The following is a 57671-nucleotide window of genomic DNA, read 5'->3' as shown; positions in this document are numbered from 1 at the left end:
CTTCCCGATCCCGGCGCGACCGTCGCCGAGGTCGACTACCGCGACGGGCTCGGCATCACCCCGGTCAGAATGCGACGATATGCCGCACATGACTGGCGCTCGGACCCGACGAACCTGCTCATCATCTTGCCCACCGGAGGCGGGAAAACCTACCTCGCCTGCACACTGGCCATCGGCGCCTGCCAGAGTGAACACTCGGTTCCCTACTTCCGGATGGACGACCTCGCGCGAAGGCTAATCATCGCCCACGGCGACGGCATCGCCCACCAGAAACTATTGAACGAGCTTTCCAATATCGACCTGCTCATCATCGATGACTTCCTCACCGTCGTCATCGATAGCGACGCTGCCAGCGATCTGTTCGCGATCCTTGCGAACCGCGAGCACCGGCTGCCAACGATGATTGCCTCGCAGACCGGGCCGGCGCACTGGGTTGCCGAACTGCCCGACCGCGTTGCGGCGGACTCGATCGTGAACCGCCTCGCCAACAACGCCAGGATCATCAACCTCGGCCAGATCGACATGCGCCGACACCGCAACGACCAAGCCCGAGCCCACGAGGCCTACTGGGAATAACTCCGGAGTGGCCCGGGCACCCCGCCCCGGCCGCTACCACCTCGTCAGAACCGCGCTACCATCAACCCCTACTTGCCACCGCATCCGGCAAGCTCGAGGCTCATCTGGCGTTGGGGACAGGATGGCAATAACGATCGATGAGATGTCTCGAATGCATTGGTCGTTTGTTGAGGGTTGTCTCGTAAATGAGCATGGGATTAGCGTTGATAGTGATGTCAATATGTTCTGACAAGAGGGAGAAATTTGCAGTAGTATTTGGTGATGATGAGTTCGACCGAGGCCCCGTAACCGAGGGAAGGGGTTGCCGAGTTTTTGAAAAAGGACCCGGCGATGCATAGTTCGGTCGGTTCCGAGTCTGCTGCCAAGGAGTTAGGAAATCTTATTTCTGGAGCATGCAATGACTGGTGCCTCAGACGAGGCTTCGGTTTGTCAACTACATCCTGCGGAGGACTGCATCACGATGCCGTCCTGGTCCGCGGGCGAAAATGTACAGAAGGGGAGTTCAATCATGTCCACTCATGACAATCTGACCGAATCAGCTGGTCGATTGACTATGGCAGATTTCGCGCGAGTTCGGCAGGTCCGCGCGAAGGATCCGTCGTCGATCGCCCGCTACTTGGAGTCGCGTAGTCGTCGGCAGCTACTTTTGGGTGACGATCGGCTGCTCATTATCGCAGCCGACCATCCTGCACGTGGCGCGCTCGCAGTGGGGAGTGATCCCATGGCGATGGCGAGCAGGTACGATCTTCTTCGACGCATTGTGTTGGCACTTTCCCGGCCTGGCGTTGATGGTGTGCTCGGCACGCCGGATATTCTTGAAGACTTGGCGATCCTCGGCGTACTTGACGGCAAGCTCGCTGTGGGTTCGATGAACCGTGGCGGATTACGCGGTGCCGTGTTCGAAATGGACGATCGCTACACTGCGTACGACGTTGACTCCATGGTGCGTTCGAAACTCGACATGGCGAAGCTACTTGTTCGCATCAGTCTCGATGACCCTGCAACGCCTGGTGCGCTTGAGTCTGCGGCGAACGCGGTGACGAGATCTGCGGAGATGGCGTTGCCATTAATGATTGAACCGTTCATGAGCCACAGAGTAAACGAACGTATCGTCAACGACTTTAGCGCGGAAGCCGTGATCACGTCGATTGCAATCGCATCTGCGCTCGGGGCCAGTTCGGCCTATTCATGGCTGAAGCTGCCGGTCGTCCCCGACATGGAACGCGCTCTTGAAGCGACGACTCTACCTACGCTTTTGCTTGGGGGCGATCTCAACGGAGATGCGGTCGGGACATATAAGTTGTGGGGCCGCGCGTTGGCGCTGGACGGTGTGCATGGATTAACGGTCGGTCGCACACTGCTCTATCCGGAGGATGGTGATGTTGCAGGCGCCGTCGACGCTGCCGCCGCGCTAGTACACGGCTGAAGCGAATCGATATTTACGTCTAACTTTAGGATTATCATGAACGATACCACTGGGTTGCCCGTCATCACCCATTCGATTGGCGGCGCTCCCACTTTTCTTCGAGTGGACGCACAACGCCAGTCTATGATCCCGCGCTCGGAGCGCAGACGAAAGTACTGGCTCCAGCTGACGAGCGGGATGTCGAGTTCGCTGTTCGAGCCGCGTCAGCAGCGTTCTCTACTTGGACTGCGCTGCCTATGGACAAACGATAGACGATCATCTTCCGGTTCTGTGAGCTGCTCGTGAAGCGAAAGGACGAACTCGCGGTGTCCATCACCAGCGAGCACGGAAAGATGCTTTCTGACGCTATCGGGGAGATACAACGCAGTCTCAAGGTCGTCGAGCTAGCGTGTGGGTTCCCTCATCTGATTCAGGGTGATTTTTCCGAGGATGTCTCGACTGGGGTGGATCTCTATTCCACCAAACGACCATTAGGTGTTGTGGGTATCGTCAGCCCGTTCAATTTCCCAGCCGTGGTCCCACTCTGGTTCTTTCCAATTACAATCGCCGTCGGCAACACAGTCGTGCTGAAGCCTAGTGAGAAAGTGCCTTCTGCAGCCGTCTGGATGGCTGAGCTGTGGAAAGAGGCAGGATTGCCTGATGGGGTCTTTAGTGTGCTCCACGGCGACAAGCTCGCAGTCGATGGGCTTCTGAATCAGCCTAAAATTAAGTCGATCTCTTTCGTGGGGTCGACGCCCAACGTCAAATATATCTATGAGGGTGCTGCGAAGGCAGGCAAACGCATAGAAGCTCTCGGCGGCTGCCGTGATGGCGATCTCCATGTCATTCCTCGGTGGCCGGCCGGCGATGGTCACCGCGGCAGCTGGATCGGTGGCCCTGGTAATTGGGCCGATGGTCGCTGTGTACGGCGTCGAGAACGTGCTGCCGACGGTGCTGCTTGCCGGAATAATTCAGGTCGCATTCGGGCTCAGCGGCATGGCCCGAGTGGTCAGATTCATCCCGCGATCGGTGATGCTCCGTTTCGTCAACGCCCTCGGCGTGCTGATCTTCATGGCCCAAGTCGGCAACTTGCTAAACGTCGACTGGCCGGTGTATGTCATCGGCATGATTACCCTGATCATCGTGGTGCTGCTTCCCCGGTTTACCGAGGCGGTGCCAGCACCGCTAGTTGCGATCGTGCTGATCACCGCCGCGACGATGATCTTCGGCATCAATGTGCCGACCGTCGGTAACGAGGGAAACATTTCCGGCGTACTCCCGGGCCTGACGCCATTGCTGGTTCCGCTCAACATCAACACCCTCGGTATCGTCGGGCCGACGGCGCTCGGGGTGGCTTTCGTTGGAGTACTGGAATCGTTGCTCACTGCGAAGATGGTGGACGACATCACCGACTCCCAATCCTCTAAGGGCCGCGAGTCCTGGGCTCTCGGCGTGGCCAACATCCTGGCCGGCTTGTACGGCGGCGTAGCTGGCTGTGCGATGGTCGGACAGACCGTGATGAACGTGAAGTTGGGCCGGGCACGGACGAGATTGTCGACGCTGGTAGCGGGAGTCTTCTTGCTGGTGTTGGCCGTGGTGATCTCACCGCTTATGGAAGCCCCCCCGATGTCAGCGCTGGCCGTGGTGATGATGATCGTGGCGGTTTGTACGGTCAACTGGCACAGTGTCCATCCGGCGACGCTTCGCCGGATGCCGGTGCCCGAGACACTGGTGATGGTGTCCACCATCATTGTCACGGTCGCCACGGAAAATCTAGCCATCGGCATCGGTGTCGGGGTGCTATTAGCGATGATGCTGTTTGCCCGCCGGGTCGCGGCGGTCACCGAGGTCGATCGGCTGCTGGATGCCAGCGGCCAGGTCGTTCGGTACCATGTCAGGGGCCCGCTGTTCTTTGCCACCAGCAACGTTCTCGTTGAGCAGTTCCATCATGCCGAGGACCCGAACCGGATCATCATTGACATGCCCGAGTCTCACGTCTGGGATGCCTCCAGCGTCGCCGCCCGAGATGCCATCGCGACTAAATATGCCGCCCGCTCAGCGTCGGTAGATATCCAGGGCTTGAACGACCATAGTCACGGGTTCCATGGCCGGCTGACCGGCAGACTGAACGATGACTAGTGACGTATCACGTGAACAACTATATAGGCGGTATCAGCTGCCCGAAGAAGACCCTCGAGTACGCCGCGCAGTACCGGGGCAAGTCGGAGATGCACGGACTCACCGACATCTCGCCGGTGGGGATGGCGGCCGCAATGCACCTCGGTCTCGCCATCCACAACTTCGGCATTCCGGAATACATTACGCACGGCGCAAAGGCGGATGCGACCTTCAAGCAGTCGTTCACCTTCGTCGACGGCATGCTTCATCCTGGCGACAAGCCAGGGCTCGGTGTCGAGCTCAACTTCGACGAAGCGGGCAAATACCCGGACGAACGGGCTTACCTTCCCTGCAACCGCCTCGCTGACGGAACGGTGCAGGACTGGTGACATCGGTCGTCGTCATGGGTGTTTCAGGCAGTGGCAAATCGACTATCGGTGCTCTGCTAGCCGAGAGGTTTGGCGTGCCCTTCGTCGACGCGGACTCATTGCATCCACCGGCGAACATAGCCAAGATGGCTGGCGGTATACCGCTTAGTGACGACGATCGCTGGCCATGGCTCGCGCGCGTCGCCAACGAGCTCGCAAGCAGCCCATCGGGGTTGGTGGTCGCGTGCTCGGCGCTCAGGAGGTCATACCGGGATGCGATCCGCCGGGACAGCAAAGATATATTCTTCCTGCACCTCGCGTTGCCAGCAGAGACACTCTCCGTTCGGATGGAATCGCGCCCTGAACACTTCATGCCGAGCTCGTTACTGCGGAGCCAGCTCGCCACACTTGAAGTACTGGGTCCAGGAGAGCGGGGTGTGCGGGTCGATGGATCACTTTCGCCGACCGCCGTCGTCGTCGCGTGCGAAAAGGCGATCTTGGCGTCGTCATCGTTATTGGCATCGAAGTCAACCGATCGTACTCAGGAGGATGGCAGGCACGGCCCGTCGGCAGCGCACTACCCAACCTCGAGAACCTCGATTTGAAGCCGCCAATCACCCGAGTGCACCGACCCTGCCGGACGGTGTTCGACTGACCCGCATCCGAGACAACGGGAACTTCTTCGTTCGTGGGATCCTCTTCCACGTCAGCCGCACCCTGTTCGGCACCCTCGCCAACCTCGTAGAAGCAGAATCATCCATGATGGTCTTCGACGACCAGGGCACGCTACTCATCGAGCACCAGTGGCCGGCGCCCGGAACCAAGTACGCCGACAGCGCCCTACCTCGTGGGCCTCGCGGACCACGCCGACCCCGCTAAGTGTCAGAAATGTCCTGATGCAGTTTTGGTGTGCTGCGGATATTTCGGACAGTGGGCCCTCTTAAAATGGGGGTTCACTGAAAGTAGAGATCAGCATGACCACAGCACGCCGGAAATTTACCCAAGAGTTCAGAGATGAGTTGTGTCGGGAGGTGATCAGCACCTCGAAGCCGATCAGGGACGTGGCCGAGTCCTACGGGGTCGGCCACGAAACATTGCGCAACTGGCTGATCAAGTATCGCGACGCGAACGGTGGCACCGAGACGGAGCTGACCGTCCCCGAGCGAGCCCGTCTCAAGGCGCTCGAGCGGGAAAATCAGGAGCTCAAGGCTGAGACCCAATTTTTGAAAAAAGCGGCCGCTTACTTCGCGCGGGAGCAGCGGTAGTGAGCAAGTACGAATTCCTCGACTCCCAAAAGGCTGAGTCCAACAACCGGAATCCTGTCGTGAATATGTGCCGCTGGTTGGAGGTGTCAACCTCTGGTTTCTACCACTGGCGGACGCGACCCCAATCGGCGACATCGGTCCGCCGGGAAACCCTCCTGGCGCGGATCCGACACTATTTTGAGGAGTCTGACGGCACTTACGGGTATCGGCGAATCCACGCGGACCTGACCGCCGAGCAGACGCAGTGTTCCCCCGAACTCGTCCGGTAGCTGATGCGCCAGGAAGGCCTCGTGGCCTGCCAACCACGGCCAATCCGGGTCACGACGGAAGCCGACGCGTTGGCCGCAGCGAACATGCCCGACCTTGTCAAACGCGACTTCACCGCCGAGCGTCCGGGCGTGAAGTTCATCGGAGACATCACGTAATCGGTGCAGTTCACGGTTATGTGCAGTTGGTGGGCGCGCGCGGTTGGGCGCGTTGAGATAGTTGGTCTTCGGGGTAGCTGGGTCTTGTCGTAACGGCACATAATCGTGACTCTTCTTGTATCCGATTGGTTCGGAAGACAAGGAGAAGATGATGTCAGATTTTGAGAAGTGGAGCGTGGAGGCGGTGCTCGTCGCGTTCGATGAGCATCTGCGCCGAGCGCGCGGTGTCTGCGTGGGGACGCGGCGTAACTATGTCCGATTCGTGGGCGCGTTCTTGGAGACGGTGTTCTGTGATGGTCTGGTGGAGGTCGGGGTGATTTGCGTGCGCGACGTCGTCGACTTTGTCAGTGCGATGACGCGTCGTTATCAGTCGGTGACGGTGGAATTGGTGGCGACTTCGCTGCGGTCGTTTTTTCGGTTCCTGCGCGCTGCGGGTCTGCGCGCTGACCGGTTGGAGGACGCAGTCCCGATGGTTCTGCATCGTCGAACGGGTCTCGTTCGGTATCTGGATTCGGCGCGTTTCGATCAGTTGATTGCATCACTGGATTCGTCCTCACCGCGTGGGTTGCGTGATCGGGCGATTATCTTTTGCGTGGCTCGGTTGGGACTACGATCCAGTGAGGTTGCTCGGTTGCAGTTCGAGGATATCGACTGGCTTCAGGGTGTGGTTCGGGTTCGCAGCCGCAAGACTGGTCATGGTGCGTTGCTGCCATTGACCGGTGAAGTCGGGACAGCGTTGGCGGACTATCTGCAACACGGCCGCCCAGCCAGCGATACCCGGCAGGTGTTCGTGCTGCATCGTCTACGGGTCGGCGCACCCATCAGCGACAGCATTATTGGTCGTGCCGTGGACAATGCGTTACGCCAAGCGGGCATCGCCGCGCCGGTGCGCGGAGCGAACCTGCTGCGTCATTCGCTGGCCACCGACTTGCTCGCCCATGGCGCCGGTTTGAGTGAGATCGCCGACGTGCTCGGACATTCCTCTCTGTCCACAACTCGTATTTACGCGGCGGTTGATGTCGAGGCGTTGCGTCACGTCGGCCTGCCGTGGCCGCAGGTGATGTCATGACGGGCATTGCCGCGGCATTGGCGGAGGATTATGTCGCGTTACGCCACGGTTTGGGCTATCACTCACCGACGCAAGATCGTTCGCTGCGCGCCTTCGCTCGATTCTTGGATAGGGATAGTCACGAGGGTCCGATCCCGTTGGAGTTGAGCCTGGAGTGGGCGACCTCGACCGACTCGGCAGATCCGTGCAATCCGGCACGAAGGTTGACGACAGTGCGCGGCTTCCTGCGTCAGATGTCCGCCCTGGACGGCGCCACCGAGGTCCCCGCATCGGGACTGCTCGGTCCGACAGGCGGCCGTAAACCGCCGCACGTGTATTCCGACCGCGAGATCAGCGACCTGCTGCACGCTGCCGCCAGCCTGTCCCCGGCCCGCGGATTGCGGCCGCACTGCTACGTTACGTTGTTCGGTCTGATCGCCTGCACCGGGCTGCGGATCTCTGAAGCGCTGGCCCTGTCGTCTGCTGACGTCGACATGGTCGGCGGCATGCTCACCATCCGGGCGGGCAAGCGCGGTCTGCAACGGCTGGTGCCACTGCACCCCAGCGCACTGATACCGCTACAGGACTACGCCACCGAACGCTCACACCGCTATGGCACGCCCAGTGACGCTGAGGCGTTCTTCCGCACCGATCGCAGCGATCAGGTCTGTTATAGCGCCGCCAATCACACTTTCATCGTGCTACGCCGGCAGCTTGGCTGGAGCGCGGCAGGGCGCACCCGAATACCACGGGTGCATGACCTGCGGCACAGGATGGTGGGGCGGCGGATCCAGGCATGGCATGCCGAAGGCGTGGACGTCGACGCCAAGATTGCGGTGTTGGCAACATATCTCGGTCACGTCGAGGTGCGGGATGTCTACTGGTATCTTTCTGCTGTTCCGGAACTGATGGGCATCGTCGCGGACCGCTTCGAAGCCTTCGCGGAAAGCCCTCTGGAGGGTCTGTCATGAGGACACCGCAGATCGGGTTCCCGCAACTCGTGCAGGACTTCTTCCTACGGCGTCTGGTCCAGCAACGCGGAGTCAGTGCTCGTACCGTGGAAAGCTACCGTGACGCGTTCGAGTTGCTGTTCGGTTTCGTCGAGGAAAGCACCGGCAAGCCACCCACCGCGCTCGTGCTGGCTGACCTCGATGCACCGCTGGTGCTGGACTTCCTCGACCACCTCGAGACAGTGCGCGGCAACAGTGCACGCACCCGCCACGCGCGGCTGGCCGCGATTCACTCCTTCATGCGCTACGCGGCCATACGAGATCCCGCGTCGCTGCCGACCACCACCCGAGTGCTAGCGATCCCAGCGAAACGGTTCGACCGGCCCGTGCTGGGCTATCTCACCCGTGAACAGGTCACCGCGATCCTGGCAGCGCCTGACCGCGCCACCTGGAGTGGTCAGCGTGACGCAGTCCTGCTCGCTACCGCCTACAACACGGGAGCCCGGGTATCCGAACTCACCGGGTTGCGCGTCGGTGACGTGCTGGTAGACCGGCAGAACGCCGTGCACCTGCACGGCAAGGGCCGCAAGGAACGGGCCATACCGTTATGGGCCAACACCGCGGCCGAGCTTCGCATCTGGATGGCCAAGATCAGTCCCGCACCCACCGCGCCGGTGTTCCCCAACCGGGCCGGTGCAGCGCTGACCCGCTCCGGAGTGCGTGATCGGCTTGCACGGGCCGTCGCGACAGCCGAACGGGAATGTCCGTCCCTGCACGGATTGGACATCTCGCCGCACACGCTACGCCACACGACGGCAATGCACCTGCTGGAATCGGGTACCGATATCGCCGTGATCGCGTTGTGGCTAGGCCACGCCAGTCCCGCCACGACTCACCAGTATCTCGAAGCCAGCCTTGCCGCCAAGGAAGCCGTCTTACAACGGTTGACCGATCCAAGCCCAGCACCAACGCGGTTCCAGCCTCGCGACGGTCTCCTCACGTTCCTGCAGAACTTGTGATTATGTGCAGCCCTAGGACACGAAACACCTGCGCCCAACCGCGCGCGCCCACCAACTGCACATAACCGTGAACTGCACCGAATAGGTGTTATGTCGAGCTCGACATAACACCTATATCCACACCTGGCAGGGGTTCGTCTACCTGGCCACGGTCATCGACTGCTACTCGAAGAAAGTCGTCGGCTGGTCCATTGCCGATCACATGCGCACCGAACTCGTCGAAGACGCCCTGAAAAATGCAGCTGCAACGACCCTGATCGCGCCTGACGCAATTTGGCACTCCGATCGCGGAAGTGTCTACACCTCAGCCGTCTACCGGACCCTGGTGACAAGTCTGGGCATGCGCTCATCTATGGGCCGCACCGGCGTCTGCCTGTTAACCGGCTAATCCCTGGAGGATGACGCAGTTTACCGCGACACGCCGGGCCGGATGTGCTTGATTCAGCCGGGCAGTGGAGGTACTCCTGTCTCATGAGAACCGACACGGATCTTTGGCTTGAGCGCGACGGCGAGTATTGGACGCTGGGCGGCCCGGGCGCACCGAGTTTTTCTGTTGTCAACGAGTATCTGAGTTATCTGGCCGACCGGAACTACTCACCACGGACGGTTCGTGCCTATGGGTTCGATCTTCTGAATTTTGTGCGGTGGCTTCTCGCTTCCAACTTGACCGTGGCTATGATCACCACCGATGCGTTGCTGCAGTATTTGGCGGTGTGCCGTCAGGCTCAGATACCCGGCCGTCCGGGTCCGAACGTGGTTTCTCTGCAGGGGCAGCGGTTGGATCGCTATGCGGCGACGACGATCAACCGTCGAATGGCCGCGATCAGCAGCCTGTTCATTTTCCTCGCAATGCGGGATCCCGACTTGAAGAACCCGGTCCCGAAGGGTCGGGAGGCGCGTCGAATCACGGCGGCTGAACGAACTGGACTGTTGGGCCATCTCACCCGCCCGAAGCCGCGCTCGGCGTTGCGTCTTCGTGAGCCCCGCCGACTCCCGCGATCGCTGAGCCGCGAGGAGACCACCGACCTGCTGAACAGTTTGCGCACCTGGCGGGATCGGGCTATTGCCGGACTGATGCTGTTTTGCGGGCTGCGATCGTGCGAGGTCCTCGCCCTGCAGATCAAGGACGTCGACATCGGTGCCAGGTGGCTGCTCGTCTCGGGCAAAGGCTCCAAGGAACGCCGTGTTCCGCTTGACCGTGACGTCGCCGGCGTCATTCAAACATATTTGCTTGCCGAGCGACCTGAGACCAGCAGCCATACGTTGTTCGTCGTGGCGAAGGGCCCCACTCGTGGGGCACCGCTGACCGCGGCGGGTCTTCGCACCATCTTTCGTTACCACCGCGTCCAGTCGGGAGTCGTCGCGGGTAACGCCCATGCGCTGCGCCACACGTTCGGCACCGCGTTGGCGGAAGCTGGCGTTGATCTGGCCGTGATGCAGGCCCTGCTGGGTCATACCCACGTTGATACCACCACCCGTTACATTCATCTGGCACCCGCCCATGTGAAAGCTGAATATGATGCTGCCCGCACCCGTCAACGCACCACATGCTGAGTCCACCGCCAGCATTGCTGGCGCCTGCGCCGCCCATCTAGCACGCACCCACCGCGGCAATACCGCCTACACCCAGGCCGCAAAGACGTTCCTCGCCCGCTTTCCTGGGATCCAAGACTGGGCAGACCGCCCGCTGGACGAGCGTCTTTCTGTGAACCAATCGCTGCGGCCGTTCCTGACGTTTCCGATTCTGACGCGGCGGTTGCAGCCCGGCTACGACTATCTTCTCGCCCGTAAATTCAGCAGCATCTGGCGTGATCTCGGCGGAACGCCTCTGGAAGATGACTTGACCCGATTCGTGGCTGCGGCCCGTGAGCAGGGATACAGCGAACGAGTGACCTCGGCCATGGCCTCGCAGATCGTTCTGCGTCTCCTCGTCGGTTCGGGCCGGCCCTTGAACGAACTCACACCTCGGGACTTCGATGATCTGGCGTTGGCCGGCGTCGCCCGTGAGCAACGCACCGGAGCGAGGTGGCGTCATTACCGGGACACGATGCCCGCTACTCGGCAGGTGCTGTTTCACCTCGGCATCGTGCACGACTCGGCCTCGTCCACACATCGACTGCCGACCACGGAACGGCTCGTCACCGTCCCGGAGCCGCTGCGCGACGCTCTGGTGCGCTATCTCAACCGCAAGAGTGTGACGTGTGTCCCGGGCACGATTACCGGTTTGACGATACGGTTGGCGCACTTCGGCCGGATCGTGACTGCCGTGGATCCGACGCTGACGTCTTTGGCCGAGCTGGATCGGTGCCGCCATATCGAGCCCTATCTCATCACCGTGTCTCGGGAGGTGAGCAGTAAGACGGGCCTGCGCTTCTCCAAAGCCGATCAGGCGCGCCGCATTCACGCGATCTCCAATTTTCTCAGCGAGATCACCGAGTGGGGGTGGCCTGACGCCCCGCCGCGGCGGCTACTGTTCCGGTCCGATATTCCCCGACTGCCGCGCCCCCTGCCCCGATACCTTCCACCCGACGCCAACCGGGCCCTGGCCGAGCAACTCACCCGATCCAACAACCGTCTGGCCGCTGATGCTCTACTCCTGCAGCGCGCGTGCGGGCTGCGCATCGGTGAGCTACTCGATTTGGAATTGGACTGTGTTCACGAGGTCCCGGGCAATGGGTCCTGGCTCAAAGTTCCGCTGGGCAAATTCGACACAGAACGCATGGTGCCCCTCGATGATGACACCCTCGATCTGCTCGACCGCATCAGCACCACACGGTCTGCCGGCCGGCCCCTACTCAACCCTCGGACGGGTCGCCCGGCCGATTTCCTCTTCACCCATCACGGCCGCCACCTCAGCCAGAATGCGGTCCGGGACGAGCTCGCCCGCGCCGGAGAAGCCGCCGGCCTGGGCAAGCTGACCCCACACCAGCTCCGCCACACCTACGCCACCGCTCTGGTCAACGCCGGAGTCTCCCTGCAAGCGCTCATAGCGCTCCTCGGCCACGTCTCAGCGCAAATGAGTCTGCGCTACGGTCAACTGTTCGACAGCACCATCCGCACCGAATACGAACGCGCCCTCGACCTGGCCAAAGCCCACATTGGACCGATGAATACCAGCCCCACAGCCGGCCGGACCACCCTGGCCTTGGTCAACATTAGCCACGGAGACTGGCGAGAAACACCCACCATCAAAGCGCGCATGGCCGGCGGCTACTGCCTCCGCGCGCCCGCACAGAAAGCCTGCCCCTACGCCAACATCTGCGAGCACTGCCCCAGCTATCGAACCGACGACACCCACACGCCTGTCCTCACCGCGCAGCGCGCCGATGCTCAACTCCTCGCCCGAGACGCCGAAGCCCGAGGCTGGACCAGCGAAGCCGAACGCCACCGCAAACTCATCGACCGCCTCGACACCCTCATCAGCCAGGCGCACACCGGTTGACGACCACCAACCGTCACCAGCAGATTGAACAGGCCCTGACCGACCTGCACCACGCTGGTGTCCGAGTGAGCATCGCAGCCATTGCAACCCACACCGGAATCGCGCGCGCCACTCTCTATCGCCACCCCGAACTCATCGCCCTCATCAACGAGCACCGCGCGCATATCGGCACCGACCTCACCCTCACCGGACTCCACACAGACATCGTGCACCTCCGCATCGGCATCGACGCCCTCGCCGAACGCGTCCGCCACCACGAGGAACGCCTCCGACACCTCGAACGAGGCCGCGCGACGGGGAGCAAAACCTAAATAATCGAAAGACAATCCATACCGAATAATCGACCCCGATTAGCCGGTTAATCCAACGATAATCCGTTCTCGGAGTCGGAGTTCCGCACGATGAAATATCGACCGAACTACCCCGGCACCTTCCCCGACATCGAGCAGGCTCGCGCGTTCATGGGCTGGTATGTGTCCTGGTACAACGCTAACCATAAGCACTCCGGCATCGCCCTGTTCTCACCCAACGAGGTCCACGACGGCACCTGGCACGAACTCTGGGTGCGACGTGAGCAGACCCAGCAGACCTACTACGACAAGCATCCCGAACGGTTCCGCAACCGCCCATCCACCCCGGCACCAGCAGGCATCGTCGGCATCAACCTTCCCAAGCCGGATACCGAAACTGACACCGAACGACTCCAGGCAGCTCGACAACGCCCGCCTTCCCAGTAAATAAAGGGAAGTTAGGGGGTTTTCTCACTCCCGGCATCGGTGTTTGCCCATGCCTGAAACAGACTGCTGGTAATGTGCTGTCGACGCTTCAGAAAGAGCAGTTTCGAATCGAAAGAGAGAGTGGTGCCGTGAATTCGATCGATGACCTTATGGACGAACTAGCGATTCGAGATTTGTCGCACCGGTACGCGATGGCGCTCGACAAGAACGATGTCGAGGTGTGGCGGGCATTGTTCTCCCAGGAGATCGTCTTCGAGAGCGGAACTTCGGCGCCGCGAGAGCTGGAAGATGTTGTGCGGATTCCGGAAGACCAGCTGAAGCGCTACAAAAAAACCTTGCACTCCGTCACAACTCAGCAGGTCTTCCTCGATGGCGACAAGGCCACGGGCGAGGTGTATTGCGTCGCCCACCACATCTACGAAGACTTTCATCAGAACGACAGGCTCCCGTTCGACCTGAGCCACAACTTCCTCATTCGCTACGACGACGACTACGTGCGCGAGGACGGCCGCTGGGTCTTCGCGAGACGGCGCATCATCACGGAGGCGCGCTTCGTGCACCAGATCATCCCCGCAGCGACCTGAGCGCTACCTGATGAGCTGCCTGACGCGGATGCGAGACCGGGCCGATCGCGGGTTACCCAAAGGCTCGCGCCAATTGAGGTAGCGAGGATAACGAAGATGACGCCGAGCGATACCGTGGTGGGAATGTAGAACACCTCAAGGAGCAGCATCTTGACTCCGACCCACACGAGCAAGATGGCGAGCCCAACCTTCAGGTAGATGAAGCGGTGCATGAGGTCTGCCAGAAGAAAGTACATTGCTCGCAGGCCGAGGATGGCAAACGCGTTTGCGGTGAACACCAGGAAAGGTTCGCTGGTGACGGCAAAGATTGCCGGTATCGAGTCGACCGCAAAGACGATGTCGGTCACTTCGACCAGCACCAGAACTGTCAAGAGTGGGGTAGCAAGCAAGACGCCCGCTTTGCGGATCACAAGTTTCTGTCCATAGAACGCATCAGTCATGGGCACGCGACTCCTGAACAGTTTCAGAACCCGCGACTTTTCTGGGTTGTAATGTTCGTTGCGCTTACGAAGCATCTGGATTCCCGTGAACACCAGGAATGCACCAAACACGTACAGCACCCAACCGAAACTGCTGATCAGGGCTGCGCCGGCCGCGATAAAGATTCCGCGGAACACGAGCGCACCCAGAACGCCGAGAAATAGCACTCGGTGCTGGAATTGTGGCGGTACCGCAAACGCGCTGAAAATGATCGCCCAGACGAACACGTTATCGACCGCGAGTGACTTCTCGATAACAAAGCCGGCGAAGTACTGCTGACCGAACTCCGCCCCGAACAGCCACCAGACTATTCCACCAAAGGTCACGCCGGAGGCAACCCAGAAGACGGACCACGATGCGGCTTCGCGCACCCCAATCACGTGTGCGGTGCGGTGCGCAATCAAATCAATCGCGAGCATCACCAGAATCACACCGATAACGGTGAGCCAGGCCCAGAGCGGAACGTTCATTTTTAGTGCCTCCAGAATAGTGTTCATTCTGGAGGTCTTGTCGAGCTCAAATCGAGCCCTGGCTGCACCGAGCCGTGATTGCACGACCGTAATGACGATGAGCCTCGCGGGGACTACTCCCCTCCGAGAATTACTGAAACACATTTCCGGTGTTTGCGCAATGGCTTGCGCTGCAGTGGGGGTTTACTCGCAGTTAACACGGTTCGACTGCCCACCAAGACGCCACTGCGATTGGCGCCATCTTTCATTAACTGCCTTACGGTGGAGACTATGGTTCACAATCGGAGCACGCTGGGTGATTCAACCTCTGTGGCAGTGATCACCGTCTCGGATCGGAGTTCACGCGGAGAGCGCGCCGACCTGTCGGGGCCGCGCGCCGTGGAGTTGCTCAACGAGCAGGGCTATAGCGCGACGCTGACGGTGATTCCGGATGGCATCGACTCTGTCACCGGTGCCATTCGTGCCGCCATCGACTCCGGAGCGCGTGTGGTGATCACCAGTGGCGGCACAGGGATTGCGCCGCGAGATCTCACCCCCGAGGGAACCCGCCCGCTGCTCACCCGCGAACTTCCTGGAATCGCCGAAGCGCTTCGCCGTGAAGGAGCCCGCAAGACGAGAACGGCGGTTCTGAGCCGAGGCCTCGCGGGCATCAGCGACAGCACTCTTGTTGTCAATCTCCCCGGTTCAGTGAAAGCGGTGGAGGAAGGCTTAGCGGTGCTGTTGCCCCTGATCCCGCATATTGTCGACCAACTCGATGGCGGCGACCACTAGAAGGACCGCGGTGACCACTAGACGTCGTCACGCCAGCGACGCCACTGACGGTGCGAGCGTTATTCGGGGCGATGCCAGTCGCCCGAACGTCCGCCCGACTTCGCGAGCAGGCGCACATTCTCTATCTGCACCGACTTATCTATTCCCTTGACCATGTCGACAATCGCGAGGGCGGCAACGGCCACCGCCGTCATGGCTTCCATTTCGACGCCGGTTCGATCTGCGGTGCGCACGATGGCAACCACCCCGACTCCGTCATCCGTGACCTCAAGATCGACCGTCGCACCGTGCACTCCAATGATGTGCGCGAGGGGTAGCAGCTCGGCGGTGCGCTTGGCTGCCTGAATTCCGGCGATCCGGGCAACAGCAAGAACATCGCCCTTCGGGGCACTGCCCGAGCGAAGGGCGTCAATGATCACGGGGGAGCAGCGCACAAAACCGGCAGCCGTCGCCTCGCGCACGGTGGGAGTCTTAGCGGTGACATCGACCATGCGAGCCTGGCCGGCAGAATCAAGGTGGGTGAAAGGTTGATCGCTCATGAGACCAGTGTGACAGTCAGCACGTCGCCCGCGAACACTTCGGTGACATCTTCCGGCACCAGCGCCAGAGCATTTGCTTTCGCGAGACTCGCCACGAGGTACGAACCCGAACCACCAGCGGTCGCTGGACGAACGGATGCCGTGCCGGCGTCATCCCAGGCGACTATCGCCGGCATATATTGGGCGCGCCCCGCGGGGCTTCGCCAACCCACGCTGGTGGTGACACGTTGTGTATCGCGGAAAATCTGCGACCGCCCCGCCATCGTGAGCAACGCCGGGCGCACGAATGCCTCGAAGGACACAAAGACGCTCACCGGGTTTCCGGGCAGAGTGAAAATGGCGGGGCCGGTCGCCCTTGTCGTCGGCTCACTCGCGAGGGGGAACACGCCGAAACCCTGCGGCTTGCCGGGCTGCATCCGAACCGGACCAAACCACACACCCAGGGGCGCAAGAACAGCCTTCACAATGTCGTAGGCGCCAACGCTCACCCCTCCCGAGGTGACAAAAGCATCAACCTGGTCGGCGTGTGTTCGCAGAATTTCTTCGAAGGCATTGTTGTCGTCCGGCACGGCACCCAGCTGAATCGGGATGCCACCACCCTCGGCGATCATTGCCGCGAGTAGCAGCGAGTTTGAGTCATGGATCTGGCCGCGTTCGAGCGGTGCGCCGGGCTCGCGCAGCTCGGAGCCCGTCGACAGTACCCCAACGCGGGGTGCGGGATAGACCGACAGGTGGCTGACTCCGACCGCGGCAGCGGCAGCGAGATCGCGGGGGCCCAGCACACGCCCTGCCGTCAGCACGGTGTCGCCGGTTCGCACGTCTGCGCCCTCCCGGCGGATGTGTGCGGCAGCCTGAGGAGCACGCGAAACAAGCACGGTTTGGGTACCCTGATCGGTGTCCTCGATCGGCACGATGCAATCCGCGTCATCCGGCACGGTGGCTCCCGTCATGATTCGGGCGACCTCACCGGCGCCGAGCCGCGGGTTCTCGGCTGAGCCCGCCGGCAGGTCTGCCACAACCCGGAACGCGACGGGGGTCTCCGCAGTTGCGGACGCGGCATCCACTCTCCGCAGCGCGTACCCATCCATGGCGGAATTGTCGAAGCTTGGCACAGTGACGGCCGCGTGCACGTCCTGGGCGAGCGTAAGGGTCAGTGCCTGAGCGATGGGGATGGTGACGGCGGGTAACCGAGTGACGCTGCCGAGAATGCGGTCGAGATGTTCAGTGACGCTCAGCGACGGGGGGAATGTGGGGGCGTCGGGGCTCATGTTCTCACCCTAGCCAATCGAGAATAGGCTGCGGAGGCTCAAAATCGGCAATATGACGGGAGAATTACCGTTCTTACGGTGGTAGAATCCGAAATATGACGCAGTATCGGATTAGCGAAGCCGCCCAACTTCTTGGGGTCAGTGACGACACGATTCGGCGATGGATTGCGGCCGACGCGCTGGCGGTGTCGCTGGATGATGCCGGGCGTCAGGTGGTGCGTGGTGCAGACCTCGCTCAGCGTGCTCAAGAGCGGGCGCAGCAGGCCCAGCAGCATCAGGGCCGTTCTGACTCGGTGAGTAGCGCGCGCAACCGGATGGTGGGGCTGGTCACCAGCATCGTGAGTGACACCGTGATGTCGCAGGTTGAGTTGCAGTGCGGCCCGCACCGGATTGTTTCGCTGATGTCGACAGAAGCCGTGCGCGATTTGGGCCTCGAAGTTGGGTCGCTTGCAGCCGCTGTCGTCAAAGCAACCATGGTCATTGTTGAGTCGCCCAAAGAGCGCACGCAGTGAGCCCACTCGTGAAGCGTCGTTGCGGCCGCCGTCGCCGCCTCCGCGACCGCCGCATCGCGATAGCTCCCGCCGTCGCGTCGCTCTCCCTGGCCGCGACGATCGGCCTTGCGGGCTGCGCCCCGGTCGACTCGCCACCGGCATCCGATTCCTCGTCTCAGCAACTTCAGGGCGAGATCACCATCTTTGCGGCGGCCTCACTGTCGGCGTCGTTCACGGAATTGGCCGATGCCTTTACGGCGGCGAACCCCGGTGTGACCGTGGCTCCCATTTCGTTCGACGGATCATCCACTCTCGCGACCCAAATCGTCGAGGGTGCGCCGGTCGACGTATTCGCTTCGGCAGACGAAGCCACCATGGAAAAGGTTGCCGAGGAGCTCGCCGGCACACCGACGCCGTTTGCCAGCAACCTTCTGCAGCTTGCGGTCCAGCCCGGGAATCCCCTCGAGATCACGGGGCTGGCCGACCTCACGCGGCCGGGGCTGCAGCTCGCACTCTGCGCACCCGAAGTGCCGTGCGGTGCGGCATCCCACACGATCCTCGACGCTCAGGGGGTAGCGGTGACGCCGGTGACCGAGGAACAGAACGTGAAGGCGGTGCTCACCAAGGTGAAGGCCGGTGAAGTGGATGCCGGGCTCGTGTATGTCACCGACGTTCTCGACTCGGCGGGAGCAGTTGACGGAGTCCCCATCCTTGGCGCCGAGAGGGCCCGCAACAGCTACCCAATCGCAACGATGGCTGCCTCGCAACAGCCGGACATTGCCGAAGCATTCGTGAGCTTTGTGCTCTCGGATGAGGGCCAAGCCATTCTCGCCACCTACGGCTTCTCGAGACCATGACCGTGACCGAAACCGTGACCGTGACCTCGACCGAAACTGTAGCCGCGATCAAGCGCTCTCCGATCAGAACCGGAGCGGCAATCCCGCGGCTTCTCTACATCCCGGCGGTGGTCGGTCTTGCGCTGCTGATCCTCCCCATTGTGGGGCTGTTTCTGCGGGCGGACTGGCCGCGGGTGCCGGCCGCCATCATGTCGGTTGAGGCACAGTCTGCTCTCGGCCTTTCCCTGCAGACGGCGCTCTCGTCGACGGTGCTGTGCATCATTGTCGGTGTGCCCCTCGCCCTCCTGATTGCCCGATCCGGCAGTCGTGTAGCGGGGCTCCTCCGGGCGTTGACGACACTTCCGTTGGTCATGCCCCCACTGGTCGGCGGTATCGCGCTGCTCTACCTTCTGGGGCGCAACGGTCTTGTGGGCAGTGGCCTAGAGCTAGCGTTCGGCATCCGCATCCCGTTTACGACCGCCGCCGTGGTGATTGCGCAATCCTTTGTGGCGCTGCCGTTCTTGGTCATTTCCGTTGAAGGGGCGCTGCGCACCGCTGGCACACGTTTCGAGACGGTGGCCGCAACGCTGGGCGCTGGGCGCTGGATGGTCTTTCGGCGAGTCACGCTCCCGCTGATCATGCCCGGTCTTCTCGCCGGAACGGTGCTGTGCTTCGCGCGGGCGCTCGGAGAATTCGGGGCCACCGCACTGTTCGCGGGCAACGCCGCCGGTATCACCCGCACCATGCCGCTGGCGATCTACACGGCGTTTAATGGTGCGGGCGTGAGTCAAGATTCCGCCATCGCACTCTCGCTTCTGCTCATCGTTGTCTCCATCGTCATCCTGTTTCTCCTGCGCAGTTGGCGCACAACCCCGGAGCTCTGATCGATGATGGTGGATGTCGACCTTCTGGTGCACCGTGGCCCCTTCACCCTCGATGTGAGTGTCTCGGTCGCGCCCGGAGAGACCCTCGCACTGCTGGGCCCCAACGGCTCGGGTAAATCAACCATGTTGGCGGCAATAGCCGGTCTGCTGACTCCGGATCGCGGCACGATCGTGGTCGGCGGGAAGGTGCTGACGCAGGTAGCGGACGCATCAGACGCATCGGACGCATTGGGGCGCAATAGTCAGGTGCCCGCTCACCGGCGTCGGATCGGGTTGCTCGGCCAAGATCCGCTGCTGTTTCCCCATCTCAGTGCGCTCGAGAATGTCGCTTTTGGGCTGCGCTCGCAGGGGATAACGGCGTCGTTGGCGCGGGCACGTGCCCGGCAGTGGATTGAGGATGTCGGGCTGGCGTCGTTTGCGGATCGCCGGCCGGCAGAACTTTCCGGAGGGCAACAACAGCGCATCGCTATCGCCCGAGTGCTGGCCACCGAACCCGACGTGCTGCTGTTCGACGAGCCAATGGCAGCGTTAGATGTGCAGAACGCGTCGCTGGTGCGCACGCTGTTACGCGAGCGCCTCGCCGACCGCCATGCGGCCCGCCACGCCACCGCTGCGGGGCGCGGCACCGGTCGTAGCTCAGTTGCGCCCGCCACCATCGTCGTCACGCACAACGTTGTCGACGCACTCGTGCTCGCAGACCGTGTTGCAATTCTTGATCGGGGTCGAATCATCGACATCGGTGTTGTCGCCCGGGTACTGGGCCAACCGGCAAACCTGTTCGCCGCCACCCTCGTCGGCCTCAACCTGATCGAGGGAATCGTTGAAACGCCAGAACTGGTGCGCACACCAGACGGCCGCCGATTTTCGTCCGAAAACCAACTCCCCCCGGTCGGCACAGAGGTTTCTGTCGTGTTCCCGCCGTCTGCAGTAACGGTGAGCCGGGAGGCCAGCATGCCCGCGCCTGCGATGCCCAATTCGTGGCGCGCAACGCTCGAACTGCTTGAGCCCGGAGCCAACGGGATCCGGCTGACTTTCTGCGATGACACGGTCGCTGCAGAGGCTCCACCCACAGAACTTCTGGCTCAGCGACTGTCTGCAGGTGATGCCGTCACGGCATCCATCGATCCCGCCGCTGTCACGGTCTATCCCCGCCGCCCTGCAGTCCCGGAAGTGCCGAAAGTGCCGGAAGTGCCGAAAGTGCCGGCAGTGCCGAAAGGGCCCGGCAAGGATCTGCCGTGAGGCGTGTTTGGTAGAGTTCGCGCATGCGCGTGACACGGCTCAGAGTGTACCCAGTGAAATCTTTTGCCGGCAGCGATGTCGACGCCGCGCAGGTGAATCCGTGGGGGTTGGAGCACGATCGCCGCTGGGGGCTCGTCGACAGCGCGGGCGACAAAATTACGGCCCGCGAGCACAATCAGCTGCTGGGTCTCACCGCTCGCACCCTTGGGGAGACGGTGCTGCAGGTCTCCGACCGCGACGAGGGAGTGATCACAGTCGACATGCGCGAGGGCGGAGAGACAATCGCGGTGAATCACGGTGGCCAGGGCACGGCGGTTGCCGCGCGTGATGATGTCAGTCGCTGGCTGAGCGAACGCCTGGGGCTGGCGGTGCGACTGGTGTGGCAGCCCGATCCCACGGTGCGATCCATTGCCAGCGAGGATGGTGGGGAGGCGGGCGATGTTGTCTCCCTCGCAGATGCGGCACCGTTACTTCTGGTCGCGGTGTCGTCACTGCGCCAACTCGATGACTGGACAGAGCAGCAGACGGAAGCGTTGGATGTCGTACGGTTTCGCCCCAATGTCGTCATTGATGGCGCTGAACCTTTTGTCGAAGAGAGCTGGTCGGGCGTCACGATTGGCACTGTGTGCTTTCGGGTCACGATGATCTGCGACCGCTGTGTGATGACCACGATTGAGCCCTCCACCCTGGTGCGCGGCAAGGAGCCGATTCGAACTTTGGCGGTGCATCGCAGGCGGGACAACAAAACGTGGTTCGGCATCCGTCTCACCCCGCTTGGTCCGGGTCGAATTCACGTGGGAGATCAGGTGGAGGCGCTCGGCGCTAAGTAGGGCTTTATTCAGCTTTGTGGTTCGCCTCGAGCGGGCGTGCGGCCACGGCTCGGGTGAAGGCTGCGATCATGAGCAGCGTCACGACGGCCCACGCGGCGACACCAATCCACACCCAGACGGCCGCCAGTTGCTGAAAGAAGTCGAACCCGATGGCGCGGCCGAGGGTTACCGACGCAACCGCATACATGCCGAGGGGGAACACGACGCTCCACAGCTTGGCCTCGTACCGCCACGAGTAGTGGCGCACGAAGTAGCGCCACAGCCCAAAGATGACGAGCATGGGAATGAACCAGCTGCCGAATGCCCACAACACCACGGCAAAGCCTGCGACAAACGGATGCACCTGCGTTAGGAGTGGGTTGGGATTGCTGGTGTCGAGATCGAGGATGCCGGCTGCGGCCCGCACACTAATCGCGGTAGCCCCCATCAGAATCCAGTAGGCGGGGCCCAACTCAGCGGCGGTAGTTTCGATAAGAAATAGGCGGAGAAAAATGATGACGACCAGGATCAGGTAGAGCACCACCCCGACCCCCCAAAACAGCACCGCCGCCGACGCAAGCATGTCCCCACCGTCGAGCCACGGAAGTTGTGGAGCCAAGGCGGTAGCCAATACGGCGATGGACTGCGTGCCCACCACCCACACAAGCCACACCCCGGTGATTTCTCGCAGCGCCGGACGATTGCCGGCGAGAACCACGGAACTGAACAGTCCATAGGTGAGCACGAGCCACAGAACAAAGGCAATAATGCCGAGCACGGCGGAGAGAAGCCACGTTTTGTGGGCCAGGAGCGCTGTGGCGAGCACATTGGTTCCGGCCACCACGGTGAAGTAGGCCACCGCGCTGCTCGGTGCTCGGAGTGAGGCTAAAAAGTGGCGCGGAAAACGGACGATCCGTGTGACGTAGGCAGCAGACAAAATAAGCCAGCCAGCGACGGTGGCGTAGAGAAGGATTTCGGCTATCAGACTGTGCCCGAGCAGCCGGCAGCCGATCGAGACAATTCCGGTTGCCATGACGAGGGCAAAATATCCCGGATCGAGGGTTGCCAGCCACGCACCAATTTTGCCGGTCGGGATGGGCTCATAGTCGAGAGGCGACACTGACGCGCCTAGCGAAGGAACACCGGGAAGCGGTTCGCCTGTCACCTCTCAATCGTCTCACTTTTGTTGCGCGACGATCGCGAGGTCACCGCTGTGCTCGCGGCCCACCCGCGTCTACCGGTGCGTGCCCCGCGGTGCTGATCGCGCGAGCGGTACACAACGTACGGGCGAAACAGGTAGCCCACCGGTACTGATAGCGCATGCACGAGTCGCGTATACGGCCAGATCAGGAAAAGCCCAGTAGATACCAAGATGTGCAGTTGGAAGATGAGCGGAACGCCCACCATGAGCGAGGCATCAGGCTGCAACAGGATGAGACTGCGAACCCACGGTGAGATGGTTCCGCGATACTCGTAGCCCGCTCCCAACACTTGGAACTGGATCACCGCAATTGTTCCGAGCAACAGCGAGGCACCCAAGAAGAGAAACATGACAATATCCATGCGTGTCGTGACACGTGCAACCCGTTGCACCAGTCTGCGGCGGATTAGTAGGATCACGATTCCGGCGATCGTGATGAGGGCGACGGCAGTCCCCACCCAGGTAGCGCCGAGGTGATAGGTGTGCTCGTCTATCCCAATGAAATACAGCCACTCCCGAGGGATCAGGAGCCCGACGACGTGACCCGCGAGAACGCCGAGAATGCCGTAGTGAAACATCGGCGAACCCCAGCGCAGCCACCTACTTTCGTAGGTTTGGCTCGACCGCGAAGTCCAACCAAATTTGTCGTAACGGTAGCGCAGGATATGTCCAACGACGAAACTCGCTCCTGCAATGTAGGGAAACGCCACCCAGACCAACACATCCACGGCAGTCATACCCTCACTCCTTCGCTGCTGGCACCCGCAGGGGTGTACGGCTCAAGTGCACCGAGGAATGTACTTACTCCGACCATTTCGGTTGGTGGGCCCTCGTTCACGAGACGCAAATAGCGCTCGCGAGTTTCATCGTCGATCGTGGGGAACGAGCGACACACTGCCGCAACCACATGCGAGTACGGGCTGTCGAATGACTCCAGCGCGGTGCGCAAAACCTCAATCCCTTCACGGTATGACGCGAGAAGTTGGCCGGCAATGGGGGAGTCGCTGCGGGCAGAGAATTCCAGCACCATGGGCAGATAGTCCGGAAGCTCACCCTCCTCTACCTCCCATCCGGCAGCGCGATACGCCTCAATAAACCCCACCAGCGCCATCCCGCGACGGCGAGTATCGCCGGTGGAGTAGTAGGTGAGGTAGGGGCAGCACTTGCGTTTCTGATCGAAGGTCGACGTGAAGTGCGCTTCCAGCTGCTGCTGACTCAGGGTGGACACTTTTGTCAGAAACGCGCCAAACTCATCCGCAATTTTGGCGGGGAGGGAGGCAACCGCTGCGGCAACCAGATCGAATTGTGCGCGGCGCTCTGGCTGCGGGTAATCAAGCAGGATTGACGCCGCCATGTGCACGGTCCTGCGTTGGCCCTCGGTGAGGGTGGAGTTTTCTAGCGACGTTGGCGGCTTCTTGCGGCGCAACCCGGGGATGCGTCGGCCCGTCGTTACGGCGGTCATGCTGGGTTCCCCGTCTCGGCCGGTGGGGGGAACATCCCGTTGGAGACGCCTTTGCCGTTCCAATTCAGGAGGTTCATTCGGCCCGCGGTCGATGGCTCACTAGGGTCGGTGAGGTTCTTGAGTGTGTTGAAGTTCTCGACTGTCGAATCAATCGGCGTACCGGGGATGCGTGCCGTTGCGGCAAGGTCAGCGGTGGACCCTGGCCCACCCATACCCGGGCCGCCATCGGTATCGAGAGAGCACGCGAAGTCATCGAGATCTCGCGCTGACTCGACGTGTGCTTGCGGGATGACGTACCGGTCTTCGTATTTCGCGATCGCCAGCAGGCGGTACATCGCCTCCATGTCGGCACCCGACATACCAACCGCATGGGCGATATTTTCGTTCGCTTCTTTGCCGAGGTTGATGTCGCGCATATAGGAACGCATCGCGGCGAGTTTTTTGAGTGAATACTCGACCGGCACCACATCGCCCGCGGTAAACAGTCCCGCCAGGTACTCGACGGGAATCCGAAGTTTGTCGATTGCAGCAAACAGGTTTCGAACATCTTCGCCATCGTTTCCGCTATTGGAGACGACATCAACAACGGGCGACAGCGGTGGGATGTACCAGACCATCGGCATCGTGCGGTACTCGGGGTGCAACGGCAAGGCCACCTTGTACTCGCTGATGAGCTTGTAGATGGGGCTTTTTTGAGCGGCGTCGATCCAGTCGTCGGCAATGCCATCGATCTTCGCCTGCGCGATCACAGCGGGGTCGAAGGGGTCCAGCATGACGGAGCGTTGAGCATCCAACAGTGCATGCTCGTCTTCGATGGATGCCGCCTCCAGCACGCGGTCAGCGTCGTAGAGCATGAGCCCCAGGTAGCGAAGCCGGCCGACACAGGTTTCGGAGCAGATGGTGGGTTTACCCTGCTCAATGAGCGGGTAGCACAGCGTGCACTTTTCGGCCTTGTTTGTCTTGTGGTTGAAGTACACCTTCTTGTAAGGGCACGCAGAAACACACATGCGCCAACCGCGGCAGTCGTCTTGGTCGACGAGCACGATGCCGTCTTCTTCGCGCTTATACATTGCTCCGGAAGGGCAAGCTGAGACGCATGACGGGTTCAGGCAGTGCTCACAGATGCGTGGCAGGTAGAACATGAACGTGCTCTCGAACTCCATTTTTACGTGCTCGCTCATGTGCGCGAGGATGGGGTCATCCTGCGCCGTTTCTTGCGAGCCGCCGAGGTTGTCGTCCCAGTTGCCAGACCACTTGATGTCCATGTTCTTGCCCGTGAGCAGCGACTTGGGGCGCGCGACGGGGCCATTCTTTGTCTGCGGCGCATTCGTGAGCATGTCGTAGTCGTACGTCCACGGCTCGTAGTAGTCGTCGATCGTCGGCAGGTTGTTGTTGGAAAAAATGTTCGCGAGGCTTTTGAGTCGACCACCGGCCTTCAGCTTCAGGCGGCCGCGCTTGTTGCGAACCCAGCCACCGTTCCACTTCTCCTGATCTTCATACTGGCGCGGGTAGCCGATGCCGGGCCGCGTCTCCACGTTGTTGAACCACACGTATTCCATACCGTCGCGGTTTGTCCACACCTGCTTGCACGTCACTGAGCAGGTGTGACATCCGATGCACTTATCGAGGTTCATTACCATCGACATCTGGGCCATAACGCGCATCAGTACTCCACCTCTTGGCTGCGGCGACGGATCACGGTGACCTCATCGCGCTGGTTCCCGGTTGGTCCGAGATAGTTGAATGCAAACGACAGTTGGGCGTAGCCACCAATGAGGTGGGTCGGCTTGAGGAGTATTCGCGTAAGCGAGTTGTTGGTGCCACCACGCTGGCCGGAGGTTTCGGCGACCGGCACGTTGATGGTGCGGTCCTTGGCGTGATACATAAACACGGTGCCCTCGGGCATCCGGTGCGAGACGATCGCCCGCGCCACCACAACACCGTTGCGGTTGTACGACTCAATCCATTCGTTATCGCGCACGCCGATCTTGTCGGCATCCTTCGGCGACATCCAGATGGTGGGGCCACCTCTCGAAAGGGTGAGCATCATGAGGTTGTCTTGATACTCGGAGTGGATCGACCACTTCGAGTGGGGGGTGAGGTAGCGCACTGCGACCTCCGCGCGACCCTCCGATCCGGGTGCTCCGGTCGGCGCGGTTGACCCGACGATGGAGTCATTGAAGAGCCGGTGCATATCGAGCGGCGGTCGGAACACGGGGAGCGCTTCGCCGAGTTCAAGCATCCAGTCATGGTCGAGATAGAAGTGTTGCCGGCCGGTGAGGGTGTGCCAGGGCTTGAGGTGTTCCACGTTGATGACGAAGGCGCTGTAACGACGCCCGCCGTGTTCACTGCCCGACCATTCGGGGGAAGTGAGCACCGGCACCGGGCTGCCCGCGACATCCTTGAAAGTGAATCGGGTGCCCTCGTTCTTGCTGGCCAGATGAGCAAGCTTCTGGCCGGTGTGCTTCTCCAGCTGGCGGAAGCCTTGAGTGCCCAGCCGCCCATTGGTGGTGCCCGAAAGAGTGAGCACCATTTCAGCTGCCCGCACATCGGTGTCGATTTTTGGTCGGCCCTTGGCCGGGCCGTTTTCTACCAGACCGTTGCGCACGCCCAGATCGTCGATTTCGGGGGTGGGATCAAATTTCACACCCTTGGTGACCATTCCCATCTTTGCGGTCAGCGGTCCGAGTGCTGCCATCCGTGCCCCGAAGGCGGGGTAGTCGCGTTCGACGACGGCGAGTTTCGGCATTGTCACACCGGGGATGAGTTTGGGGTTGTCGAGCACGACACCGTGCGGGGTCGACATGGCATCCGGCGTGTCATGCAGCAGTGGCGAGGCGACGAGATCCTTGCGCACCCCGAGGTGACCGACGGAGAGTTCTGAAATCTTTTGAGCGAGCAGGTGGAAGATGTCAAAGTCGGTCTTCGTCTGCCAGGGCGGACTGATCGCCGGATTGAAAGTGTGGATGAACGGATGCATGTCTGTCGTTGACAGGTCGTGCTTCTCGTACCAGGTGGCCGGAGGCAGCACCACGTCGCTGAAGAGGGTTGTTGAGGTGTTGCGGAAGTCGCTTGTCACCATCAGGTCGAGCTTGCCCTCGGGCGCTTTTTCGTGCCAATCGATCGAGTGGGGGCGCCGCTCTGGGCCGGACTCCTCACCACGAATTGCGGAAGTGGTGCCGAGCAGGTGCTTGAGGAAGTACTCATTGCCCTTGCCCGAAGAGCCGATGATGTTGGCCCGCCACACATTGAGCACGCGGGGGAAGTTCTCGGGCGAATCTGGGTCTTCGCACGCGTACCGCATCTCACCGCTTGTGAGCTGATCGACAACATACTGTGCAGGCTCGACTCCGGCCTCCTCGGCTTGATCGACGATGTCGAGCGAGTTTCGGTTGAAGGTGGGGTAGCTCGGCATCCAGCCGCGCTTCGCTGATTCCACGAGGCAGTCTGCGGTGGTCTGGCCCGCGAAAAGCCCGGTCGCTTGCGCGCTAGAAAGGGTGTCGGCCGGGAGGCCGTCATAACGCCACTGGTCGGTAGCGAGGTACCAGTAGGCGGTGCCGATCATTTGCCGGGGTGGACGCACCCAGTCGAGTCCGAACGCGTATTGTGCCCAGCCGGTGAGTGGGCGCACTTTCTCTTGCCCAACGTAGTGTGCCCATCCGCCACCATTTTTGCCTTGGCAGCCGGTCATTGTGGTCAGCGCGAGGAAGGCGCGGTAGATGGTGTCGGAGTGGAACCAGTGGTTGGTTCCGGCCCCCATGAGAATCATTGAGCGGCCGTCGGAATCCTCGGCGTTTTGGGCGAATTCACGGCCGATACGTTCGGCGGCCTGCGCAGGAACAGACGTGATTTCCTCTTGCCACGCGGGGGTTCCGGGAGTGGAGGCGTCGTCGTAACCGGTGGGCCATTCGCCGGGGAGTCCTTCTCGCTCGACACCGTATTGAGCGAGCAAAAGGTCGAACACGGTGGTTACCGTACGACCCGCGACGGTACGGATGGGAACACCGCGGCGCATGGTGCCCGCAGCACCTGCGTGTTCGTCGCCCTCGGTGGGGGCAAGATCGAATCGAGGAAGATCGATGACGGCCGAGGCTTGGTCATAGTCGGGGGCGTCGAGGATGGAAAGTAGCGGATCCACGTCTCCGAGGTCGAGGTTCCAGAGCCCTTCATCTTTCTCGGAGAAGCGGTGACCGATTGAGCCGTTCGGCACAACCGGTGTGCCTTTCTGGTCGAGGAGTACCGGCTTGAACGCCGCATTGGGAACTTCTGCGGCCTTGCCGGGCAGGGCATCCGCCATGAGGAATTTGCCGGGCAGCCAAGAATCGCCCGACTTGGTCAACTCGATGAGGTAGCTGGAGTCGCTGAACTTCTTCATGTAATCGACGAACATGGGCGTCTTGCGGTCGACGATGAACTCTTTGAGGATGACGTGACCCATGGCGATCGCGAGCGCGCCGTCGGTGCCGGGGTGCGGTGCGAGCCACTCGTCGGCGAACTTGGTGTTGTCGGCGTAGTCAGGGGAGACGACGATGACTTTCTGGCCTCGGTAGCGGGCCTCCACCATGAAATGCGCATCGGGGGTGCGGGTTACGGGAACGTTGGAGCCCCACATCATGAGGTACGAGGCGTTCCACCAGTCGGCGGATTCTGGCACATCGGTCTGGTCACCGAAGACCTGCGGAGATGCCACGGGCAGGTCGGCGTACCAGTCGTAGAACGACAGCATTGTTCCGCCGAGCATGGTCACGAAGCGAGACCCAACACCGTGGGAGACGATCGACATTGCGGGGATCGGCGAGAAACCGGCAACGCGGTCGGGGCCGTACGTCTTGATGGTGTGCACGTGGGCTGCAGCGACGATTTCGGATGCTTCATCCCAGCTCGCTCGAACCAGCCCACCCTTGCCGCGCGCTTGCTTGTAGGCTCGCGCGGTTTCTGGGTTGCCGGTTACCTCGGCCCAGGCCAGCACCGGGTCTCCGGTTTTGGCCTTCGCCGCACGGAATGCTTCAAGGAGAACGCCACGCACGTAAGGGTACTTAATGCGCGTTGGAGAGTAGGTGTACCAACTGAAGGATGCGCCTCGCGGGCAACCTCGTGGTTCGTACTCGGGCGAATCTGGGCCGACAAGAGGGTAATCGGTCTGCTGAGTTTCCCACGTGATGATGCCGTCTTTGACGTACACCTTCCACGAGCAGGAGCCGGTGCAGTTCACACCGTGAGTGGAGCGGACCTCTTTGTCGTGGGTCCAGCGATCACGGTAGAAGGAGTCGGCATCCCTGCCACCCTTGAGGAACACTGATCGAAGATCTTCGGAGACTTCGCCGGGGCGTAGGAATTTGCCCAGCTTCAGCAGTGAATCGGAGAGCAGGCCATCCGTTCCGGTCGTGGAGGGTGTGGCGTCGTTGCGATTGTTCATAGCAGCTCCAGATCCCGCTGGGGAACATCGCGATTGTGGATGCACCCTGAACTGAAGACTGTCGGCATCTGCCACTTCTGGCAAGGTCAAATCACCGTGAAAAATGCGGGGCGCGAAACTTAGTGCTCAACCGCCGGTGGATGTTCCATGTCGACAGTGCAGGTGCGGGGTCCAGAGAACGGATGCAATTCGCGCACACGAAGCGGCCCATCCGCATCGTCAACGGCGTTGGTCAGGAGCACCAAGTGCACTTCGCACACCTGAGGGTTGTTCCTCGCGAGTTCGGAGAATGGGCAATCATGCATCGTCATGTGCAGGTAGTCAACCGCGATCTCGGCAGTGAATCCACACTGCTCCATGTGATCATCGAGGGAATCGAGTTGACGCGCTGCGGGCGAACGCTCCGCGGTGATGTCTTCGACGGGAAGAAATTTCCGGATCAACGCAGTTCGTATTTCGGCGGCTCGGAGTCGAGATTGCCGGGCAGGGCTCTCGGGGCCTTGCGTTGTGCGGTAGCGAAGTTTTGGTCGGCCCTTAGTTGATGTCGGCACCGGTTCGGATTCGACAAAGCCGGCATCGATCAGACGGTGAAGGTGTTCTCGCGCCGTGTTGTGATGCAGCCCGGTTGCCTCGACCAGTTCTGTCACAGTCTGGGGGCCGTGCTGCAGTAGCTCGTGAAGCAGGTTGATTCTGCTCAGCGACGCTAGCGTGCGATAGTCCGAGGGGCGGCGAGGGGCCATGGCTCTATTCAACGTCATTTTTTTGCGGATTACTACAGCCCACAGATCACGAGGAATCCGAAACCAGGTCCCGTACACGGTTGGTAGAGAGCTAGTCTGAAGCCATGAGTTCCTCTGCGGTCGCGCGTCCAATTGTGGACACCCTCGGCAGGCCGATGCACGACATCCGTTTCTCTGTCACCGACCGCTGCAACTTCCGTTGCGTCTACTGCATGCCGAAAGAGATCTTCGGGCGAGACTACGCTTTCATGCCGCGCGAAGAGCTACTGAGCTTCGAAGAGATCACCCGGCTTGCCAGAATCGCGGCCGCGCACGGCGTCGAAAAGATCCGGCTGACCGGCGGCGAACCGCTCCTTCGCAAAGGACTCCCCGACCTCATCGCGATGCTCGCCAAGCTGAAAACGCCCTCGGGTGAGGCACTCGACCTCGCTCTCACGACGAACGGTTCCGCACTCGCACACCTTGCGCAGGACTTGAAAGATGCTGGGCTGAAGCGGGTGACGGTCTCTCTCGACTCGCTCGACGACGCGACCTTCCAAGCGATGAATGACATCAAGTTCCCGGTGCAGAAAATTCTGCATGGCCTCGATGTCGCGCACGAGGTGGGGCTCGGTCCGATCAAAGTGAACATGGTTGTCAAGAAGGGTCAAAACGATCAAGACATTGTCTCGATGGCTCGCCACTTCAAAGGCACCCCAATCATCCTGAGATTCATTGAATACATGGATGTCGGAACAACCAACGGCTGGCAACTTGGTGAGGTCGTGCCGTCAGCAGACGTGATCGCCCGCATCAACGCCGAACTTCCGCTCGAAGAAATCGAGCCCAACTACGCTGGCGAGACGTCGAAACGCTGGCGATACCGCGATGGCGGTGGAGAAATCGGCGTAATCTCCAGCGTCACCCAGTCGTTCTGCCACTCCTGTTCGCGTGCGCGAATCTCGGTCGACGGCAAGCTCTACACGTGCCTGTTTGCAGGCACCGGACATGATCTCCGTGCCCTCATGCGCGAGGGATGTTCGGACGAAGAATTGTCCTTTGCGATGGCGCAGATCTGGCGAGAACGCACCGACCGCTATTCCGAGTTGCGATCACTCCACACGAAGCGCTCCACTGACGGTGCCAAGAAGATCGAGATGTCCTACATTGGCGGCTGATATGACCCTGCATGTGCGCTACTTCGCGGCGGCTGCCGAGGCTGCTGGCCGCGACGAAGAACACTTTGACCTCGAGGATGGTGCCACCCTGGGCACCGTGAAGGCCATGCTCGTCGACCGCTATGGCGAACTGATGCAGCGCGTCGTAGAGTCTGGCTCCTTCCTCATCGACGGTGTTGTGCGCCGCGACCCAGCGGGGGCGGTCGGTTCGCGCGTCGACGTACTGCCACCCTTCGCCGGCGGCTAGACCGTTTCTTTTAGAGTCCTACCCACTCGGTGGTTCCGTCTTCACGTTTCTGGCGTTTCCAGATAGGCACCGTCAACTTGATGCGTTCGACAAGCAGTTCGCACGCGTCGAAAGCCTCACGGCGATGCGCCGCTGACACGGCGGCAGACAGCGCAACGTCACCGATCTCGAGATGCCCAACGCGGTGTACCGCCGCGACCGCGAGCCCAGTCTCGGCCGCCACTGACGCGCAGCATTCTGCGAAAATGTTCTGTGCTTCGGGGTGCGCTTGATACTCGAGTGACCGCACACTTTCACCGCCGTCGTGATTGCGCACGACACCCGAGAACACAACAACCGCGCCGGAAGCGGGGGACTCCACAGCGCGTCGGATCGCGGACTCGTCGATCACAGCATCCGTAATTATTGCGAGGCTTACGAGCCCATTAGCGTTCACGTTCAATACCTCGCCTGTGCCGGATCAATGACGTGTGCGTATTCGTCGATGCCGCCCACTAGATGGCGGACATTGGTGAACCCGGCGCCCTGAAGCAGGCGCAAGGCACGCTCGCTTCGCACGCCGTGGTGGCAGTACACCACGACAGGGACGTCTGTGCGGATAGCTTCGAGGTGGCGTCCCAGCTCTCCCAGAGGGAACAGTTCGGACGGTTCGATTGTGACGATGGCGCGTTCAAACGGCTCCCGAACATCAATCACCTGAAGGGGTTCGCCTGCGCGAAGGAGCGACGCGAGCTCGTCGGAGTCAATCGTGTCGCTTGGGGCGCCCGTGGTTAGCGTGGTGTTGGGGTCTTTCTGCACGCCGCAGAAGACCTCATAGTCGACCAGCTCGGTGATAGGGTTCACCTCTTCGTTTGCTGCGTACTCGATTTCCCGGAATCGTCCGGAGAGAGCGTCGTAAGTTGTCACCCGGCCAATCAGAGGTTCGCCAATACCGGTAAGAATTTTCACCGTCTCCGAGCACATGATCGCGCCGATAGTGGCACACACTGTCGGCAGAACCCCTCCTTCAGCGCACGACAGTACGGTGCCGGGGGCCGGGGGAACGGGAAATAGGTCGCGATAGGTGGGGCCGTGACCTGCCCACGCCACCCCGGCTTGGCCTCCATAGCCGAGAATCGCTCCCCAGACCAAAGGGATTCCCGTGATTGCTGCCGCATCATTGACCAGGTAGCGAGTGGCGAAGTTGTCGCTTCCGTCGAGCACCAGTTCGTAACCTCTAAACAATTCGAGCGCATTACTCGAGTCAAGATGAACACTGTGACGGTGGACTTCAATCTCGGGGTCGATTCGTGCCACTGTTTCGGCAATTGAGTCAAGTTTGCTGCGTCCGATATCGGCGATGCCATGGGCGAGCTGGCGGTGCAGGTTCGACAGTTCCACCACGTCAGTGTCGATTACACCAATCGTGCCGATTCCCATCGCGGCCAGTGCCGGAATTGTGGCGCTCCCGAGCCCACCAGCACCCACCACGAGCACTCTCGACTGTGAGAGTCGATGTTGCGCGGTCTCACCGAAATGGGGATTAGCGAGCTGACGCGAGTAACGAACCAATTGTTCTCGGCTGAGCACGGCTGTCATTGTTCTGCCGTGCCTGGCCGCCGCGTAGCCCGGGGCTGGTTTGAGTCGCCCTCGGCCGCGAGGGCGGCTCTCGAGGTGGCCTCGGCATTTCGGATAGCCGCCGATGGAGCTGTTCCGGCCGCCACTGCCAAACCGGCAGCATAGCCGACCAGAAACGTCGTGACAGGGGCCGCTGGTCTGAGTATCGTGTGGGCGGCAACCCCGGCCAAGTCCAAAATTCCGTCAATATTCATCGCGGCGTGAAACTCGTCACTGGCAATTTCTAAGTCGCCGCTGAGGTTCACGGCCCAGTCGCTGAGGCGTTGGTGTTCTTCCGAGTTCATTCTGCGTCTTCTTTCATCTCTGTAGCCGAATCGGTCGCGCCAAGGCGGGCCGCATCCTCCCACGTATCAACATCATCGGTCGCTCCGAGCACTGCTGCAACAGGAATCAGAGTAAGCGGCTCGATCAGCTCTCTCATCGAGAGCCCGATCAGGTCGGAGTCAGCAAACCTCGAGATCGCATCAACCAGTGCGCTGGTGCGGTACAGGCAGGCGAGAGGCTGCCGCTGGCCAAATACGTCGACCGAGATCGCGCCATCCGCGTCAGCTGGTGCAGCGGCGAGGGCAGTGGCAAGTAGCGGTATTTGGGCGGCGATCCCAGGCATGTCACAGGCGAGGACCAGGATTGCGTCGCTCGTGCTCTTGCTCGTGCGGCGGGCCGAGAGCTGACGAACGCCTGCCGCAAGAGCAGCAGCGGGGCCAGAGAATGGCGGATCTTCCCGAGTGATCAGCACTGTTGCACTGAGAAGACCGGGGTCGATGGGACCCACGACGACGCACGTGCGAGACACGCGTGATGCTGCAGCTACGGCATGCTCAAGAAGGCTGTGACCATTCACCTGAAGCGATGCCTTGGCAGCGGACCCCAGTCGGGAGGAGCGACCTCCGGCGAGTACCGCTGCATCGATCAGCATTCTGCCACTCTAAGTGACAGACCGGAATACGATATCGTCCAGCAGCGTGGAGTTCGGCAGGTTGGAAGATTCTGCGGCAGTCTGTTGAGAGGATCTAGCCGGCGACCAGCCGCCACCGGCGCGCCCTAGAACTTGTCTTTGCACCAGCCGCACTGCTCGGCATCGGGAACCGCAGACAACGCAGCCCAGAAACGGTCGATCTCCGACTGGCCGGAACACGGCACCACGAACGAGACGGCCTCCGTGAAGGTGACGTTCTGAACGCCGCCGGCATCCATCGCCACAAACCACTGATCTCTCAGCCGGAAATCGGAAAACATGACCGACCCTGGCATCGCAGGACCTGTCTGCTCCGTGTAGCGAGTATCAGTTGCTAGGTGCGAATCTTCGAACGTGGTCGCGTAGTACTCGGCGGCCTCGCGAGCCCGATTCTGAACCGGTCCACCAAACATCAGCGCCGGGATGATCATCGGGCGCCGCTCGCCGACTGGGTCGGTGAAGATGAGTTGCCAGTTCAGCCCAAACCGATCCCGCACCCAGCCATAGCGCGCGCTGAAAGCGTATTCATCGAGAGGTATCAGTGCGGTGCCGCCGTCGATGAGCGTCTCCCACAGCGCATCAAGCTTGTGTCGGGCATCCGGATCAATAGACGGGTCGAAATTGACCATGAATGAGCTGGACTCGTTGAACGTGAAATTGTCGCCAGCATTCAGCGCCATTAAACGTTGGCCCACAATCTCGAAGTCGATCGTCAATACTTTGCCGGCGCGGTTCTGCTGAAACTCCGCCAGCCCCTCGGTGGGGTAGTAGTTGGTGTCGTGCACGACGACACCGGGGAACGCGGCGGTATAAAAAGCTACGGCCTCTTCGGCATCATTGTCGAACCACAGACAGGGAGTAATCGAGCTCATGGTGTTCCTCCTCGACCCCATGTCGTTGCGGCGTGCGGCGGCCAATGCAACGAGCCTAAACCTAAACCCCAACATCGATGAGAATCTGTTTACGATATGGAGATGAGCACAAACGAGTCGGCAACGGCCTCCCACCGCGACGGGAGAGACGAGACGGCAACGGAACGCAGTGACCGCAACTGGACCGAAATTTTGCAAGAACTGCGCGTAATCCAGACCGGCACCCAGATTCTCACCGGATTTTTGCTGACCCTCGCATTTCAAACCCGGTTCACCGAACTCGACCAGTATCAGGTCACGATCTACCTTGCTCTTGTGGCCGCCGCAGTGCTCGCCACAGCCCTCGCGCTCACGCCCGTCAGCCTGCACCGGGCACTCTTTGCGCGCAAGGCAAAACCGCAACTCGTGACGGCATCCGACCGGCTGCTTAAAGTCACCTTGGTGGTTGTCTCGCTCACACTCGCTGGCACCGCGATGCTTATCTTTGACGTCGTCGCGGGGCGGCCAGCCGGGGTCGCCGCGGGGGTGCTCGCCGCTAGTCTGGCAATTGTGCTCTGGCTCGTGATGCCAGCGCTGGCAAAAAAATACTTGACCCACGCGCACAACACATGAGAGAGCGGCGAAAGCGGTGACACAAGAGAATCACCCTTCTGGCGGTAGCGACAAAGTCGACCCAGAACTCGCTGCTCCACTAGCGGGCATTCGAGTCGCCGATTTCTCCCGGGTGCTGGCCGGACCGTACGCGTCAATGATGCTCGCCGACCTCGGCGCTGACGTGATCAAGATCGAGTCGCCGACGGGTGATGACACCCGCTCGTGGACACCGCCGGTCGATGCTTCGGGCCGCGGCACATACTTCGAGAGCGTCAACCGCAACAAACGGTCGATCGTCTGTGATTTACGGCAGCCGGAAGGCGCGGCTGAAGCACGCCGGCTTGCCCTCGGCGCCGACGTGGTGATCGAGAACTTCCGCCCCGGAACAATGGAGCGGTTCGGGTTGGGCTTCGACGAACTTACAGCCGAGAATCCGTCACTCGTCTACTGTTCGGTGACAGGCTTCGGCGCGGGTGATGGCGCGCACCTTCCTGGTTACGATCTGCTGGTGCAGGCAGTCGGCGGTTTGATGAGTGTTACCGGCGACCCGGATGCTGAACCCACCAAGGTGGGCGTCGCGTTGGTCGACGTGCTCACCGGGCAGAATGCGGTGGTCGGGATTCAGGCCGCGCTGCGGGTGCGCGACCGCACGGGCCTTGGTCAACGTGTCGAGGTGAACCTGCTTTCGACGTTGCTCTCCTCTTTAGTCAATCAAGCGTCGGCGGCGCTAAATACCGGGGTCTCGCCCCAGCGGATGGGCAACGCTCACCCGAGTATTTCCCCTTACGAAACGTTCACCGCCCAGGATGGCCCCTTCGTGATCGCGGTCGGAAACGACGGCCAGTTCGCCAGACTCGCCGAGATCCTCGGTCTGTCCGAACTCGCCGCAGATCCGCGCTTTGCACGCAATGAATACCGGGTGGCGAACCGCGGCCAATTGCGAACCATTCTGGATGAGCGCTTGACCGCCGACGTGGTCGCGCACTGGGTCGAGGCCATGACGGCCTCAGGCATTCCCGCTGGTCCGGTCAACGATGTCGGTCAGGCAATCGAATTCGCCACCAGTCTCGGCCTCGCATCAGTAACGGAAATGACGGGCTCCGGTCGCACCAGTAGGCAGATCAGCAACCCGATCACCTTGTCGCGCACTCCCGCGCAGTACCGCCTGGTACCGCCGGACATTGGGCAACACCAGGGCGCCGACTGGCTGCCCACCGAAGGGACACAATGACCTCGAACTCAGTTTCCGAGACCCTGCTTGGCCTAGACGCGTTGCTCACCGAAGAGGAGCGCGGCTGGCAGGCGAAGGCTCGAACCTTTGCCTCGCAGCGGGTGAGCCCGACGATCGAGAAGGACTTCGAAGACGCCCTCTTCCGGCGTGAATTCGTGGCCGAGCTCGGCGCCCTGGGCATGCTCGGCATGCACCTCACCGGATACGGAACGGCCGGCGCCAACGCGACCAGCTACGGCCTCGTTTGCTATGAGCTTGAGGCTGCCGACACCGCGTGGCGAACCTTCGTCTCGGTGCAGGGTTCGTTGGCGATGAGTGCGCTGGCCTACTTCGGCTCAGACGAGCAGAAGGAGCGGTGGCTGCCGTCACTGGCGGCCGGAGCCTCGATCGGATGCTTCGGCCTCACCGAGCCAACAGGGGGTAGCGACCCCGCCGGGATGCTGACGCGGGCCACACGATCAGGCGACGACTGGGTGCTCAACGGTTCCAAGCGCTGGATCGGACTCGGCTCCGTTGCCGATGTTGCCATCATTTGGGCCCAGACCGACGACGGTGTGCGCGGCTTTGTGGTGCCGACTGACACACCCGGATTCCGCGCCGAGAATATTGAGAGCAAGCACTCGCTGCGGGCATCCATCCAGTGTGATCTGTTCTTCGACAACCTTCGCCTCCCCGCCTCGGCAGTGCTGCCCGAGGCGCGTGGGCTGTCGGCCCCGTTCCGTTGCTTGAATGACGCTCGGTACGGCATCGTCTGGGGTGTGATGGGAGCGGCACGAGATTGCCTCGACGTGGCCATCGAACGTTCGAAGACGAGGTTGGCCTTTGGTAAGCCGATCGGTGCGATGCAACTCACGCAACTGAAACTTGCCGACTCCTTCGTAGAGTACGAGAAAGGCATGCTTCTCTCGCTGCACTTGGCGAAGCTGAAGGATGCACAAGCACTCACCCCGGAACAGATCAGTGTTGGCAAGCTCAACAACGTTCGCGAAGCAATCCGTATTGCGTCGACAGCACGCAGCATTCTTGCGGGCGACGGAATCACGGGCGACTTCTCGGTGATGCGGCACATGAACAACTTGGAGTCAGTGCGCACCTACGAAGGCACCGACGAGATCCATACGTTGGTGCTCGGCCGCGCGCTCACCGAGCAAGGCGCGTTTCGGTAGCAGGCGCGCGTGCAGGCTGAGCTCTAATCGTCACTTTCGTGTGGACCACCGGCTTACGATATTGGTATGGCAGCTGACGGTGTGGTTTCGAGCGAAGCGCAGGTTCGCCGAGCATCCGACTCCGAGCAAGTGAGCAACCCCATCGAACCGCGACGTGAATGGCGCTACGCTATTCGGCGCGCGTGGCATGGCTTTATGCTCCACCGGGGCATCGATTCCGCAGCGACTCTCGCATTCTTTGCCGCCCTCACGATCCTGCCGGCTGCGCTGACCGTGGTGTCAGCATTCGCTCTCGCTCAGGGCAAGGAACAAGCCGCCGACACCGTGCTCGATCTCGCGGAAGAAATTTTGCGGCCCAGCACCGTTGAACTGATCACAGAACCGCTGACTCAACTGTTCTCCATCGACAGCCCCGGGCTGGCTCTCGCGATCGGAATCGCCCTCAGCATCTGGTCGATGTCTAGCTATGCCACCGCCTTCGGGCGTGCAACAAACAGTGTGTACGAAGTGCAAGAAGGCCGCCGCCTGGTGAAGTTCCGCGGACTCATGCTCATCCTCTCCGCCTTCCTCCTCATCGCCTTCACCGCCGTCGTGACCCTCCTGCTCACCACCAAAAACGTGGCTACTGCCATCGGCGAAGAGCTCCGCATCGGCGAGCCCTGGATCGCGATCTGGTCCTACGGCCGCTGGCCGGTGCTCGCCGCCATCCTCACCATGATCATTGCGGTGCTCTACTACTACACCCCCAACGTTCGCCATGAACGGATGCGGTGGGTCGGCACCGGTGCCGTGTTCGCGATTGTCGCGTGGGGTCTTGCCACCGCAGCGTTCGGCTTCTACGTCTCTACCATCGCGAACTACGACCGCGTGTATGGCTGGCTTGGAGGCGCACTCGCCCTCCTCATTTGGCTCTACATCAGCAATCTGGCACTCGTTGCTGGCGTTGAAGTGGATGCCGAAGTCACGCGCCTTCGCCAGTTGCTAGCCGGGGTCCCCGCCGAGCAAACCGTGCAGCTGCCCCTGCGCGACACCGCACGCAACCTGATTCTCGCAAGGCGTCAAGCAGCGGACGAAGCTGATGCGATGGCTATTCGCGAGCGCGAGCGCGAGCAGCGCTAGCGGGAGCGACGTTAGTTAGAGCAGTGGCAGCCGTGCGCGCACTGCCCTTGAACCGGCGAAGCCGCAGGCTGTTCATCACGACGAACACGGAGGAGAACGCCATTGCGGCACCCGCGATGAGCGGGTTCAGTAGGCCAAGCATTGCGATGGGCAGCGCGGCCACGTTGTAGGCGAAAGCCCAAAACAGGTTGCCCCGAATGATGCCGAGGGTGCGCTTGGCTAGCCGAACCGCGTCGGCTACGACGAGCAGGTCGCCGCTGACAACGGTGATGTCGCTGGCGGCGATTGCGGCATCCGTTCCGCCGCCCATAGCGATACCGAGGTCGGCTGCGGCGAGAGCAGCAGAATCGTTTACGCCATCGCCGACCATCGCAACAACGCGGCCGTCGGCCTGCAGCTGGCGGATGACGTCGAGCTTTCCCTGCGGTGTGATGCCGGCGTGCACATCGGTGATTCCGACGACGGAGGCTACGGATGCCGCGGCCCCAGCGTTGTCGCCAGTGAGGAGCACGGGGCGCAGGCCGAGTCGGATGAACTCGGCTATCGCATCCGCGCTGGTTGCCTTGACGGTGTCGCCGACGACCAGAACGCCTCGCGCCTGACCGTCCCACGCGATAACCATCGCGGTGGATCCGGCGCCTTCAGCTTTCTCGACTAGAGCGAGGGCGGCATCCGACACCGTCTGGTTCTGTTCGGTGGTGAGCCAAGAGGCGCGGCCGACAAGCACGACGGTTTCGTCAATAGTGGCTTCCACTCCGCTGCCGGCGTGGGCGGCAAAATCGCTCATGGCGGGCAGTTCGATACCGCGCTGGGCTGCTGCGGCAACAACCGCGCGGCCGACCGGATGCTCTGAGCCAGCCTCAACGGCAGCGGCCCATGCCAGCACGAGCTCGTCGTTCTCGCCCTCAAGTACCTCGATGGCGCTCAAGCGCATTTCGCCGGTGGTGACGGTTCCGGTCTTGTCGAGCACGATGGTGTCGACGGCGCGGGTTTGTTCGAGCACTTGGGGTCCGCTGATGAGGATGCCAAGCTGCGATCCGCGACCGGTTCCGACGAGGAGGGCGGTGGGCGTTGCGAGTCCGAGAGCACAGGGGCACGCGATGACGAGCGTGGTGACGGCAGAGGTGAAGGCTAGCTCGATGGGCCCGCCGGCGATCATCCACCCGACGAAGGCAACTACGGCGAGCACGAGCACGACGGGAACAAAGATTGCCGAAACGCGGTCGGCGAGGCGCTGGATGTCGGCTTTGCCCGTTTGGGCATCTTCGACGAGGCGACCGAGGCGTGCCAGTTCGGTGTCGCTGCCGATGCGGGTGATTTCGACGACGAGTCGCCCACCAACGTTGAGGGTGGCGCCGGTGACGCGGCTGTCTGGGCCGACTTCGACGGGGACTGATTCGCCGGTGAGCATGCTTTCGTCGACAGCCGAGTTGCCTTCGATGACGAGGCCGTCGCTGGCGATTTTCTCGCCGGGTCGTACCACGACGCGGTCTCCGACGATGAGCGATGACACCGCGATGCGCTCTTCGATGCTGCCGCGCAGCACGATCGCATCCTTGGCGCCGAGTTCGAGCAGGGCACGCAGGGCAGCACCAGACTCGCGGCTGGCACGGGCCTCAATGTATTTGCCGAGGAGGATGAACACGGTCACCGCTGCGGCGACCTCAAGGTAGATTTCGCTCGAGCCACCGTGCGGCGTTCCAAAGAAGGTCATGGTCATGGTGAGGCCCGGTTTGCCGGCTTCACCGAAGAAGAGCGCATAGAGCGACCAGCCGAACGCCGCCAGCACACCCAAACTAATGAGGGTGTCCATCGTTGCGGCACCGTGTCGGGCGTTGATTGCGGCGGCACGGTGGAACGGCCACGCACCCCACACTGCCACGGGGGCCGCGAGGGTGAGCGTCAGCCACTGCCAGTTCGTGAACTGCAGCGCAGGGATCATCGACATGAGAACGACAGGAACGGTCAGCGCAGTCGAGATCAGCAGGCGGCGCAGCAGCAGTTGTGCCCGATCGTCGCCGGTAGCGGGTGCGTCAGAGTCTGGCGACTCGATGATCGGGGTCGGGATGACAGCGCTATAACCGGCAGCCTTCACTGCTTCTAAGAATTGCTCGATGTCGGCACCCTCGGGTGCTCGAACGCGGGCTTTCTCGGTGGCGTAGTTCACCGTAGCTTCGACGCCGGGGAGCTTGTTGAGCTTGCGCTCGATGCGGTTCGCGCACGACGAGCAGGTCATCCCGGTGATGTCGAGTTCGACATCCGTGAGGTTGACGTTGCCCGATGCAAGGGGCTCGGCTGTCATTAGAGGCTCTTTACGAGCGTGTAGCCGGCCTCCTCGATTGCGGCGCCAACAGTCGCATCGTCGAGGGGAGTCTCGGACGTGACCGAAACGGTGGAGGGGAGACCCGAGGCGAGTTCAACAGAGACCTCGGTGACGCCATCCACTTCAGTGAGTTCTTCGGTGACGCTGCTTACGCAGTGGCCACAGGTCATGCCTTCGACCAGGTAGTCGGCAGTGTGAGTCATTATTTTCTCCTTAGGAACGTACGAGTCGCGCGATGGCGGCACTCGCTTCGCGAATTTTTTCGTCGGCGACGGCGCCGCCTTCACGGCTGGCTTCGGCAACGCAATGGTTGAGGTGGTCGTCGAGCAGGGCAAGAGCAACAGTTTCGAGCGCTTTCGTTGCTGCAGACACCTGAGTGAGCACATCGATGCAGTAGGTGTCTTCTTCAACCATGCGGTGGATGCCGCGAACCTGACCTTCAGCGCGACGCAACCGCTTGAGCAGCTGCTCCTTGTTGTCGTCGTAGCCGACCATGATTCTCCTTCAGCATAGATACCCCCGAGGGGTATCTCTATTACACGCCTGAACGAGCCGAAAGTCAACTGCGCTAGTGAGCACTGCGCGCCGGGTGGGTGGCTACTGTCTAGTTCGGAGACCTGACCAAGCTTTGACTACTTTGTGACGGAGTTCAGTCAACGACGACCAGAGATGCTTTTTCGGCTGCTCTTCGTTGAGTGGTTTGCCGTTGAGCAGAATACCCGGGGACGAGGCATTGATGGTCATTACGTGGTTGGCGAATTGGTTGGCGGCATTCGCTGAAGTGCTGGCGGATGACGACAGTGCGTTTCGCGAAGTCTCTAAGCGGTTGGTCGCTGATGTTGCGACGGCGTTAGCTTTGGCGACGATAGCGTCGCGGTGTGCGGCAAGGGCCTTGGCTGCGTTCATGACGACCGCAAGGACGGCGAGGACAGCGGTGATGGTGAGGGGGACAACTACTTCTTCTGGGCGACTGGGAAATGGCAGCTCGATTCGTCCGGCGAAGATGCTCTCGATGATGCCGGTGGTGCCGCCGCTGGAAACAAAGGCACTGTACGCGTCAGAGAGCAGCCCTGAGAGGGCTCCGAGAACTGTGGCGATGGCACCGACGATGAGGGCGAACAGGAAGTCGCGGGCGCGCGTTACCGTGTGGCGTGACCCGAGGGCGAAGAGTTGAAATGCCGCAAACATTCCAATCGCCCCGACTACGGTCGCAATCCCCAATCCCAGTTGGCCGACGATCACTGCGGCGGCAATGGCGAGGGGTATCGCGAGTACTGAGAGGAGTGCTCCGAGGGCGAAGCTGTAGGGCTTGGTGGAGAAATCTGACACGGTGGCGACCTCCGATCGCACGGCAACGGCATCGTTGCTTTAGGTACCAGACTAGCTTTTTGCTGGGCTCTCAGCAGGAGTTTTTGGGAGTGCTACTCGACGAGGCCGCCGAGATGATCGGTCAGTAGGGCCGCCCGCTGCACGAGATGCGTCAGCTGCGGTGACACTCGACGTGTTTTCCGACTTGTTCGATAACGACCTCGGCGTCGTGTTGGCTGCACTAGACACGCAGATTGCGCTCCGCACGCCAACGACAGGTTGCAAAGATGAGCTCACTTTGACTTGATCCAGCTCCCAGCGGCCGGATTCCACCAGCCGCTCTTAACAGATCCTCCCAATATCGGGTTCAGCATGGCTTGGACGCGTTCCTCGGCGACCGACGCGTTGGGAAAGTTCTCCAAGAGCCCGAGAGGTCGAGCGAGCACCAGATATCGACTCGACCAGTCCGGAGGGATGACGAATGCCGCTATTTGGTCGAGTTCGCGACGTTTGGATTCAGTTGCTACTGCAATCCACAGGCGTTGAGCATCGAGCGATTCCGTCAACGAAATAGTAAGGAGATCAATCAAGTCCTTGACGCGCGACGAGGGAGATTTACTCTCCCCGTATCTCGAGTGGGTTGCGCATAGTTTGTCCGCCACTTGGTCCACCAGCGGGTACAGCACGTAGTCGAAAGTGCGCAGACGGGCAAGCGGCGACCGATTGGCCGGACTCAACGTTTCGAGCTCTCCTGTGGGCTTGTAGCCTGCTGCAACGTCTATTGACAGGGTGCTCTGCTTCGTCACGCCAACGTAGACGTCAAAGGTCAGGCGGCAGCCGAGCGAGCATGCCTGTGCCGCCCTTGAGCACGAACTTGGGCGGCTGAACGGAAAACACTCTGCACAGGAATCGGTCAAATGTCGCTTGTCGGATCAGATCGCCGACCCCGACTGACTTGGCTCTCTCGTCGCGCTGTGCGGCACTTTTGATTGCTGCCTGAACGGCGCGTGCGTTGGAATACGGAGCGTCTTCAGTCTGCATTGGGTTCCTGGCTCTGCGTCGCGAGGCTCTGCAGCGAGTTGACATCTTTCACGAGCGCTTGCACGGATCGTATGTCGTCGTCGGATCGGGCGGTGCGCAGCGCTTCGATCGGTTTTGCGAGTGTTCCGGATCGTTCTGCTGCATCGGCGGGGGAGGTCGCTGAGCGCCACGCGGGGTTTGAAAGCACCCGCTGGATTTGGGTCGCAACGTCGACGTGACCCAGCTCGAGAAGTTTCCTCATCAGCGCGAGTCCGTCGTCTTTGGTAAACCCATTTCGTGAGGCGAGGGGGCCCAGTAGAGCTGCAAGATAATCCAGTTGAACGGTTCTGGAACGGAGCGCGTCACCCACGAGATCCCCGACAAGGCTCAGGTCTTCTTTGTCCTGCACTAGATCCGCGATCGTTCGCTCAATTCCCGTGGTCGGGATTCCGGCTACCAGAGTGATCTGGTCGGCTACGAGGAGTCTTCGTTTGAAGCGGATGTCGGGGCGCTGCGACTGCCGACGGGCTGCTGAAGTGAAAACGTAGGGGGTGGGGAGGAGATCTCCAATTCCGTGCAGGGCCGCCGCCGTATTTCCGCTCATGACTATTCCGTCTACTCCGTCCCGGATGCGGTCGTCAGCCATTCGATCTGGATCGAGGCTGAGCCAAGCAGCTCGGATGTCGTCGAATTCGTGCGGTGGACTCCCGGCGTCTCTGTAGACGCCATGGGCGAGGCGTTCGAGATGTCCGCTCTCTGCGAGCCGCGCGATCTGTACTCGACTTACTTGTATCGAGCGTGCCTGCGACGTTGTGGCCATTCCCCACTGGCCTGAGGATATCTCCGCCAGTGCGCGAAGAGCCTCGGACGTGTTCATGCTTGAATAGTAACGTTCAAATAGATACTTTTCAAGTACAGGTGGATGCTTTCTGCGTCCAGATGGACAGAACCCAACCGTGCCCTGCCGTCCGAGGGGCACGCTGCCTGATGATGGCGCATGGATGCTCATGACGTAGTTGTCGAGTCGATTGGTCGCACGACGCGCGACGTCAGAGCTACCCGCGCAAGGCAAGTGCGAACGGGAGCACGGCATCCACCCCCGCTTCGCGGAGTGCTTTCGCGGCGATGGCAAGGGTCCAGCGGGAGTCGACGAGGTCGTCGACGAGGAGCACGGGGCCGTTGGGGAGCGCGCTGCGTTTGGGGTCACTCGCTGCGGCATCGCTCGCTGCCGGGTCGCTTCCGCTGGTTCCGCCGGCCCATTCGAATTGCCCCCACACGCTGGCGAGCCGGTAGGCACTGTTGCCGCCGGGCTCGCCGGTGGGGCCAGCGCCGGTGAGCGAGAGTTGGCCGAGGTAGGGCAGTTTGCCGGCGGCGGCGAGGCCTTCGGCGATGGAGGCGATGAGTTGGGGGCGGCTGCGGGACGGCATCGAGACCACGGCTTGGGGCCGGTCATCCCAGTTCCAGTCGGCGAGCACGCGGACGCAGGCGGCGATGAGTGCAGGGGAGGCGGGTGCATCTGTCGCGCCGGCGGCGAAGAGGGTGCGTAGTGTTCCGCCCCAGCCGAGGTCGGTGAGGCGGGCGAGGGCGCGTCCTTCGGTGGCGCGTTCGTCGGGGGCGATGCGGCCGCGCACGGGAAGTCCGAGGCGGTCGGCGCCGGTGGGCCATTGGGCGCGGGGTTCGATGGGCACGCCTACACGGTCGAGGGTTGCGGTGGCGCGGGTGGTGGCATCCGCGGCTATGTCGGTGGGGAACCAGGTGCCGGCGCAGTTGTCGCAGCGTCCGCAGGGGGTGGCGGTGTCGTCGTCGAGGGCGCGTTGGAGGAACTCCATGCGGCAGCCGGCTGGGCCTTCGGGGAGGCGTTCGTAGTCGAGCATGTGTTGTTGTTCGGCTCGGCGGGCGGCGGTGACTCCGGCGTAGCGTTCGGCGTCGTATACCCAGGACTGTCCGGTGGCGACCCAGCCGCCTTGCACACGGGCGACGGCACCGTCGACGTCGAGCACTTTGAGGAGCAGTTCGAGTGGGGTGCGGCGCAGGTTGACGCGTGCTTCGAGCGCTGGGGTGGAGAGTGTGCCGTTTCCGGATGCTGCGGCGGCGGTGAGTTCGGCGATGACGAGTTCGGCGCGGTCTTGGTCGGGCATGGATGAGGTGGCGAAGTATTTCCAGATCTCTTCGTCTTCGGGTCCGGGCATAAGTAGTACGTCGGCGTTGTCTGTCGCGCGCCCCGCGCGGCCGACCTGTTGGTAGTAGGCGACGGGGGAGGATGGTGCGCCCAGGTGCACGACGAAGCCGAGGTCGGGTTTGTCGAAGCCCATGCCGAGGGCGCTGGTGGCGACGAGTGCTTTGACGGTGTTGTCTTTGAGCGCCTGTTCGGATTCTTCGCGCTCTTGGGGGTCGGTTTTGCCGGTGTAGGCGCGCACGTCGAGCCCGGAGTCGCGCAGCAGCCGCGCGGTGTCTTCGGCGGCGGAGACGGTGAGCGTGTAGATGATGCCGCTGCCGGGCAGTTCGGCGAGGTGGCTCAGCAGCCAGCCGAGGCGGGCGCGGGCGTCGGGCATCCGCAGCACTCCGAGGCGGAGGGATGCCCGGGCGAGTGGTCCGCGGATGGTGACGACTTCGGTGCCGCCGTTGCTGTTCCTGTTGCCGGCGTCGCTACCTGCGCCGTTCGTGTCGCCGTGTTCTGCGGCGCCAGCTTCCGCGCTGCCTTCAAGTTGCGCCGCCACATCGGCAACGACGCGGGAGTTGGCTGTGGCGGTGGTTGCCAGCACGGGGACTCCGGCGGGCATGGTGGTGATGAGTTCGCGCAGGCGGCGGTAGTCGGGCCGAAAGTCGTGGCCCCAGTCGCTGATGCAGTGCGCTTCGTCGACGACGAGCATCCCGATGCGGTTGATCAGTGCGGGCAGTTGGTTGTCGCGAAAGCTGGGGTTGTTGAGGCGTTCGGGGGAGACGAGCAGCACATCAACTTCGTCGTTGGCGAGCTGCTGCTGAACCTCAGCCCATTCGTGCGGGTTGGTGGAGTTGATGGCGACGGCGCGAACTCCGGCGCGGGATGCTGCGGCTATCTGGTCACGCATCAGCGCAAGCAGTGGCGACACGAGCACGGTCGGGCCCGCACCTCGGCGGCGCATCAGCAGCGTGGAAACGAAGTAGACGGCGGACTTTCCCCACCCGGTGCGCTGCACCACGAGCGCACGGCGGCGCCCATCGACGAGCGTCTCGATCGCCTCAAACTGCCCCTCATGAAAATCGGCAGTCTCATTGCCGACAAGAGTGCGAAGAACGGTCAGGGCCTCAGTGCGGGTATCTGTCACGTGGCTAGTGTGGCAGGGGGTGCTGACTTTCGTGTCCTTCTTTTGCTCCTGGAGATTCTAGATGAACCCCTCCTCCACGAATCTCTCCTGTACATCGCAATTCCAGCCAGCCGTAGAACGAGCGCCGAGAGGTAGATGTACAGATGGTAGAGCGCGCCTAACACTGGGTAACAGCAAACGTTTAGGTGCCTAGGATGCTAGTTCCTAGAGACCCGCAGCGCTCCTAAGACCACCAGGCATTGGCGCCGTGATGACGTTCAATAGTTAGTACACGCGTATGGCATGAGCGTATTCACGCGTCTCCTTGTAAAAAATTGCGTAACCAGGCAGTGCTGTGAGCTGCCAGTCTGGAAGCGCGGACGCGGCTATCTCGAACGCTCGAGTTGCGGTTAGGCCGGCCGGGACATCCACCAGCAATGGGGACGCTTTCGATGAAGATGCAGGTTTACCGGTGCTTTGATACCTAAAATTAAATGGCAACGCACGCTTCAACTGGACTAAGTAATCGTCTAAGTGCAACCGCCCTGGGCTCATCGGAACCTCATATTGAAGATTTATTGGATACAGGCGATCGAAGTGATCTGCGGTTATGGAGGACGTATCGCGTTCTCGTCCTGGATCTTTGTTGCCGAATCCATTGAAATTCCACATGGCTTCGCCCGTGGCTCGATGTTTTTTGATGAGGAGTGTCTCAGGTGCGACCGCAGACATGTCCTCATCAACATAGATCGCCGTAAACGCCAATGCTTCTAACGATATGTTCAGTCGACCCTCAAATTTCGTCAGGTGGTTGAGGAGCCTTTTCTGTAGTTGGCGATCGGCTTTCCCGATGTAGACCAATGAGCCGTCCAAGTAGATTTGGTAAACGCCACCTCTGTCAGCGACTGCGTCGGTCAAATGTGCTCTAGTGAACGGGATTGCATCTAGCGCTATGAAAGCTTCAGCGAGTTGGTCCCCTAAGGCTTTAGTAATGCTCAGCTTAAAATCGGCTACGCCTGGCATGAAATAATCTGCCTCGGGAGTTCGCTATTTGGCATTTTTTCCTTGATTCTCTCGCGACCACTGCCCCAAGGCCACAATCGGATTAGTTCCGCTTTCGAGCGCTCGGAGATACGCGTCCAAGACTCCAAGTCTGTACGTCAGTGCACTGCCGTCGTTGGGACTTTGCGAAAGCCGGTTGAACTCTAACAACTCATATTCCCCGAGCGTCACCTCGGTATCGTTCGGATCAATGTCCGCGCGCCGGTCTTCGTCGAACTCGCGCAAATGACTTCTTGAGGGGAACGGGCGACCTTTGTTCGTGCGCATTTGGTGGAGCAAATAGTACAAAGAAACCATGCCAGTGCTTGCAAGAAGCGGGTCATTCTCTATAAATATCTCTGCAAGGCTCGTTTGGCGTTGTAAACAGCTATCCGTGAAGCCGAGGACTTGTGCCGCACCGTCGCGTTCTTCCTTCATCTCCTTAAAAAATGTATCTAGCCGAAACTTCTTCGCATCTCGGACGGGTTCTACGATGCGTCTTTGGCTCAGGGATTCCTCCCAGTACAAGAACTTCGCGGCAAGATCCAAATGGCGATACCGCTGATTGCTGAAAGGCAGGCGGCTCGTGAAAAAATCATTCATCACCAGAGTCCTCACTGCTGGAGGGCACGGCCCTCCAAAAGCGTTGCGTTTTTCTGCGGCGTTTAGCGGAACCGCTTCGTTGAGGCGAGAAAACAGCTCCTCTATGAGTTCGAGGTCGTCCGTTCTGATCGACACCACATCTAGCGTCGTTGACTGGAGCCGGCTCAACATGCCTGGGTGCAGTTCCATAATTTCTTTGAACGTTAATCCGCCGATGTTCAAGCTCTCGTCAGCCAGGTAAACAAAATCTTTGTCCAGCGCGAACTTGTTTTCCATGAACCGAAATATCGCCTCTAGCCTCTGGCGGCCGTCGACCAACGCATATCGCATCTTTTTCCCGTTCGAACCGACGCGCGGTGTCGGAAAGAGATGGAAATATAGCTTCGGGATATCAAACTCGTTTAGAAGGGAGTCGATTAGCAGCTGCTGTTTGCTCAGGGACCACACAGCACCCTGTCGCTGGTACGACGGGCTCATGTCGATTTCATCCCGTATTGCATATAAGTACGAAACCGTGCTGTTACGGAGTTTGTTTATTTCGAGTTCTGTCATGACTATTTCATCCCTGCTAGACATAGCTGTTCTTGATGCGTGCGCCGATGTGCTCCAAATCCGGGTATACCGATGCTGCATGTATGCCGAGGAGCTCGAGCTCTTCCCGAATGCCCTGCTTGAATTCAACTGGAATCGTCCACGACTCCAACTGGGCAGAACAACTCACCTGCATATCTGCAGAATCGAGCGGATGGGAAATAGTGAACACGCCGCTCTGAGCAACGAGTCGATCGAAGGATTGAGGCGCCAATACGGCGATCGGGCCGCCCATCTGCGTAAATTCCTCGCTAGGAAGGTATCGGTCAATTCGGGTCCCTTCACTGCCGAGGAGGAGGAGATCGACGCCTGCGCCAAACTGTGCTCTGTTGAGCTCGCTTGGTTGTAGCGAGTAAAATTCGCCTGCGCAATCCGCCTTGTCTTGGTTCTGGTCGTGTTCCACAGCGAAGAATAAAGCTAGAAGAGGGTTCTCAGACCAGTCAAGCAGTCGTGTCGGAACGCCATGGTGTTGGGCAAGACAGAGCCACTCCCAGTCATCAATTGGGAGTCTCGCCGAACGGTAAGAGGCCGATTGCCGAAATCGCTTGAGCATGTCACGCTCTCCGTCAATCCAACCTCGATGTCGTTTTACGGAGGGTTCGAGGCCCCATGCGGAATCAATCTGTCCTCGATACCAGCGATTGCCTGAGGCCTGGATTTCTTTCAGTCTCTCGAGCATCTGTGCGACCGACGATATAGTGCTCAATCGTGACTCCATCCGAGTAACATCTCAGATTCTCCTTTGATCCGTAGGACAAGAGCAGCCTAGCGGGTTGGAACTTTGACTCCGCAATACGGTCAACTTGCGAGGCGAAGCCTCGGCGCTTGCATAGATTTTGATGCTTCGAGCGCGCTCGAGACGCTGGATGCCGTGATGCGCGCGAGATCTACAGGAACGGCATTGCCTAATTGCCGCATCGCTTCAGACCAAGAGCCATGAAGCTCATAGGTGTCAGGAAATGTTTGAAGCCGTGCGCTCTCGCGAATCGAAAAATATCTCACGCTGCCGTCAACATTTCGCATCATATTTTCACCGCCCGGCACTCCATGCGCTCCCGCCTTTAGTGTCTTAGCAGGCATGTCGAGCGGGCTTCCGGTGTGCCCCGGATATGACCTTGCGCCGAGTTGAAGGAAGTGGTTTAGGAACGGCCCGGATCCATCGAGTTTTGGTTCAGAGAGCCCCTCTAAAGCATCGCGAACAGTTCTCCACGGTTGCATTGTTCCGCTTGAATCGGAGCGACGAATCCTTTCTATCCGGGTCTCAATTCCTTTTGGCTTCTCTGGCCTGGCACTCTCTACTATTTTGTGTCGATCCCAATATTCGCCGGTAAACCACTGGGACAGGAGCAGCGCATCGAGGCTATGAGTTGGCGCGGGGAATGACCAGTGCGCGTCGACGTCTGAGCGAAAACCAACGATGAACACTCGGTGCCTCTGTTGAGGCACGCCATAGTCCGCCGCGTTTACGAGAGTCGGCAGCACGTTGTACTGGAGAAGGTGGTTGTTTGAAGATGTGGCTTCGGCCTGGAGCCTCGCTAGGTGGTCGAGCCAGAGCTCTCCCGGGTGAGAAATTAGCTCCGGGTACTGTAGGCGCAGAAGGATCAGTTGGTAGTAGTTAGCAAAAGCTGACCGCGTCAGTCCTCGGACATTCTCAAGGATGAAAGCTCGCGGCTGGATTGCGCGGACAACTTCGACAGCCGCTGGAAACATGTCCCGAGAATCGTCTGCTGCGCGGGAATTTCCTCCCATGCTAAAAGGCTGACATGGCGGCCCGCCTGTGACCAGGTCCACTTCCCCTGCAAACGATTGCCAATCGACCGCCCGCACGTCCCCTTCATACACATTCCAGTTCTTCACTAGATCGAAACCGGAATCTGCGTTCTGGCGCACAGTGTCGCAAGCCCACTTATCCCACTCTACGAAGATTGACGGCTCAAATCCCGCCAGTCCAGCGCCAAGAGCCAGCCCACCGGCACCCCCAAATAACTCAACTGATCGCATTTTACGATCCTATTCGTAGACCACCGACAATCTGCCCGCAACATTCCCCAGGCCGAAAAGTGCAACACAGTGCAGGGCAAAAGATGCATTTGACCCGGCTGCCATTCGGTCGTTTCCTTCGTGGAAGGTTAAGCAGCTGGACCTGTCGAATCAACGTGCCGTTGCAGCAGCCGGCAGATTGGGGAGCGACGCGTCACTTCTGGCAGCTCGGGCACCACCACATGTAGCGCGTATCGGTAGGGCCGGTGCCGAGCTGATCCGACTCGATGCGGGTGCCGCAGCGCAGGCACGCTTCCCCGCGCCGCCCGTGCACCCAATAGCGGGGCTTGCCTCGCGGCAAGCCCGTCAGATTGCGGATCGGGCGATCCTTGTTCACCATGATCGCCTTGTAGCCGAGCGCGACGAGGCGTTTCGGGTCCGCGATCTCACCGATGGGGGTGTGGGGGCGAAAGCCGCGCAGAAAGCTCAACTCGTTCGCAAACACATTGCCGAGGCCCGCCAGATTCCGCTGGTCGAGCAGAGCGAGCGCGACGGGGCGTGCAGGGTCCGAAAGCAGATTCGCCAACGCTAGTTCGGCATCCCAATCAGGCCCCAAAAGGTCAGGCCCGAAGTGCCCCACAATGCTGTCTTCGGATGCCGTGGGCACCACCTCAAGCAGCCCGAGTTCAAAACCTACCGCCACTTTCGATGCCGTGCTCAGCACCCCGCGTGCCAGGTAAGACGGCTTGCGCCACCGCTCTCCGGCACCATAAATCTGCCAGACACCCTCCATCTTGAGGTGGCTGTGGATAGTGAGGCCAGGGCTGGGCTCGCCCGCTGCTGATAACGAAGCCGTGACGCCGGGATCCGCGCCAACCCGAATCAGCAGGTGCTTGCCGCGCGGCACGACACTCGTGACGGTCTGGCCGCTGAGGTCGAGGGTCGCGAATGCGGGCACGCGAAAGTCGGTGCGAGTGAGCGTCTGTCCTTCGAGCGCTACCCTCAGTTTTGCGGCCGCCTTGTAGACGGAATCACCCTCAGGCACGAAGCCTCAACCCCTGCGGTGTCGGCACGAATCCGGCCTCCACGAGAGCCTTGCCCACGGGAGTTCCGACGGCGAAGTCGCCATTCACTTTCTCGATGCGCAACTTGGGGAGGGTCCCGCGCAGGGTGCTCGTGAGCGAACGCGTCGCGGCATCCACCACGGCAGGTTCGAGATCGAAGGCCAGCAGGGACTTGCCGCCGCGCTCCAAGTAGAGGGCGAGGTGGCCATCAACGAGCACCACAATGGCGCCCGCTTTGCGGCCGGGGCGATGCTTCTTGGGAGCATCCGCGGCAGACTTTGCGGCTGTCGCAGCCCCGGCAGATGCAGACGATGCCGCAGCGGAGTCATCCGTGGCAGTGCCCCACGTTGCCGAACCCGCATCGGACGCACCAGCACCAGCCCCGCCAGCTTCTGCCCCAGCATCCGAGCCGCCAATCCCGGGCCACCCAAGCGCTGCGCCATACGGGTTGGCGGGGTCGGTTGCGGCGAGAGTGATCGCTCGAAGTTCTGGGGCGGCATCCGGATCCCGGGTGAAACCACGCAGGCGGTCAACGGTCGCGCCGGTCGCGAACTGTGCAGCACCGAGCCCGTCGATGAAGTAGCCGCGGCGTGCCCGGCCGGTTTCTTCGAAGCCGCTCAGCACCCGGTACGTCAGGGCGAAGCCACCACGGATGCCCTCGCTCACAACAGCGCCGCGAGTAACGACCGCGTGCCGTTCGAGCATCAACTCGGCGGTCGACTTGGCGCGAACGGTCGTGTCGCCCTCGGCAGTTTCGAGCAGAGCCCAGCGTCCGGATGCGCTCGGAGGACCAGCCTGAGCCACGGTCGAGACGCGTCCGCGGTAGGCACGTGCGCGCGCCGGTCGCGGTGCCCGCGTAGCTCGCACGGTGCCGCCGAGGTGTGAGCGAAGCGGGGAAAAGCTGTCGTTGGTGATGAGCGAACGCCACACCAAATCCCACAGTTCCTTAAGCAGGCCCTTGTCGTCGGTACTGCCGACCTGGTTCGAAAGCTGCCGGAAGAAGAATGCGCCACCACCCGCGAGCGAATCGAGAATGCTCTGCTGCAGTTCGCTCAGCCCATCGCGGTCAGGCTCGGGCAGGGTCAGCGCCGCTGTCGCCGCGGGATGCAGACTGATCCAACCGTCGTTGCCGGCCAGTGCACCGTGCCCGGCCCACACCACCTCGCCCGAGGTCGTGAGCTCATCAAGCCAGGCGGGCGAATAGTCGCGAATGCGCGCGCTCAGAATGAAGTCTTCCCACGCGGATGCCGGCGCCGAGTAACCAGCAAGTTGGTCGATCACTTGCGCTAGGCCGTCGATCCCGCGCAGCGAGTCACCGGCAGCAGACACATGTTGCCACGCGGGCAGGAACCGACCAAGGGTCGCGTGCGAGACGGGCTCGACTTCTTGGCGGAGTGCCGCGAGCGAGCGACTCCGCAGTCGTCGCAGCACATCCACGGAGCACCACTCGGTGCCGCTCGCGCCGGGGCGAAACTCTCCATCCACGACGCGACGATCGGCCGCGAGGCGACGCAGGGTGTCCTGCACGACGGCTGTTCCGAGACCGAAGCGGGCGGCGGCATCCGCCAGTGTGAAAGGTCCGTGGGTGCGGGCGTAGCGACTCACGAGGTCGCCGACGGGATCGTCGACCGGTTCGATAAACGCGGCGGGCACCCCGATGGGCAACGGCACCCCGAGGGCATCGCGCAGGCGGGCGGCATCCTCGATGACGGCCCAGCGACGTTCGCCCGCGATAGTCACCTCGAGCACACGGTTGGCTTTGGCCAACCCGGTGAGATCGGTCGCGAGTGCCGCGCCCGTAACCAGCGATCGCGCCTCGATTTCGATGACGGACTGCGGCCCAAGCACGCGCAGCAGATCGACGAGCCCCTCCGCATCCCGCGCATGGCGTTCGGGCACGAGCCGCTGCACTTCATTCTCGGTCTGCTCGATGACACCGGGGTCGAGCAGTTCGCGCAGCTCCGCCCGGCCCAACAGCTCAGCGAGCAGCGCCGGGTCGAGCGAAAGCGCTGCAGCCCGACGTTCGGCAAGCGGTGAATCGCCCTCGTATACGAAAGCGGCCATGTAGCCGAAGAGCAGACTGCGCGCGAACGGCGACGGCACCTCGGTCTCGGTCTCCATGACGCGGATGCTGCGGCTCGCGATCCGCTTCGTCAGCGCTGTGAGCGCGGGCAGGTCGTACACGTCTTGCAGCACTTCGCGCACAGTCTCAAGCACGATCGGAAAACTCGGATACTTGCGGGCAACATCCAACAACTGGGAGGCACGCTGGCGTTGTTGCCACAGCGGCGACCGCTTGCCGGGGTCACGCCGAGGAAGCAACAGCGCGCGGGCGGCGCACTCCCGGAACCGTGCCGCAAACAGCGCCGAGCTGCCCACTTCTTCAGTGACGATCTGCTCGAGCTCGTCAGCGTCGAACACAAAGAGGTCGGCACCGGGCGGGGCGGCATCGGTGTCAGGGATGCGCACGACGATGCCATCGTCTCCGGCCATGGCAGCGCCATCCACCCCCAACTGTTCGCGAATACGGGCGGTGATCGCCAAAGCCCAGGGTGCGTGAACGGGCATGCCGTAAGGGGAATGTAGTACTACGCGCCAGTCACCGAGCTCATCGCGAAACCGCTCAACGACGAGCGTCGTGTCACTTGGCACGTGCCCGGTCGCCGCCTTTTGCTCGGTGACGAGAGCAAGCAGGTTGCCGACCGCATGCTCGTCGAGCCCGATCGATTGGGCTCGCGCCGTCGCCACCGCCACGGATGCTGTAGCGATTTCCTTGGTGAAGGCACCAATCGCTTCCCCCAGTTCTGCCGGGCGGCCGAGGCCATCGCCCTTCCAGAATGGTACGCGGCCGGGTTGGCCGAAGGCGGGGGAGACCAGCACTTGATCGTGGGTGATGTCTTCAATGCGCCAACTGGTGGTGCCGAGCGCGAAGATGTCACCGACGCGGGATTCGTAGACCATCTCTTCGTCGAGTTCGCCGACGCGACGGCCGGGGGCTCCCGCTTCACCGCCGATCATGAAGACGCCGAAGAGTCCGCGGTCGGGGATGGTGCCGCCCGAGGTTACGGCGAGACGCTGGGAGCCGGGCCGGCCGCTGAGGGTTCCGGCGACCCGATCCCACCCGACGCGGGGTCGTAGCTCAGAGAACTCGTCGCCTGGGTAGAGCCCGCTCAGCAGGTCGAGGGTGGCGTCGAACGCGCTGCGTGGAAGGCTGGAGAAAGGCGCGCTGCGACGCACAGTATCGAACCAGTCCTCGATGTCGATCTCGTCGAGAGCAACGGCGGCCACGGTCTGTTGTGCCAGAACATCGAGCGGGTTTGTTGGCACAGCGAGTGCCTCAATCTGCCCGCTGCGCATCCGTTCAACAGCAACAGAGGTATGGATGAGGTCGGTGCGATGCTTCGGGAACAGCATCCCTTTGGAGATTTCCCCCACCTGGTGTCCGGCTCGCCCAATCCGCTGAAGCCCACTCGCAACCGACGGTGGCGACTCAACCTGAATGACGAGGTCGACCGCGCCCATGTCGATACCGAGCTCCAGCGAGCTCGTCGCAACAACACAGCGCAGCACGCCAGTCTTGAGATCATCTTCGATGATCGCGCGCTGGTCTTTGCTGACCGAACCGTGATGCGCGCGGGCCAGCAGGGGCGCGGCTCCCATCGTGGACCCGCCCTGCGCCATCATCTGCGCTGGTGGCTTCCACGATTGTTGCGGTGCGGCGTAGGCCGTGGCATCCGCGCTCGCTTGGCTGCGGGCCATCGCCTCGGCACCGTCGACGCCGTCGATGCTGCCGTCGCTCATCCGCTCGTCATAAATCTCATTGAGGCGGGCGGTCAGCCGTTCGGCAAGACGTCGGGAATTCGCAAAGACGATGGTCGACCGGTGTTCGAGAATCGCGTCGACGATGCGCTCCTCTACGTGCGGCCACAACGAAGCGGCAGATTCGGGAGTTGCCTCAGCGTCGCCGCCAGAGCCAGCACCAGAGCCCCCACTTGCCTGCCCGCGAGCCGCCGCTACAGTCCCCGGAATCGTCATATCGGGAACCGGAACAACCACGCTCAGCTCGAACGTCTTCGCCGAGGGAGGGTGCACGATCGTCACAGGCGAGCGCCCGCCAAGAAAGCGAGCAACCTCTTCAATCGGGCGCACGGTCGCCGAGAGTCCGATGCGCTGCACGGGTTTCGCGAGCAGGGCATCCAACCGCTCCAACGACAGCGCAAGGTGGGCACCACGCTTGGTGGCGGCGACCGCGTGCACTTCGTCGATGATGACGGTGTCGACGTTCTTGAGAGTCTCACGGGCTGCCGACGTCAACATCAAATACAGCGACTCCGGCGTCGTGATCAGGATGTCGGGAGGGGTGCGAGCGAGCAGCCGGCGGTCTTGCGTGGTGGTGTCACCCGAGCGCACCCCCACGGTGATGTCAGTCTGGCTGAGCCCCAGCCGCCGAGCGGTCTGGGTAACGCCCACGAGGGGCGCGCGAAGGTTGCGCTCAACATCGACGCCGAGAGCCTTCAGCGGAGAGATGTAGAGCACGCGCGTGCGGTGCTTCGGATTCTCAGGGATCGGCAGCGACGCCAGCTGGTCAATCGCCCACAAGAACGCCGCAAGGGTCTTGCCCGAACCGGTCGGCGCGACAACGAGCGCGTGTGCCCCTGACGACACCGCATCCCACGCGCCCAGCTGGGCCGGGGTGGCAGCATCGAACGCGCCCTCAAACCACTCTCGGGTGGCGGGCGAGAACTTGCCGAGCACATCGCTCATTGTTCTATCTTCGTTGCAACCGCTGACAGTGCACTACGTGTGCGCGGAAGTGTCGCTCGACGTGCACCCGGCCCATGCGACACCGGGCTAGGACGCTGCTGATTTAGGGGTTTTTGGGAGGCCCGGCGAGTCGTGAGGGCCGTTTTTGACCTCTGTATTTCACGTTATCGCCTCCCAGTTCTCTTTTTCGGT

Annotated in this window: 52 protein-coding genes and 5 pseudogenes (1 of these 57 running past the window's edge); 29 read left to right on the top strand and 28 right to left on the bottom strand. The window is 61.4% G+C overall.

Annotation, left to right across the window (positions count from 1 at the left end):
- The 17 genes and pseudogenes from ABD112_RS14445 to ABD112_RS14365 form a co-directional block, all read left to right on the top strand.
- On the top strand, window positions 1–576 hold the 3' portion of the coding sequence (locus tag ABD112_RS14445; protein WP_343926865.1) for an ATP-binding protein. It extends 141 nt beyond the left edge of the window; 576 of the gene's 717 nt are visible here — the last part of the coding sequence; the start codon falls outside the window, past its left edge; it ends in the stop codon at window positions 574–576.
- A 553-nt stretch (window positions 577–1129) separates the two neighbouring features.
- Window positions 1130–2002 (top strand): Cgl0159 family (beta/alpha)8-fold protein, encoded by an 873-nt coding sequence (locus ABD112_RS14440; protein WP_425563852.1) that lies wholly within the window; start codon window positions 1130–1132, stop codon window positions 2000–2002.
- 155 nt (window positions 2003–2157) lie between these two features.
- Window positions 2158–2736 (top strand): annotated as a pseudogene (locus ABD112_RS14435) (aldehyde dehydrogenase family protein); the annotation flags it as partial.
- Between the two features lie 73 nt (window positions 2737–2809).
- Window positions 2810–4120, top strand: coding sequence for a SulP family inorganic anion transporter (locus ABD112_RS14430; protein WP_343926883.1), 1311 nt, complete (start codon window positions 2810–2812; stop codon window positions 4118–4120).
- A 14-nt stretch (window positions 4121–4134) separates the two neighbouring features.
- A pseudogene (locus ABD112_RS14425) lies at window positions 4135–4488 on the top strand (enolase C-terminal domain-like protein); the annotation flags it as partial.
- Between the two features lie 14 nt (window positions 4489–4502).
- On the top strand, window positions 4503–5072 hold the full coding sequence (locus ABD112_RS14420) for a gluconokinase (protein ID WP_343926882.1): 570 nt from the start codon (window positions 4503–4505) through the stop codon (window positions 5070–5072).
- Window positions 5017–5346 (top strand): hypothetical protein, encoded by a 330-nt coding sequence (locus tag ABD112_RS14415; RefSeq protein WP_343926863.1) that lies wholly within the window; start codon window positions 5017–5019, stop codon window positions 5344–5346. Before ABD112_RS14420 ends, ABD112_RS14415 begins: the two co-directional genes overlap by 56 nt.
- Before the next feature lie 95 nt (window positions 5347–5441).
- A pseudogene (locus ABD112_RS14410) lies at window positions 5442–6154 on the top strand (IS3 family transposase); the annotation flags it as partial.
- 154 nt (window positions 6155–6308) lie between these two features.
- A complete protein-coding gene (locus ABD112_RS14405; RefSeq protein WP_343926862.1) occupies window positions 6309–7226 on the top strand; it encodes a site-specific integrase in 918 nt (305 codons plus the stop codon).
- Entirely contained in the window at window positions 7223–8176 is a 954-nt protein-coding gene (locus ABD112_RS14400) for a tyrosine-type recombinase/integrase (protein ID WP_343926861.1), read from the top strand. The genes ABD112_RS14405 and ABD112_RS14400 overlap by 4 nt, the downstream gene beginning before the upstream one ends.
- Entirely contained in the window at window positions 8173–9174 is a 1002-nt protein-coding gene (locus tag ABD112_RS14395; protein WP_343926860.1) for a site-specific integrase, read from the top strand. The genes ABD112_RS14400 and ABD112_RS14395 overlap by 4 nt, the downstream gene beginning before the upstream one ends.
- A 109-nt stretch (window positions 9175–9283) precedes the next feature.
- Window positions 9284–9547: pseudogene (locus tag ABD112_RS14390) on the top strand (DDE-type integrase/transposase/recombinase); the annotation flags it as partial.
- 98 nt (window positions 9548–9645) lie between these two features.
- Window positions 9646–10728 (top strand): tyrosine-type recombinase/integrase, encoded by a 1083-nt coding sequence (locus ABD112_RS14385; RefSeq protein WP_343926859.1) that lies wholly within the window; start codon window positions 9646–9648, stop codon window positions 10726–10728.
- Window positions 10691–12616 carry a tyrosine-type recombinase/integrase gene (locus ABD112_RS14380; protein WP_343926858.1) on the top strand — a complete coding sequence of 642 codons (1926 nt, stop codon included), beginning with the start codon at window positions 10691–10693 and terminating at the stop codon, window positions 12614–12616. Before ABD112_RS14385 ends, ABD112_RS14380 begins: the two co-directional genes overlap by 38 nt.
- Complete coding sequence (locus tag ABD112_RS14375; protein WP_343926857.1) at window positions 12613–12927, top strand: hypothetical protein; 315 nt, start codon at window positions 12613–12615, stop codon at window positions 12925–12927. The genes ABD112_RS14380 and ABD112_RS14375 overlap by 4 nt, the downstream gene beginning before the upstream one ends.
- Window positions 12928–12993: 66 nt before the next feature.
- Window positions 12994–13353: pseudogene (locus ABD112_RS14370) on the top strand (integrase core domain-containing protein); the annotation flags it as partial.
- Window positions 13354–13481: 128 nt separating this feature from the next.
- Window positions 13482–13937, top strand: coding sequence for a nuclear transport factor 2 family protein (locus ABD112_RS14365; protein WP_343926856.1), 456 nt, complete (start codon window positions 13482–13484; stop codon window positions 13935–13937).
- Here ABD112_RS14365 and ABD112_RS14360 read toward each other — a convergent pair.
- Window positions 13844–14887 (bottom strand): TerC family protein, encoded by a 1044-nt coding sequence (locus ABD112_RS14360; RefSeq protein WP_343926881.1) that lies wholly within the window; start codon window positions 14885–14887, stop codon window positions 13844–13846. The two genes, ABD112_RS14365 and ABD112_RS14360, sit on opposite strands and share 94 nt — an antisense overlap.
- A 270-nt stretch (window positions 14888–15157) precedes the next feature.
- Here ABD112_RS14360 and ABD112_RS14355 point away from each other — a divergent pair, with 270 nt between their 5' ends.
- Window positions 15158–15658, top strand: coding sequence for a MogA/MoaB family molybdenum cofactor biosynthesis protein (locus ABD112_RS14355; RefSeq protein ID WP_343926855.1), 501 nt, complete (start codon window positions 15158–15160; stop codon window positions 15656–15658).
- Between the two features lie 59 nt (window positions 15659–15717).
- Here the strand turns inward: ABD112_RS14355 and moaC are convergent, their stop codons facing one another.
- Both moaC and ABD112_RS14345 read right to left on the bottom strand, forming a co-directional pair.
- Window positions 15718–16197 carry a cyclic pyranopterin monophosphate synthase MoaC gene (gene moaC / locus ABD112_RS14350; protein WP_343926854.1) on the bottom strand — a complete coding sequence of 160 codons (480 nt, stop codon included), beginning with the start codon at window positions 16195–16197 and terminating at the stop codon, window positions 15718–15720.
- Entirely contained in the window at window positions 16194–17465 is a 1272-nt protein-coding gene (locus ABD112_RS14345) for a molybdopterin molybdotransferase MoeA (RefSeq protein ID WP_343926853.1), read from the bottom strand. Before ABD112_RS14345 ends, moaC begins: the two co-directional genes overlap by 4 nt.
- A gap of 95 nt (window positions 17466–17560) precedes the next feature.
- Here ABD112_RS14345 and ABD112_RS14340 point away from each other — a divergent pair, with 95 nt between their 5' ends.
- The 5 genes from ABD112_RS14340 to ABD112_RS14320 are packed head-to-tail and all read left to right on the top strand — an operon-like array spanning window position 17561 to window position 21745.
- The gene (locus ABD112_RS14340) at window positions 17561–17977 is read left to right on the top strand and encodes a TOBE domain-containing protein (protein WP_343926852.1); all 417 of its coding nucleotides are present in this window, start codon (window positions 17561–17563) and stop codon (window positions 17975–17977) included.
- On the top strand, window positions 17974–18813 hold the full coding sequence (gene modA / locus ABD112_RS14335; protein WP_343926851.1) for a molybdate ABC transporter substrate-binding protein: 840 nt from the start codon (window positions 17974–17976) through the stop codon (window positions 18811–18813). The genes ABD112_RS14340 and modA overlap by 4 nt, the downstream gene beginning before the upstream one ends.
- Window positions 18810–19676 (top strand): ABC transporter permease, encoded by an 867-nt coding sequence (locus ABD112_RS14330; RefSeq protein ID WP_343926850.1) that lies wholly within the window; start codon window positions 18810–18812, stop codon window positions 19674–19676. The genes modA and ABD112_RS14330 overlap by 4 nt, the downstream gene beginning before the upstream one ends.
- A gap of 3 nt (window positions 19677–19679) precedes the next feature.
- Window positions 19680–20915: an ABC transporter ATP-binding protein gene (locus ABD112_RS14325; protein ID WP_343926849.1), complete on the top strand. Its 1236-nt coding sequence runs from the start codon at window positions 19680–19682 to the stop codon at window positions 20913–20915.
- Window positions 20916–20938: 23 nt separating this feature from the next.
- Window positions 20939–21745: an MOSC domain-containing protein gene (locus ABD112_RS14320; protein WP_035897325.1), complete on the top strand. Its 807-nt coding sequence runs from the start codon at window positions 20939–20941 to the stop codon at window positions 21743–21745.
- Window positions 21746–21749: 4 nt separating this feature from the next.
- On the opposite strand, the gene ABD112_RS14315 is transcribed toward ABD112_RS14320, so the two are convergent.
- From ABD112_RS14315 to ABD112_RS14290, 6 genes are all read right to left on the bottom strand, one after another.
- Entirely contained in the window at window positions 21750–22889 is a 1140-nt protein-coding gene (locus ABD112_RS14315; protein WP_343926848.1) for a tellurite resistance/C4-dicarboxylate transporter family protein, read from the bottom strand.
- Window positions 22886–23662, bottom strand: coding sequence for a respiratory nitrate reductase subunit gamma (gene narI, locus ABD112_RS14310; RefSeq protein ID WP_343926847.1), 777 nt, complete (start codon window positions 23660–23662; stop codon window positions 22886–22888). The genes ABD112_RS14315 and narI overlap by 4 nt, the downstream gene beginning before the upstream one ends.
- Entirely contained in the window at window positions 23659–24387 is a 729-nt protein-coding gene (gene narJ, locus ABD112_RS14305; protein ID WP_343926846.1) for a nitrate reductase molybdenum cofactor assembly chaperone, read from the bottom strand. Before narJ ends, narI begins: the two co-directional genes overlap by 4 nt.
- Window positions 24384–26051, bottom strand: coding sequence for a nitrate reductase subunit beta (gene narH, locus ABD112_RS14300; RefSeq protein ID WP_343926845.1), 1668 nt, complete (start codon window positions 26049–26051; stop codon window positions 24384–24386). Before narH ends, narJ begins: the two co-directional genes overlap by 4 nt.
- Window positions 26051–29803, bottom strand: coding sequence for a nitrate reductase subunit alpha (locus ABD112_RS14295; RefSeq protein ID WP_343926844.1), 3753 nt, complete (start codon window positions 29801–29803; stop codon window positions 26051–26053). The genes narH and ABD112_RS14295 overlap by 1 nt, the downstream gene beginning before the upstream one ends.
- 119 nt (window positions 29804–29922) lie before the next feature.
- On the bottom strand, window positions 29923–30543 hold the full coding sequence (locus ABD112_RS14290; protein ID WP_343926843.1) for a helix-turn-helix transcriptional regulator: 621 nt from the start codon (window positions 30541–30543) through the stop codon (window positions 29923–29925).
- Between the two features lie 104 nt (window positions 30544–30647).
- On the opposite strand from ABD112_RS14290, the gene moaA reads away from it, so the two are divergent.
- A complete protein-coding gene (gene moaA / locus ABD112_RS14285; RefSeq protein ID WP_343926842.1) occupies window positions 30648–31700 on the top strand; it encodes a GTP 3',8-cyclase MoaA in 1053 nt (350 codons plus the stop codon).
- 1 nt (window position 31701) lies between these two features.
- A complete protein-coding gene (locus tag ABD112_RS14280; RefSeq protein ID WP_343926841.1) occupies window positions 31702–31947 on the top strand; it encodes a MoaD/ThiS family protein in 246 nt (81 codons plus the stop codon).
- Between the two features lie 10 nt (window positions 31948–31957).
- Here the strand turns inward: ABD112_RS14280 and ABD112_RS14275 are convergent, their stop codons facing one another.
- From ABD112_RS14275 to ABD112_RS14255, 5 genes are all read right to left on the bottom strand, one after another.
- The gene (locus tag ABD112_RS14275) at window positions 31958–32383 is read right to left on the bottom strand and encodes a molybdenum cofactor biosynthesis protein MoaE (protein ID WP_343926840.1); all 426 of its coding nucleotides are present in this window, start codon (window positions 32381–32383) and stop codon (window positions 31958–31960) included.
- A gap of 2 nt (window positions 32384–32385) precedes the next feature.
- Complete coding sequence (locus ABD112_RS14270; RefSeq protein ID WP_425563849.1) at window positions 32386–33525, bottom strand: ThiF family adenylyltransferase; 1140 nt, start codon at window positions 33523–33525, stop codon at window positions 32386–32388.
- Entirely contained in the window at window positions 33522–33848 is a 327-nt protein-coding gene (locus ABD112_RS14265; RefSeq protein ID WP_343926838.1) for a DUF6457 domain-containing protein, read from the bottom strand. The genes ABD112_RS14270 and ABD112_RS14265 overlap by 4 nt, the downstream gene beginning before the upstream one ends.
- Window positions 33845–34480: a molybdenum cofactor guanylyltransferase gene (gene mobA / locus ABD112_RS14260; RefSeq protein ID WP_343926837.1), complete on the bottom strand. Its 636-nt coding sequence runs from the start codon at window positions 34478–34480 to the stop codon at window positions 33845–33847. The genes ABD112_RS14265 and mobA overlap by 4 nt, the downstream gene beginning before the upstream one ends.
- 125 nt (window positions 34481–34605) lie before the next feature.
- Complete coding sequence (locus tag ABD112_RS14255; protein ID WP_343926836.1) at window positions 34606–35391, bottom strand: VOC family protein; 786 nt, start codon at window positions 35389–35391, stop codon at window positions 34606–34608.
- A gap of 102 nt (window positions 35392–35493) precedes the next feature.
- Here ABD112_RS14255 and ABD112_RS14250 point away from each other — a divergent pair, with 102 nt between their 5' ends.
- From ABD112_RS14250 to ABD112_RS14235, 4 genes are all read left to right on the top strand, one after another.
- On the top strand, window positions 35494–36003 hold the full coding sequence (locus tag ABD112_RS14250) for a DUF6328 family protein (RefSeq protein ID WP_343926835.1): 510 nt from the start codon (window positions 35494–35496) through the stop codon (window positions 36001–36003).
- Between the two features lie 16 nt (window positions 36004–36019).
- Window positions 36020–37216, top strand: a complete 1197-nt coding sequence (locus ABD112_RS14245) for a CaiB/BaiF CoA transferase family protein (RefSeq protein ID WP_425563848.1) — start codon at window positions 36020–36022, stop codon at window positions 37214–37216.
- A complete protein-coding gene (locus ABD112_RS14240; protein WP_343926834.1) occupies window positions 37213–38382 on the top strand; it encodes an acyl-CoA dehydrogenase family protein in 1170 nt (389 codons plus the stop codon). Before ABD112_RS14245 ends, ABD112_RS14240 begins: the two co-directional genes overlap by 4 nt.
- Window positions 38383–38448: 66 nt before the next feature.
- Window positions 38449–39501 (top strand): YihY/virulence factor BrkB family protein, encoded by a 1053-nt coding sequence (locus ABD112_RS14235; protein WP_343926833.1) that lies wholly within the window; start codon window positions 38449–38451, stop codon window positions 39499–39501.
- Here ABD112_RS14235 and ABD112_RS14230 read toward each other — a convergent pair.
- The 14 genes from ABD112_RS14230 to ABD112_RS14165 all read right to left on the bottom strand — a co-directional run bounded on the left by ABD112_RS14230 (window position 39470) and on the right by ABD112_RS14165 (window position 57479).
- On the bottom strand, window positions 39470–41803 hold the full coding sequence (locus ABD112_RS14230) for a heavy metal translocating P-type ATPase (RefSeq protein ID WP_343926832.1): 2334 nt from the start codon (window positions 41801–41803) through the stop codon (window positions 39470–39472). The two genes, ABD112_RS14235 and ABD112_RS14230, sit on opposite strands and share 32 nt — an antisense overlap.
- A complete protein-coding gene (locus ABD112_RS14225; protein WP_343926831.1) occupies window positions 41803–42027 on the bottom strand; it encodes a heavy-metal-associated domain-containing protein in 225 nt (74 codons plus the stop codon). Before ABD112_RS14225 ends, ABD112_RS14230 begins: the two co-directional genes overlap by 1 nt.
- A 10-nt stretch (window positions 42028–42037) precedes the next feature.
- On the bottom strand, window positions 42038–42319 hold the full coding sequence (locus tag ABD112_RS14220; RefSeq protein ID WP_343926830.1) for a metal-sensitive transcriptional regulator: 282 nt from the start codon (window positions 42317–42319) through the stop codon (window positions 42038–42040).
- Window positions 42320–42421: 102 nt separating this feature from the next.
- Entirely contained in the window at window positions 42422–43153 is a 732-nt protein-coding gene (locus ABD112_RS14215; protein WP_343926829.1) for a hypothetical protein, read from the bottom strand.
- 272 nt (window positions 43154–43425) lie between these two features.
- A complete protein-coding gene (locus ABD112_RS14210) occupies window positions 43426–43938 on the bottom strand; it encodes a nucleotidyl transferase AbiEii/AbiGii toxin family protein (protein ID WP_343926828.1) in 513 nt (170 codons plus the stop codon).
- Window positions 43939–43951: 13 nt separating this feature from the next.
- On the bottom strand, window positions 43952–44173 hold the full coding sequence (locus tag ABD112_RS14205) for a hypothetical protein (protein WP_343926827.1): 222 nt from the start codon (window positions 44171–44173) through the stop codon (window positions 43952–43954).
- Window positions 44163–45029, bottom strand: coding sequence for a type IV toxin-antitoxin system AbiEi family antitoxin domain-containing protein (locus ABD112_RS14200; protein WP_343926826.1), 867 nt, complete (start codon window positions 45027–45029; stop codon window positions 44163–44165). Before ABD112_RS14200 ends, ABD112_RS14205 begins: the two co-directional genes overlap by 11 nt.
- A gap of 178 nt (window positions 45030–45207) precedes the next feature.
- Entirely contained in the window at window positions 45208–47457 is a 2250-nt protein-coding gene (locus ABD112_RS14195) for a RecQ family ATP-dependent DNA helicase (protein ID WP_343926825.1), read from the bottom strand.
- Between the two features lie 264 nt (window positions 47458–47721).
- Complete coding sequence (locus ABD112_RS14190) at window positions 47722–48459, bottom strand: GIY-YIG nuclease family protein (RefSeq protein ID WP_343926824.1); 738 nt, start codon at window positions 48457–48459, stop codon at window positions 47722–47724.
- 24 nt (window positions 48460–48483) lie between these two features.
- On the bottom strand, window positions 48484–49632 hold the full coding sequence (locus ABD112_RS14185) for a DUF262 domain-containing protein (protein WP_343926823.1): 1149 nt from the start codon (window positions 49630–49632) through the stop codon (window positions 48484–48486).
- 16 nt (window positions 49633–49648) lie between these two features.
- On the bottom strand, window positions 49649–50350 hold the full coding sequence (locus ABD112_RS14180) for an FRG domain-containing protein (protein WP_343926879.1): 702 nt from the start codon (window positions 50348–50350) through the stop codon (window positions 49649–49651).
- 119 nt (window positions 50351–50469) lie between these two features.
- On the bottom strand, window positions 50470–51672 hold the full coding sequence (locus ABD112_RS14175; RefSeq protein ID WP_343926822.1) for a DNA cytosine methyltransferase: 1203 nt from the start codon (window positions 51670–51672) through the stop codon (window positions 50470–50472).
- 193 nt (window positions 51673–51865) lie between these two features.
- The gene (locus ABD112_RS14170; protein WP_343926821.1) at window positions 51866–52696 is read right to left on the bottom strand and encodes a DNA-formamidopyrimidine glycosylase family protein; all 831 of its coding nucleotides are present in this window, start codon (window positions 52694–52696) and stop codon (window positions 51866–51868) included.
- Entirely contained in the window at window positions 52689–57479 is a 4791-nt protein-coding gene (locus ABD112_RS14165; protein WP_343926820.1) for an ATP-dependent helicase, read from the bottom strand. Before ABD112_RS14165 ends, ABD112_RS14170 begins: the two co-directional genes overlap by 8 nt.
- Window positions 57480–57671: the final 192 nt, after the last annotated feature.

The sequence above is a fragment of the Rhodoglobus aureus genome (genome assembly GCF_039527955.1).
GTDB classification, from domain to species: Bacteria; Actinomycetota; Actinomycetes; order Actinomycetales; family Microbacteriaceae; genus Rhodoglobus; species Rhodoglobus aureus.
This window is presented reverse-complemented; position numbering and strand designations above follow the sequence as displayed.

Excerpts from the sequence above, each read along its gene's own strand:
- ABD112_RS14440 (WP_425563852.1), top strand. The coding sequence starts at position 1,130 with ATGGCAGATTTCGCGCGAGTTCGGCAGGTCCGCGCGAAGGATCCGTCG.
- ABD112_RS14430 (WP_343926883.1), top strand. The coding sequence starts at position 2,810 with ATGGCGATCTCCATGTCATTCCTCGGTGGCCGGCCGGCGATGGTCACC.
- ABD112_RS14420 (WP_343926882.1), top strand. The coding sequence starts at position 4,503 with ATGGGTGTTTCAGGCAGTGGCAAATCGACTATCGGTGCTCTGCTAGCC.
- ABD112_RS14415 (WP_343926863.1), top strand. The coding sequence starts at position 5,017 with ATGGCAGGCACGGCCCGTCGGCAGCGCACTACCCAACCTCGAGAACCT.
- ABD112_RS14405 (WP_343926862.1), top strand. The coding sequence starts at position 6,309 with ATGTCAGATTTTGAGAAGTGGAGCGTGGAGGCGGTGCTCGTCGCGTTC.
- ABD112_RS14400 (WP_343926861.1), top strand. The coding sequence starts at position 7,223 with ATGACGGGCATTGCCGCGGCATTGGCGGAGGATTATGTCGCGTTACGC.
- ABD112_RS14395 (WP_343926860.1), top strand. The coding sequence starts at position 8,173 with ATGAGGACACCGCAGATCGGGTTCCCGCAACTCGTGCAGGACTTCTTC.
- ABD112_RS14385 (WP_343926859.1), top strand. The coding sequence starts at position 9,646 with ATGAGAACCGACACGGATCTTTGGCTTGAGCGCGACGGCGAGTATTGG.
- ABD112_RS14380 (WP_343926858.1), top strand. The coding sequence starts at position 10,691 with ATGATGCTGCCCGCACCCGTCAACGCACCACATGCTGAGTCCACCGCC.
- ABD112_RS14360 (WP_343926881.1), bottom strand. The coding sequence starts at position 14,887 with ATGAACGTTCCGCTCTGGGCCTGGCTCACCGTTATCGGTGTGATTCTG.
- ABD112_RS14355 (WP_343926855.1), top strand. The coding sequence starts at position 15,158 with ATGGTTCACAATCGGAGCACGCTGGGTGATTCAACCTCTGTGGCAGTG.
- moaC (WP_343926854.1), bottom strand. The coding sequence starts at position 16,197 with ATGAGCGATCAACCTTTCACCCACCTTGATTCTGCCGGCCAGGCTCGC.
- ABD112_RS14345 (WP_343926853.1), bottom strand. The coding sequence starts at position 17,465 with ATGAGCCCCGACGCCCCCACATTCCCCCCGTCGCTGAGCGTCACTGAA.
- ABD112_RS14340 (WP_343926852.1), top strand. The coding sequence starts at position 17,561 with ATGACGCAGTATCGGATTAGCGAAGCCGCCCAACTTCTTGGGGTCAGT.
- ABD112_RS14330 (WP_343926850.1), top strand. The coding sequence starts at position 18,810 with ATGACCGTGACCGAAACCGTGACCGTGACCTCGACCGAAACTGTAGCC.
- ABD112_RS14325 (WP_343926849.1), top strand. The coding sequence starts at position 19,680 with ATGATGGTGGATGTCGACCTTCTGGTGCACCGTGGCCCCTTCACCCTC.
- ABD112_RS14320 (WP_035897325.1), top strand. The coding sequence starts at position 20,939 with ATGCGCGTGACACGGCTCAGAGTGTACCCAGTGAAATCTTTTGCCGGC.
- narI (WP_343926847.1), bottom strand. The coding sequence starts at position 23,662 with ATGACTGCCGTGGATGTGTTGGTCTGGGTGGCGTTTCCCTACATTGCA.
- narJ (WP_343926846.1), bottom strand. The coding sequence starts at position 24,387 with ATGACCGCCGTAACGACGGGCCGACGCATCCCCGGGTTGCGCCGCAAG.
- narH (WP_343926845.1), bottom strand. The coding sequence starts at position 26,051 with ATGCGCGTTATGGCCCAGATGTCGATGGTAATGAACCTCGATAAGTGC.
- ABD112_RS14295 (WP_343926844.1), bottom strand. The coding sequence starts at position 29,803 with ATGAACAATCGCAACGACGCCACACCCTCCACGACCGGAACGGATGGC.
- ABD112_RS14290 (WP_343926843.1), bottom strand. The coding sequence starts at position 30,543 with ATGGCCCCTCGCCGCCCCTCGGACTATCGCACGCTAGCGTCGCTGAGC.
- moaA (WP_343926842.1), top strand. The coding sequence starts at position 30,648 with ATGAGTTCCTCTGCGGTCGCGCGTCCAATTGTGGACACCCTCGGCAGG.
- ABD112_RS14280 (WP_343926841.1), top strand. The coding sequence starts at position 31,702 with ATGACCCTGCATGTGCGCTACTTCGCGGCGGCTGCCGAGGCTGCTGGC.
- ABD112_RS14270 (WP_425563849.1), bottom strand. The coding sequence starts at position 33,525 with ATGACAGCCGTGCTCAGCCGAGAACAATTGGTTCGTTACTCGCGTCAG.
- ABD112_RS14265 (WP_343926838.1), bottom strand. The coding sequence starts at position 33,848 with ATGAACTCGGAAGAACACCAACGCCTCAGCGACTGGGCCGTGAACCTC.
- mobA (WP_343926837.1), bottom strand. The coding sequence starts at position 34,480 with ATGCTGATCGATGCAGCGGTACTCGCCGGAGGTCGCTCCTCCCGACTG.
- ABD112_RS14255 (WP_343926836.1), bottom strand. The coding sequence starts at position 35,391 with ATGAGCTCGATTACTCCCTGTCTGTGGTTCGACAATGATGCCGAAGAG.
- ABD112_RS14250 (WP_343926835.1), top strand. The coding sequence starts at position 35,494 with ATGAGCACAAACGAGTCGGCAACGGCCTCCCACCGCGACGGGAGAGAC.
- ABD112_RS14240 (WP_343926834.1), top strand. The coding sequence starts at position 37,213 with ATGACCTCGAACTCAGTTTCCGAGACCCTGCTTGGCCTAGACGCGTTG.
- ABD112_RS14235 (WP_343926833.1), top strand. The coding sequence starts at position 38,449 with ATGGCAGCTGACGGTGTGGTTTCGAGCGAAGCGCAGGTTCGCCGAGCA.
- ABD112_RS14230 (WP_343926832.1), bottom strand. The coding sequence starts at position 41,803 with ATGACAGCCGAGCCCCTTGCATCGGGCAACGTCAACCTCACGGATGTC.
- ABD112_RS14225 (WP_343926831.1), bottom strand. The coding sequence starts at position 42,027 with ATGACTCACACTGCCGACTACCTGGTCGAAGGCATGACCTGTGGCCAC.
- ABD112_RS14220 (WP_343926830.1), bottom strand. The coding sequence starts at position 42,319 with ATGGTCGGCTACGACGACAACAAGGAGCAGCTGCTCAAGCGGTTGCGT.
- ABD112_RS14205 (WP_343926827.1), bottom strand. The coding sequence starts at position 44,173 with ATGCAGACTGAAGACGCTCCGTATTCCAACGCACGCGCCGTTCAGGCA.
- ABD112_RS14200 (WP_343926826.1), bottom strand. The coding sequence starts at position 45,029 with ATGAACACGTCCGAGGCTCTTCGCGCACTGGCGGAGATATCCTCAGGC.
- ABD112_RS14190 (WP_343926824.1), bottom strand. The coding sequence starts at position 48,459 with ATGCCAGGCGTAGCCGATTTTAAGCTGAGCATTACTAAAGCCTTAGGG.
- ABD112_RS14185 (WP_343926823.1), bottom strand. The coding sequence starts at position 49,632 with ATGACAGAACTCGAAATAAACAAACTCCGTAACAGCACGGTTTCGTAC.
- ABD112_RS14180 (WP_343926879.1), bottom strand. The coding sequence starts at position 50,350 with ATGCTCGAGAGACTGAAAGAAATCCAGGCCTCAGGCAATCGCTGGTAT.
- ABD112_RS14175 (WP_343926822.1), bottom strand. The coding sequence starts at position 51,672 with ATGCGATCAGTTGAGTTATTTGGGGGTGCCGGTGGGCTGGCTCTTGGC.
- ABD112_RS14165 (WP_343926820.1), bottom strand. The coding sequence starts at position 57,479 with ATGAGCGATGTGCTCGGCAAGTTCTCGCCCGCCACCCGAGAGTGGTTT.